The sequence below is a fragment of the Cryomorpha ignava genome, assembly GCF_010686655.1.
GTDB lineage: Bacteria > Bacteroidota > Bacteroidia > Flavobacteriales_D > Cryomorphaceae > Cryomorpha > Cryomorpha ignava.
Map to the genome: position 1 here is coordinate 1 of NZ_JAAGVY010000006.1, position 57,671 is coordinate 57,671.

The following is a 57,671-nucleotide window of genomic DNA, read 5'->3' on the forward strand; positions in this document are numbered from 1 at the left end:
ACCATTCCGCTCTCTTGCCAGGCTTGAACCAGAGCAAACATTTTTTCTTGTAACTTCATCAAAATTATTTTCGACAAAGATCAGGCGGGGGTGGGAATTAGGCAATATGGGATGGTCGGGTGGATACCCCGAGGAGCGTCATGTAACAAATTTTATTTAAATCGATTGCAGCCTCGAGAGCAACAAGATCCACGCATCGCTCTACAGGGTATCGACACTGCGGCATTCGCTTTTATACCTCGGGGTCGATACCAATGTCATTTAGTTACTCGGCGTCACGCTCCGCAGCCATCTGTGATGCTGCTGCATAACTTGTCAATCTCCAACTGTTGTCATCTCTTTTAGCCAAACAAGGGTTGAATCTGTATTCACACCCAAAGTGTCATTTAGGTAATTGTTCACACCATTATATTTAAACACCTACTCAACAACAAATTTCTTAACAGCAACTTTTTCATCATCAGCAACTCTGATTAAATACATGCCAGAAGGAAAATCAGACACATCAACTTGCATCTGCTCGCCAAAATAAATTTCATTCAAAAGCATTTTACCGGAGAGATCAAAAACCGTCACCTGACCAGAACCACGTGTGGGGAAATAGATATTAAGCAGGTTTGAAGCAGGGTTGGGAAAGATTTCTAAAAGTTTATCTATCCTATCCTTTTCATTAAGCCCCACAGTTCCTTTTTTGAGCTTAACCACGTTGTAACGCGTATACCATCAAACTCACTAAAAAGACCCCCAAGTATAAGGCTACCATCATCTAATTGTGTAACACCAAGAATTGCAGGACGACCCGGACTTCCATTGGGATTATAACCATGTTGATTTTTCAAAACTCTTGAACCTTGAAAGTAATTATACTGGACATAACCATTGTCATTAACCACGGTAATACAGTTTTGCACAGTATCGTTAAAATGCGTAAACGTACCATAAAGCATATAGTGATTGCTTTCAATCTCTCTGCCGGCAAATAAAGCTTCTTGTCGATAGCCAAATGTATCTGGATACATTGCTTTAAGCTGTTCCGGATAAAATGATTCATCAAAACTGGCATCAGGTAATAATCTCGCCATTGAAAGCGAATCTTGAGTTGCAGCAACCACCATTTTATAGCCCGATACCCATATTCTGTCCTGGCTGTCAAGAAGCACTATTTTGGGCTCAATAGCCGCAAAATTTGTGAATTGAAAAGGTGACACGAAGCTGGTGTCAACCGAAAAATCCGCATTTAAACGTGCTATATGATTGGTTAAGTGTCCATTTATACCCTGAAAATTTCCCGATAAATACCACCTATCTTGACTATCTCTATGGATTCTATAAATTGTTACATTTGGATTATTGGGAATGGCTTCAATAATTGGAAAATCAGAGTCGTGATTTCCATCCGAATTTAGCCTCGTTAAGGCTCTGTAAAGTTAGGGCTGGAGAGTGTCTGTAGCAATTGCACCACCAATCAGCACTTTTTGATCTTCCTGGACGTAGAGTGACCATACATTTTGGACGTTATAAGGATTTGGCTCTGACCAGACGCCCTGAAAATAATCTCCCCATTGCTCACCATTATGGGCTAAAAACCAAAACTCTCCTTCGTAAGTTACCTTGGCAATACCATGGGTGTTACTCACAAAAATATATCCTCCTTCATGAGCTGTAAGGTATTGTACGCTTTGTGATTCAGCCTCTAACCATGGAGCTTCACTCCCATCTGAATAAAGATGAGCAAAGCCGCGATCATCTGTGGTATTCCAAACTGGTGAAGGGTGCATTTGACCGTAACAAATCAAGGATCCATCCCCAACATCATATACTCCACCAACTGCCCCACTCCCCCTTACAAAATCTAAAGCGTCAAAGGTAGGATCAACGTAATAAGTAGTGGATTCCTGAGCATTTAATGAACCTGAGTTTGAAAGTGAATATAATACTATAATTATCAAACTCTTAAAATAATATGGTAGTGCGAGATTCATATTAGTGTTGAACTATAAATTTGTCTGTAAAAATTTGCTTCTCGTCCTGAATGATTTCGAGAATATAGATCCCAGGTGTTAGTTCTCGTGTATCTAATACAAATAAAGTATCATTTACATCACCTATCGTTCTTGATTGAAGTTTTCTTCCCTCTAAATCAAATACATTTAAAAATGTGTTCTCCTTGGAAAATAAAAGCGAAATTTCCAATTGAATGAATTCATCTGCTGGGTTTGGTACTGTTTTTACAGAATTCTGCGTATCAAATAAGTCTTCCAAAAACATACAATTGCAATGTAGTTAGTATTTCTTAAGAATAACTTAACTCTGGAATTTTTTTGTCCCTGACCCCACAAAGCGGGATCCGAGACCTGCGGATTAATTCGAAAATGAAATAGTTTGGCCTCGGGGTCGATACCCCGAGGAGCGTCATGTGACGATTTTTACATAAATGGAATTTAGCCTTGGGATCGATACTTCTTGAAGCGACAGAATACAAAAAAAGCTCCGCCAAGGCGGAGCTTCAAATATCGTAATCAGATAAGGCCAGACTTAAGCCTGCGCCGTAGGTCCGCTAAATCCCATTGGAATCCCGCCATCAGGTCCTTTGGTATTAGAAATTTTCCCGTGAACGGCTTCAAACTTTGAGATATTATCAGCCAGAGCATTCATTAATCGCTTGGCATGCTGTGGCGTAAGCAAAATGCGCGATTTTACTTTTGCCTTTGGCATACCCGGCATTACACGTACAAAGTCTATTACAAACTCTGCATTAGAATGCGTTATTACTGCCAGGTTAGAGTATATCCCATCTGCTATATCTTCACTCAATTCGATATTGAGCTGGTTCTGATTTTTATCTTTTTGCTGATCTGCCATAATTTCAAGTATAAAAAAAGGTCTCCCGCTGTGGGAGACCTTTAAAATTTATAATTTAATTTTTCAATTCGAGTTCTTCCTTGGTCTCGGTTTCTTTGGCTTTGATTAAACGGTCGTAGTCTTCTTTTGAACCTACAATTGTTCTTTGATAAGCTTTTAAACCGGTACCTGCAGGAATTAGGTGTCCTACAATTACATTCTCTTTCAATCCGAGAAGATCATCTCGCTTACCGTTTACGGCAGCTTCGTTAAGCACTTTCGTAGTTTCCTGGAAAGATGCCGCAGAAATAAATGATTTCGTTTGAAGAGATGCTCTTGTAATACCTTGTAGAAGTGGTCGTGAAGTTGCTGGAACTGCATCGCGTGCCTCTACCAGTTTCTGATCTTTACGACGCAGCTGCGAATTCTCATCGCGAAGCTTACGTGCAGTAATGATCATACCGGCTTTAACATTTGGTGAATCTCCTGCTTCTACAATTACTTTCTTACCATACAAGTTGTCGTTTTCTTCCATGAAGTCAAGCTTCTCGATACTTTGCTTCTCAAGGAATCTGCTGTCTCCCTGATCTTCAATTTCCACTTTACGCATCATTTGTCTTACAATGATCTCAAAGTGCTTATCGTTAATCTTAACCCCCTGAAGTCTATAAACTTCCTGAACTTCGTTTACAAGATACTCCTGAACTTTGGTAGGCCCCTGAATAGCAAGGATATCGCTTGGTGTTGTTGCACCATCAGATAGTTGCTGTCCGGCTCTTACAAAGTCATTTTCTTGAACAAGGATGTGTTTTGAAAGTGAAACAAGATATTTCTTGGTTTCACCGGTTTTGCTTTCTACGATTATCTCGCGGTTACCGCGTTTGATTTTACCGTAAGAAACAATTCCGTCTATCTCACTTACTACAGATGGGTTTGAAGGGTTACGCGCTTCAAAAAGCTCTGTAACACGTGGAAGACCCCCCGTAATATCCCCTGATTTACCAGCAAGACGCGGTATTTTACCAAGAATAAAACCAGCAGTTACATCCAGTCCTTCCTGCACACTAACGTGCGCACCTACCGGCAAGTTATACGAACGAACAATCTCTTTCGATTTTTTGTCAACGATATTGATTGTAGGGTTCTTTTTCTTATCACGACGCTCAGTAATTACCTTTTCGCGGTATCCTGTTTGCTCATCAACCTCATCGCGGTAAGTAATTCCGTCTTCAAAGTTTTCAAAACGAACAACACCCGTTCCCTCTGTAATAATTACTGCGTTGTATGGATCCCACTTACAAATAAGGTCTCCTTTCTTAACTTTCTGACTTTCTTTTACCAAAAGTTCAGAACCGTAAGGAATATTATTTGTAGCGATTACAACTCCGGTTTTGCTGTCGGTAAGGCGCATTTCACCAGATCTACCAACAACAATTACTTTATTAGAACCATCTTTTGCAACTTGCTCAACAGTACGCAATTCTTCAATTTCAAGAAGTCCGTCTGCTTTTGCTCTAATTTCCGATTCATCGGCAATATTAGAAGCTGTACCCCCAACGTGGAATGTACGTAGCGTAAGCTGTGTACCCGGCTCACCAATACTCTGAGCTGCAATTACACCTACTGCTTCTCCACGCTCTACCATTCTTCCGGTAGCAAGATTTCGGCCGTAGCATAAAGCACAAACTCCCGATTTTTCTTCACACGTAAGTACAGAGCGAATTTCTACTTCGTCAATACCAGCATCTTCAATAGCATGTGCGATTTCTTCTGAAATATTTTCACTCGATCCTACAAGAAGCTCGTCTGATTCGGGATGATAAATATCGTGTACCGAAGTACGTCCCAAAATACGCTCATACAAACCTTCTACAACATCTTCGTTTTTCTTAAGCGGTGTAGCAATCAAACCACGTAGGGTTCCACAATCTACTCCACGAATTACAACATCTTGTGCCACATCAACAAGTCGTCTGGTTAGATAACCTGCATCAGCAGTTTTAAGGGCGGTATCGGCAAGACCTTTACGCGCACCGTGAGTAGAGATGAAGTATTCAAGAATTGAAAGACCTTCCTTAAAGTTTGCAAGAATCGGGTTTTCAATAATATCTTGTCCTCCGGTAGCACCAGATTTCTGCGGTTTGGCCATCAATCCACGCATACCTGAAAGCTGACGAATCTGCTCCTTAGATCCACGTGCACCTGAGTCAAACATCATATAAATAGAGTTGAAACCCTGATCGTCATTCTTAAGTCTGTCCATTAGAATATTGGTCAGCTTAGAATTCGTATGCGTCCAGATATCAATGATTTGATTGTATCGCTCATTGTTAGTAATCAGACCCATGGCATAGTTATCCATTACACCACTTACTTCTTCTTTTGCTTTTTCAACCAATACTTCTTTCTCTGGTGGAATAATAACATCGTTCAGGTTGAACGACAATCCACCTTTGAAGGCCATCAGGTATCCAAGTTCCTTAATATCATCAAGAAACTGTGCAGCACGCGCCATACCTACTTGCTTAATTACGTCGCCAATAATATCGCGCAACGCTTTTTTGGTAAGCATTTGATTGATAAATCCTACTTCTCTTGGTACGAGATTGTTGAACAATACTCTACCAGTGGTAGTTTCTATCATCTCTTTCTCTCCTTCAGTATTTACGTACTTAAAGTTGATATGGGCATGAAGATCAAGTTTGCCTTCATTGTAGGCAATCTCTACTTCTTCAGCACTATAAAAATATTTACCTTCTCCTTTTACAACCCTGTTCTCATCGGTTTTTCTACCTTTTGTAATATAGTACAATCCAAGAACCATGTCTTGAGAGGGTACTGCAATCGGTGCACCGTTAGCAGGATTCAAAATATTGTGTGAGGCAAGCATCAGCATTTGCGCTTCCAGAATGGCAGCATTGCCAAGCGGAAGGTGAACAGCCATCTGGTCACCGTCAAAATCGGCGTTGAAAGCTGTACAAACCAATGGGTGGAGCTGGATAGCTTTACCTTCTATCAGTTTCGGCTGAAAAGCCTGAATACCAAGTCTGTGAAGGGTTGGCGCACGATTTAAAAGAACAGGGTGTCCTCTCAAAACGTTTTCCAAAATATCCCAAACAACAGGCTCTTTGCGGTCAACAATTTTCTTAGCAGATTTTACCGTTTTAACAATACCACGCTCTATCATCTTACGGATGATAAATGGCTTGTAAAGTTCAGCTGCCATATCTTTTGGAATTCCACATTCGTGCAACTTCAAGCTAGGCCCTACAACGATTACCGAACGCGCAGAATAGTCAACACGTTTACCAAGAAGATTTTGACGGAATCGACCTTGTTTTCCTTTCAAACTATCTGAAAGCGATTTCAAAGGTCTGTTAGATTCTGTTTTAACGGCACTGGATTTACGCGAGTTGTCAAAAAGTGAATCAACAGATTCCTGAAGCATACGCTTTTCGTTTCTCAAAATTACTTCCGGTGCTTTTATCTCGATCAATCGCTTTAAGCGGTTGTTTCTGATAATTACCCTTCTGTATAGATCGTTCAAATCTGAAGTTGCAAAACGACCACCATCAAGCGGCACAAGCGGACGAAGCTCTGGTGGAATAACCGGAACTACTTTGATAATCATCCACTCGGGACGGTTTTCAATACGCGTATTCGCTTCGCGGAATGCCTCAACAACCTGAAGACGCTTAAGCGCTTCATTTTTACGCTGCTGCGAAGTCTCAGTATCTGCTTTATGTCGCAGATCATAAGAAAGCTCATCCAGGTTAGTTGTTTTCAGCAAATCGTGAAGTGCATCAGCACCCATTTTTGCAACAAACTTATTTGGGTCGGCCTCGTCGAGGTATTGATTATCTTTTGGAAGTGTTTCAAGAATATCGATGTATTCTTCTTCCGTAAGGAAATCCATACGCTCAAGTTGGTCACCTTCAATATTTACGGCAGGACCGGCATTTATTACAACATAACGCTCGTAATAAATAACTTGATCCAGCTTCTTAGTCGGAAGACCAAGAAGATATCCTATTTTATTAGGAAGCGATTTAAAGTACCAGATATGTGCTACAGGAACTACAAGGCTGATGTGCCCCATACGCTCTCTACGCACTTTCTTTTCAGTAACTTCTACACCACATCTGTCGCATACAATTCCTTTGTAGCGAATGCGCTTGTACTTTCCGCAGTGACATTCAAAATCCTTCACAGGACCGAATATACGCTCGCAGAAAAGGCCATCGCGCTCTGGCTTGTATGTACGGTAATTAATCGTTTCCGGCTTTAATACTTCGCCAAAGCTGCGGTTCAGAATCTCTTCCGGAGACGACAGGCTAATGGTGATACTACTAAAGTTTGAATTTACTTTATTTTCCTTCTTTAAGGCCATCTGTATTGTCCTTTAAATTGAATTATCTCTAAAAACCACTCTTAATCGAGTGTAACATTAAGTCCTAAACCACCTAACTCGTGGAGAAGTACATTGAAAGATTCAGGAATACCCGGTTCCGGCATATTCTCTCCTTTTACAATGGCTTCATACGCTTTAGCACGACCGATTACATCATCAGATTTAACCGTAAGTACCTCGCGAAGTATATTTGCAGCACCGAATGCTTCGAGTGCCCAAACCTCCATCTCTCCAAAACGCTGACCACCGAACTGGGCTTTACCACCAAGCGGTTGCTGTGTAATGAGTGAGTATGGTCCGATAGAACGCGCGTGCATTTTGTCATCTACCATGTGAGCCAGTTTAAGCATGTAGATTACACCTACCGTTGCCGGTTGGTCAAAGAGCTCACCGGTTCCACCATCGCGGAGTTGGGTAACTCCATAAAGCGGAATTCCTGCTTTTACTGCATACTCATCTATCTGTGCCGGTGTAGCACCATCAAAGATTGGTGTGGCAAACTTAAGTCCGAGTTTCTCTCCGGCCCAACCAAGCACAGTTTCGTAAATCTGTCCCAGGTTCATACGCGAAGGTACACCCAGTGGGTTTAACACGATATCTACCGGCGTTCCATCGTCCAGATAAGGCATATCTTCCTGGCGTACAATACGCGCTACGATACCTTTATTACCGTGGCGACCTGCCATCTTATCACCTACTTTCAGCTTGCGCTTCTTAGCGATATATACTTTGGCAAGTTTCAAAATTCCACTTGGAAGTTCATCTCCAATTGTAATCTGGAATTTTTGACGTTTGTGCAGTCCAGCGAAATCGTTAAACTTGATATTGTAGTTGTGAATCAACTTTTTAATCAAGTCGTTGATATGGTCATCTGTTGTCCAGCGGCTTGGATTTACAATACCGTATTCAATAGCTGCCAGTGCTTTCTGTGTAAACTTAACTCCTTTCTTGATCTGCTCTTCCTTGAAGTTGTTAAATACTCCTTGCGAAGTTTTACCGGTTACAAGTTTGGCAAGCTTTTCAATCAATTGGGCTTTAAGCTCTGATTTATCTTTGTCAAAGGCCTTGTCAAGCACGTCAACTTTTGATTTTTCTTCCGTTTTCGATTTAGAAGTTTTTACCGCTTTCGCGAAAAGTTTCTTATCGATTACCACTCCGCGCAGCGAAGGAGAAGCTTTAAGAGATGCATCTTTTACATCGCCGGCTTTATCTCCAAAGATTGCCCTAAGAAGTTTCTCTTCCGGTGAAGGATCTGTTTCTCCTTTTGGTGTAATTTTACCAATAAGGATATCTCCTTCCTTAATATCAGCACCGATGCGAATCATTCCATTCTCATCCAAATCTTTGGTAGCTTCTTCGCTAACGTTTGGAATATCCGGAGTTAATTCTTCCTGACCACGTTTTGTATCACGCACCTCAAGAATGTACTCATCAATGTGAATAGATGTAAATATATCTTCGCGAACAACGTCTTCAGAAATAACGATTGCATCCTCAAAGTTGTATCCTTTCCACGGCATAAATGCCACTTTAAGGTTACGACCTATTGCAAGCTCGCCATTTTCTGTAGCGTATCCTTCACTAAGAACCTGACCTTTAGTCACCTTATCGCCTTTCATTACGATTGGTCTAAGGTTCATGCTGGTCCCTTGGTTTGTTTTTTGGAATTTGATAAGCGAATACTCTTTCGTATCACCCTCAAAACTTACCAATTGCTCTTCTTCGTTTCGCTTGTAAGTAATTATAATCTTCTTAGCATCTACAAAGTCAACAACACCTTCGCCTTCGGCTGTAATAAGCACGCGTGAATCGCGAGCTACCAATGGCTCGAGACCTGTACCTACTATCGGCGCTTGTGGGCGAAGAAGTGGCACTGCCTGACGCATCATGTTAGATCCCATCAGGGCGCGGTTGGCATCATCGTGCTCCAAAAATGGAATAAGCGATGCTGCAATAGAAGCTATCTGGTTTGGGCCAACATCAATAAGGTCGATATCCGTAGGTGCAACCACCGGGAAATCTCCTTCTTTACGTGCCTTAACCTGATCTGCCTCTAATTTTCCTTTTTCAGAAACCTGAGCATTCGCCTGAGCGATCATTTTCTGATCTTCCTCTTCGGCACTTAAGAAAATTGGGTCTTCAGTAAGATTTACCATTCCATCCTTAACCGTGCGGTAAGGTGTCTCGATAAATCCGAGTCTGTTTATTTTCGCGAATACACAAAGCGAAGAGATCAGACCAATATTTGGTCCCTCTGGCGTTTCAATCGTACAAAGACGACCGTAGTGCGTATAGTGAACGTCACGAACCTCGAAACCTGCACGCTCACGCGACAGACCACCAGGCCCTAGTGCCGACATACGACGCTTGTGCGTAACTTCAGCCAATGGATTTGTTTGATCCATAAATTGCGAAAGCTGGTTAGTACCGAAGAATGAATTAATAACCGATGACAAAGTCTTGGCATTAATCAAATCTGTAGGTGTAAACACTTCGTTGTCACGTACATTCATACGCTCACGAATAGTACGAGCCATACGGGCAAGACCCACACCAAACTGGTTGTGTAGTTGCTCACCAACGGTTCTAACACGTCTATTGCTCAAGTGGTCAATATCATCCACATCGGTATTTGAGTTGATCAAGTCAATCAAATACTTAATGATCATAATGATATCTTCACGAGTAAGCGTACGCTCTTCGTAACCTGTATCAAGACCTAGTTTTTTGTTGATTCTAAATCGACCAACTTCACCAAGGTCATATCTTGTTTCAGAAAAGAACAACTTATCAATAACGCCACGAGCCGTTTCCAAATCTGGTGGCTCTGCATTACGAAGCTGACGGTAAATATGCTCTACCGCTTCTTTTTCTGAATTTGATGTATCTTTTTGAAGGGTGTTGTAGATAATAGAGAAGTCGGCGCTGTTGGCATTTTCCTTATGGAGAATTACCGTTTTAGCACCAGATTCTAAAATCTGTTCTACCTGTTCGTCTTCGATAATAACTTCGCGGTCAATGATTACTTCATTTCGCTCTATCGATACTACTTCACCTGTATCTTCATCTACGAAGTCTTCAATCCACGATTTAAGAACCCTTGCAGCGAGTTTTCTACCAAGAAGCTTTTTAGCTCCTGTTTTGGTAACTTTCACCTCGTCGGCAAGGTCAAATATCTCGAGGATATCTTTATCGCTTTCAAAACCAATTGCGCGAAGCAATGTGGTAACAGGAAGCTTTTTCTTACGGTCAATGTACGCGTACATTACCGCATTGATATCGGTTGCAAACTCAATCCACGATCCTTTAAAAGGGATAACGCGTGCTGAGTACAGTTTTGTACCATTGGCGTGTCGGCTTTGGCCGAAGAACACCCCTGGAGATCTGTGCAACTGCGATACAATAACACGCTCTGCGCCGTTGATCACGAATGATCCACGCGGAGTCATATAAGGAATAGTACCTAGATAAACATCCTGAACGATTGTTTCAAAATCTTCGTGTTCAGGGTCGGTACAATATAATTTCAATTTTGCCTTGAGCGGTACGGCATGAGTCAATCCACGCTCCACACATTCCTGTATGCTATAACGTGGTGGGTCTATAAAGTAATCCAGAAACTCGAGCACGAATTGATTTCGTGTATCAGTTATAGGAAAGTTTTCACTAAATACCTTATAAAGACCTTCATGTTCACGGTCTTCCGGATTTGTTTCGAGTTGAAAAAATTCACGAAACGATTTCAGTTGTACTTCTAGGAAGTCGGGGTAATCAATTAGGTGACGACTAGAGGCAAAACTGATGCGCTCATTAGATTTATTCGTAAGTGTAGCCAAGACTAGAGAATTTGGAGATTAAAGAAGAACGCTGGTTTGCGAAAATAAACGCAAAAGGGCTTAGACCACCTACCCGCTTTGGGAGGTGATCTAAACCATAACAATTACTTGTATAGGATGTTGTAATCCTTACTTAATTTCAACTTCAGCACCAGCTTCTTCAAGTTGTGTTTTAAGTGATTCTGCTTCTTCTTTAGAAACACCTTCCTTAATAGGAGCAGGAGCACTATCAACAACAGCTTTGGCTTCTTTGAGGCCAAGACCGGTTAGTTCTTTTACAAGTTTAACAACGCCGAGTTTTGATCCTCCGGCTGCTTTCAGGATTACGTCGAATGAAGTTTGTACTTCAGCATCACCTTCTGCACCTGCACCTGCACCTGGGCCAGCCATAACTGCTGCCGCTGCTGCCGGTTCAATACCGTGCTCTTCTTTAAGGTATGCTGCCAATTCGTTAACTTCTTTTACGGTAAGGCCTACCAGTGTATCGCCTAAAGCTTTAACGTCTGCCATTTTTATTTGATTTTAGTTCTTGATTCTTATTGTTTGTAAATAATAATTTTTTATCGTTCAGATAGTGTTTTTACGAGACCTGCAATGGTGTGACCACCAGATTGAAGCGCACCAACAACATTTTTAATTGGAGATTGCAACAACATGATAATATCGCCAATAAGCTCTTCACGAGATTTAATCTCGGTAAGTGCCGTAAGCTGATCATCGCCTATATAACACATTTCTTCAACGAATGCCGCTTTTAAAATCGGTCTTTCATTTTTCTTTCTAAACTCTTTGATAAGTTTTGCCGGTACATTCCCTGTATCTGAAATCAGAAGGGAAGTAGGACCTGCAAGTACACCGTAAAGCTCACTGAAATCTTTTCCTTCTACACGTTCGAATGCTTTTTTAAGAAGTGTGTTTTTAACAACACTCATCTTAACATCCTTCTTGTAGCATGCTCTGCGCAATGCGGAAGTAGTTTCAGAATTAAGCTGTGATGTATCAGCGAGATAGATTACAGCTGCAGATGATAAGGTTACGGTCAAATCATCGACAAACTGATTCTTTTGTTCTTTCGTCATTTCTTCGTTTTTTTAACCGTTATACCGATACAGATTTAGCTTCAACTTTAACACTAGGTGTCATCGTTCCGCTGATGTAGATACTTTTAATATAAGCACCTTTAGCAGCTGCAGGCTTCAACTTAATCAGGCTTTGAATAACCTCAAAGGCATTCTCTCTGATTTTTTGAGCATCAAACGATGCTTTACCTACAGACGCATGTACGATACCATACTTATCTACTTTAAAATCAATCTTACCGGCTTTTACATCTTGTACAGCCTTTGCAACGTCCATCGTTACAGTTCCGGTTTTTGGATTTGGCATTAATCCTCGGGGACCGAGAATTCTACCAAGTGCACCAACCTTACCCATTACGTTTGGAGTTGTAATAATTACATCTACATCGGTCCAGCCATTCTTAATCTTTTCTACATACTCGTCAAGACCAACAAAGTCGGCACCAGCTTCAACAGCTTCGGCTTCTTTATCAGGATTGCAGAGTACTAGAACGCGAACGTCTTTTCCGGTACCATGTGGCAAAGACACACTGCCTCTAACCATCTGGTTTGCTTTTCGTGGATCCACGCCAAGTCGAACCGCCAGATCTATTGATGAATCAAACTTAGTATTAGAAATTTCTTTCACAATACCAGATGCTTCTTCAAGAGAATAGACCTGTGTAGGATCGTATTTACTTAGCGCTTCTTTTTGTTTTTTTGATACTCGCATAACAAAAGTTTTAACCGTTAGAAGGGAATTTTCCCTTTACATTTATTCCCATGCTGCGTGCTGTTCCGGCAACCATCTTCATAGCCGATTCTACATTAAAACAGTTTAAGTCAGCCATTTTGTCTTCTGCGATCGCTTTTACCTGATCCCAGCTTACTGAGGCTACTTTAATTCTGTTTGGTTCTGCAGAACCAGATTTTAATTTGGCTGCGTCAACAAGCTGCACTGCAGCAGGCGGAGTTTTGATGATAAAATCAAACGACTTATCACCATAAACGGTAATGACAACAGGTAAAACTTTCCCAGCTTGATCTTGTGTGCGGGCGTTAAACTGCTTACAAAATTCCATTATATTCACTCCTTTCGCACCGAGTGCCGGCCCTACGGGAGGAGATGGATTAGCAGCTGCGCCTTTAATCTGGAGCTTTATCAGCCCAGTAACTTCTCTAGCCATTTCAAGTTTTAATTTATTGTTTATGATAATCAGTAGTCCTGGAAGCGCTCCATTTTACATGGAAAGAATACCGGTAAATCCTTAATTTAATTTAACTCTCTTTTTCTACTTGCATATACCCAAGTTCAAGCGGCGTTTTCCTTCCGAAAATTTTAACCATAACCTTGAGTTTTTTCTTCTCTTCATTTATCTCTTCTATCACCCCATTAAAGTTATTGAAGGGTCCATCAATGACTTTAACGCTCTCGCCCACTACAAATGGGATGCTCATTTCTTCTTCACTATCGGCAAGTTCATCAACCTTACCGAGTATGCGTTTCACTTCTGCAGCGCGCAATGGTACAGGGTCTCCCCCTTTTTCGGCACCAAGAAAACCAATTACGTTATTCACGCCTTTGATTACATGCGGTACTTCACCCACCAAATCTGCTTCGATCATTACATAACCCGGAAAGAAATTTCTTTCTTTACTGATTTTCTTACCGTTTCTAATCTGGAAAACCTTTTCAGTAGGTATCAATACCTGATGAACAAAGTCTTCAAGATTATTTCGTTTCACTTCAAGTTCAATCTGGTCTTTCACCTTCTTTTCCTTCCCGCTAATCGCGCGAACGACATACCACTTTTTACTTGTAGTTTCAGTCATCGACATTTGCTTAAAGTCCGCTTATCATTTGGTAAATAAAACCGAGCATTCCCTTCCATTGAAATCCGGGGCCGCTTGCTTCTTGAATACCAAATATATAATCCATTAGAAAAATGATCAACGCAATAATTACTGAAGCCACCAGCACAAGAATGCTGCTGCTCTGTAATTGTTTCCACGACGGCCAGGTAACTTTGTGTACCATCTCGTCATAAGATTCCTGAAAAGTAGTTTTTATGCTAGCCACTTTATTCTTTTTTAGTTGCACGGGTGGTAAGATTCGAACTCACGACACCTGGTTTTGGAGACCAGTGCTCTACCAACTGAGCTACACCCGTATATTGACAAGTAAAGGTGAACACCTTTTTGATGCTCACCTCGACTTGTAATTATTGTTTAAATTACGATATAATTTCAGTTACCTGACCTGCACCAACGGTACGTCCACCTTCGCGAATAGCGAAACGAAGACCTTTATCCATTGCTACCGGTACGATAAGCTCTACCGTAATTGTAACGTTATCGCCTGGCATTACCATCTCACGACCTTCACCTAAAAGAATCTCTCCGGTAACATCAGTTGTACGGAAGTAAAACTGTGGTCGGTATCTGTTGTGAAATGGAGTGTGACGTCCACCTTCTTCTTTTTTCAAAACATAGATTTCAGCTTTGAACTTGGTGTGTGGAGTGATAGATCCTGGTTTTGCGATAACCATACCACGACGGATAACTGATTTATCGATACCACGAAGTAGCAAACCTACGTTATCTCCCGCTTCACCTCTATTAAGGATTTTACGGAACATCTCAACTCCAGTAACAACAGATTTTAATTTCTCAACCTGCATTCCAAGAATTTCAACCTCTTCACCAGAGTTTATGATACCTGTTTCGATACGCCCTGTTGCAACAGTTCCACGACCAGTTATAGAGAATACATCCTCTACTGGCATCAAGAATGGCTTCTCGATATCACGTGGTGGCATTTCAATCCAAGAATCTACTGCATCCATCAAGTCTTTAACCGTTTGAACCCATTTTTCTTCACCATTAAGTGCACCAAGAGCTGAACCCTGAATTACCGGAGAGTTATCTCCATCGTACTCATAGAAAGAAAGAAGCTCACGAATTTCCATTTCAACAAGCTCAAGAAGCTCTTCATCGTCAACCATGTCAACTTTGTTCATGAAAACTACGATACGTGGAATACCTACCTGGCGACCAAGAAGGATGTGCTCACGTGTTTGCGGCATAGGACCATCGGTAGCTGCTACTACAAGAATAGCACCATCCATCTGCGCAGCACCTGTAACCATGTTTTTTACATAGTCGGCGTGACCTGGACAGTCAACGTGTGCGTAGTGGCGATTTACCGTTGTATATTCAACGTGAGAAGTATTAATTGTTATACCACGCTCTTTTTCTTCAGGAGCGTTATCAATTGAGTCAAAGCTTTTCATTTCTGAAAGCCCCATACCCGCTAGTACTGTAGTAATCGCTGCAGTTAACGTGGTTTTACCATGGTCAACGTGACCGATAGTACCGATGTTAAGGTGTGGTTTGGAGCGATCGAATTGTTCTTTAGCCATTGCTAAGTAATTTTAGTGATTATTTATTGTTATTTCAAGTGCATTAAAAATCTCAAAAGTGAGCCAATGATGGGAATTGAACCCATGACCTCATCCTTACCAAGGATGCGCTCTACCCCTGAGCTACATCGGCTTTTATAAAAAAAATGAGCGGGAGACGAGGTTCGAACTCGCGACATTTAGCTTGGAAGGCTAATGCTCTACCAGCTGAGCTACTCCCGCTTAATTTTTTCCGATTGTATTGCAATTCAAGTGGGGAGAGCAGGATTCGAACCTGCGAAGGTGAAACCAGCAGATTTACAGTCTGCCCTCGTTGGCCGCTTGAGTATCTCCCCCAAAATGAATTCCAGAGAGCCGATGGAGGGACTCGAACCCCCGACCTGCTGATTACAAATCAGCTGCTCTAGCCAGCTGAGCTACATCGGCACAATATGAATAAAAAATAGTATGTTTAGAACGTGTTGAGCTATACGGCTCATTCTTCCCTTAAAAAGGTTTGCAAATGTACGAAACTTTTCTTCTGCTCAAAACACTTTTGAAAAAATTTATTTCAATCCTTAAAAATCTCGTGAAAATAAGGTGTTCTGAGCGCGCGAAGGTGTAAAATATATTTGGTTTGTGCTAGATGGCATGATAGAATTTAGCCTTTTTTAGACATGGCGCCGTATCAGTAGAGGGTGTTTTGTTTGGGTTCAAATTTCAATTTCTGTTTTAAACTAGAATGATGATTTAAGCTGGTGCAAAATTTTGAACTCTCATAGAACTCTACATATATTGAAGGAGAGTCATTTGTAGTAGAACTAGCTCGAGAATAAACGCAATTCATTAATCTTTGACTATCTTTGATAGTATCATATGATACTATTATGGAAAAGCCGCCTTATAAGATTACTTCTGAAATTTTAAATCTAGTTGCCTCAATAGCAATGAAGCTGGGCGAAGTAAATGCATTGCATATTCACAAACCAAGAACAGAAATCCGAAAAAAGAATCGTATAAGAACGATTCAATCTTCTCTTGAAATTGAAGGAAATTCGTTAAGCGAGGCTCAGATTACTGCTTTGATGGACAATAAGAGAGTGATGGCACCTGAAAAAGATTTGCTTGAAGTAAAAAACGCCATCGAAGTTTACAATAAAATTGGAGATTTTGATCCCTATAGCCTGAATGATTTAAAAGAAGCCCATCGCATTCTGATGGAACATTTAGTAACAGATGCCGGAAAATTGAGAACACGAAATGTGGGTATTGTCCAAGGTTCAGAGTTAAAGCATCTCGCACCAAGTGGCAGCATAGTAATTGGTTTGATGAAAAATCTGATGAGCTACATTCGGAGGGATTCTGATTTGATTTTGATTAAAAGTTGTGTGTTTCACTATGAATTCGAATACATTCATCCGTTTACTGATGGAAATGGAAGAATGGGCAGGTTATGGCAAACGTGTTTGCTGATGCAAAAATTTCCGATATTTGAATTCCTGCCCGTCGAACTATTGATTAAGAAAAATCAAGAAGCATATTACAATGCTTTGGGTAAGTCGGACAAAATGGGAGAGTCTACTCCGTTCATTACATTCATGCTTACAATCATTCTTCAATCTCTGGAAAACCAACTCAGCTCAAACAATATTACGCATAGCCCAACTGATAGAATACGGCTTTACAAAATAAAAATTGGTTCTGACGCTTTTACCAGAAAAGATTACCTGAATAATTTTAAAACAATAAGCCCGGCAACCGCAAGTAGGGATTTGAGCCTGGCAGTTGAAAATAATATTTTGAAAAAAAAGGGTGAAAAGCGTTTAACAGTTTATCGTTTTACCTGATCTGGCTGTTATCAGCTCTCCGCAGGTGTTACCGCTCCGCAAGAACACATGACAATAGAGCAACACTTTGATCAGTGAATACAGTGCGTAGGATTAAATGCGGCCGACTGTAGTGAAAGTAAATGTCGTAAAGCCCGGATCTGTCTTTAGAGATTGGTTTTATTCAATGAATATAAGCCAGATAAATAACTTCATTTAATACTTCATAAAATATGGTTGTCTGTTTGCTTAAAACAGCCTTTCGCATACCTAGCTTATAATTTGAAGATGGTATTAAAAATGGATTTTGAACTATTAATTCCAACTGATGTGTCAAATTTGATTTAATGGTTTCTACCTCTTTTTCAGACCACTTTCTCCCAATATCTTCTATGATGTTTTCAAGGTTTCTAATTGATTCGTTAGACCATCTCAGTTTATAGTCTATATTTCTTCTTCACATCCTCAAATGCCACAGTCTTTCCTTGTCTTATATCTTCCAGGCCTCTTTCAATTCCCGACTTTTGCGCTAGACTTAAATCATCTCACCAATCATTACCTGATTGTTTTGAATCCTTTACAACTTTCAAAAACTCAACTGTCTCTTCATCTTTCAAATTTGTAAGCCATTCTATTAATTCCAACTTTAACGCCTCGTGTCCCATTTTTTCTTTCAAATTTACTGAGAATGTTGAAACTTGAAATGCACAACATTTTACAATTAATCTCCCACAACAAAAAAACGCCACTTTTCAGTGGCGCTAAATTTTTTTCTAAAATGTAATTTGATCGGTCATAGAGCAAAGTCGAGATGGTTTTTAGTTGAAGTAAAAGTAAGAAATTTACCTTAACATTCTAACTAAGAACAAATAAGGTGATAAAAAAACGGTGAGCTCCGAGGCTTCAGTATTCGTCCACCTTATAAAACTTACCTCTCAATAATAAGCTTCTGGCTAAAAAGGGTTTTTTCTTTCTCTACCACTACCATATAAAACCCACTGTTCAATTCTCCCACGCAGAGGGATTGAATATTGAACACCTGAGTGTTTTGTAGCACAACTTTTCCAGTGATGTCGTAAATAGTCAGAGCTTTAATAGAACCATCCCAACGAATGGCATCATACGCGGGGTTGGGATAGATCAAGCTGCCTTTATCTTGCTGAATGTCTTCAGTGCCTAGAGTAAAGCATGGGCTACTCCCAATGCCATAGGCCAGTTCATCCGAGCCATAAGTAAGCTCTCCATTTACAAGGTAACATTGGAAATATGGAGACTGAAGAGGGAGAGCCGCACCAGCGGGATTTCCAATTAGGTCATGTGAGCCGCCAACGGGACCCACACCTTCGAGAATTGGCCCAAAAGCGTACTCCGAATCTTCCAATCCATCATTTATGGGAGAAGTATAAATCACGCGTCTATTGGTAAGCGGTGAGTTTGGTACCTCTTCCCAAAAAGCTACCGAATCAACAACCACTTTAAAGAGCGGAATTTCATCAGGTTTCATTCCGTCATCACTGTAGCCGTAAAAGACATCTTTCTGAATCGTCCAAATATCACCAACTTCAGCACCGATGTCATATAGAAAATGCCATTCATCGGCTTCAGTCGAGAAGCGCCATACGGTGTCATTTTCGAAGGTCAAATATGCAGCACTCACGAGAGGTTCTTCAATGATTTCATCCAAATAAATCCGAGTGAGAACGCTGGCCTCCTTTTCATCAACAATTTCGCTTCCATTTACCTCATAATAGGTGTATCCGCACCCGTACTCCTGAAAACAGTAAACATTGTAATACCATTCCTGCCCCTCTTGAAACCATTCTACTTCATCCTGAGAGTAGCAGGTAAGGGCAATAGCAATAAACAAAAGAGTAAAATAGTTTTTCATCTTTTCTGAATGATTAGTTTTATAGTTACTTTCTGATCTTCTAAGCTGAATACCAAAGTGTAAATCCCTTCGGGCAATAAGGGCAGCGACAAATCTTTAGTTCCAGACTCCAATTCCATATCAAGTATTTTTTGACCATGAGAATTGTACATCGTAATTGCGGTGATGTCCTTATTCCACCTGATGTGATCTGCAGTGGGGTTCGGCCAAACAACAATTCCCAGGTCATCTTTGGCTTGATTGATTGTTGACACAAAACCATCTTGTTCCAAACGCACCAAACAGCTGTACGGCTCTCCGCCAAAAGAAGAAAATGCCCCACCTATCAATAGTTTATCATCGGGCATCCGCGTGATTTGGTTCACTCTTATGAAAGGTAACCCACTTCCATGAGTCCAACCATCCCATTCCGCCTCGTCTGCACCGAAGTTTTCAAAGGCTTCTGGAATCAGATCCCCGGTTGGGGTTATTTTAAAGATGCGTTTTACAGGTACGCCGTTGTATTCCATGATGCTTCCTCCCATGATAAAACTCCCGTCGGTATCTTCAAAAGCTAGTCCTGGCACCAAACGGAAAACTTCATCCGATTCGCTGTCGAAAAAAGTATAGGCATCTGGGATATTGAATTCTTCATCAATTAATCCTTCAGGCGTTAGCTTCAGTAAGGTTCGGTCTTCTAATTCTGCTGTTGAAATATTACAACCCGCACCACAACCCATCCAAAGGTTGCCGCCAGAATCAACATTAATTATAGAGACCCATCCATCGCTTTCTACAAATGGACTTACGTAAGTGGTATCTACCGTGAAATCAGCATTGAGCCGTGCTAAGTAATTGGTTTGATGAGTATTAATTCCAGAAAACTCTCCTGCGAGCCAGTAGTTGCCTTCATCCGTAGCTTTAATGCCTAAAGCGACTCCTGACCATGGTTGACAAATTATATCAGGAAAATCTTCAACAGGATCTCCGATGGAATCGATTCGAACTAGATGTCGATAGCCCAGTATTCCTGGATTTATGCTATCTGTGGTGAACCTTCCAGCAACCAAAAAAGATGTATCAGGAAGAATTAGAATATCTCGATGTATCGTCAAGTTCCCTGGAAAAGAATAAACACTCTTACTGTATTCAAAGAAAAAGATTTCGTCATCAAGAACTGAACCAGCATCAGGGTGTGGGGGCAGCACTCGATACCCTAATCCGCTACTTTGAGAAAGAATCCCGTCGCGATATAAATACGGGGTTCCTCCGAAAAGGTCAAAAACATTATACAACAAGTTCCCATTGAGGTCAACAATAGATTGATCTTCGGCTTCGCTAATGCCACTACTACGGCCAAAATTTATATATAGATCATTATAGGATTCTCTATATTTAAATCCGTACATGGTTCCCTTCGTGTAATAATCTCCCGTGTCGAAGGTGGGGTCAATTACATAGTTATTAGTCTGAGCCGATGTAGGATCGGCACAGATTAATGCTAGAATGGCCATATAGATACAACATTTCATCCTATCTGACGATGGTAAACTTACCTGTCTCCACCAATTCATCATTTTGTAAGATGGTGAAAATATACAAACCGTCACTCCAATTCCGCGTATCGAAAAGTTCTTGACCCTTGTACTTCATTCCCAAGATACGACTTTCAACCTCTCGACCCAAAGGATCAAAAACAGCTAATCTCGTATTCTCACGAGCTAGGAGAAGTTGGAACTCAACTGTCACAAAGTCGGTTGCAGGATTAGGGTAGGCTGTAGCGGTGTTTAATTGATCTGCCAATTCTTCTTTGGTAGTCTTGTGTTTTGACACTCTATTATTTTTGGGAGTGCCCTCGGGTACAACGCATATATTGTAGTGAAAACACAAAGCGTTTTGTGCTTTACTTTGTGCAAGGCCTGCATCATTATTGTCCCCAATTGTGATCAGGGAAGCAATTTCTGAGCTATTCAATTGAGCAATATTTCGCCCTTGAGTTTCGGCAGTTCCTATCAGACTGTAAAGTGATTTTAGAGTTGATAACTCATCCGTCTGAGCTTGATCAAGTTTAAAATATACAATCATGGAATCCAATAAAGCAGTTGCCAAAGAAAATTGACTTCTATCAGAATAAGCTGCTGCCCTAGCTATATTGCTTTCCAAAGTATTGATTCGGCTCAGGTAATAAATAACACTATCTGGTTCGTCCACTTGGTCGTCCAGAAAGTATTTGCTGTTCACCAAGCGTTTGTAGTTGCGTTGACGTTCAAAGTTTAAATCAGCTAAGGTTCGCTCCATTATTGTACGCAAAGTAGTTTGATCGCGAGCGGCATAAAGCATATCAACCATGTATTGAGGTAATGGAATGCCCAATTGAGTGGAGACCACTCTAATAACATTACCGCTTCCCAAGGCATCTGGATTGGCCAACAATACCTCAAGCAGCATTGCGTGCGGCATGATTTCGCGAAGTGCGGCGGCAATCAAGACTTGTTCAGAATTGTAGGGAGCACGAGCCATAAGGCTATTTCTCAGATCCCATGCTTGAGAAGGCCAAGTCAAATCTATTTGAGTGATCATAGCTGGCGTGTTTCCGTCATCGATTATTTCTTGATACGCAAACATAAGACCATTGAACTCGTCTTGGCTTTCGCGAAATATATAGGGTGTCGGCAATACTTCTTTCCCTGTGGTATAATTGGAAGGGCAACCCTGTGCATTCGAGACCAAAATCGGCGCTACAAAAGTCCCAGGAGTAATCTCACTCGTGGAAGGGGGATTGCTATCGTAAAAGTACTTGAAAGCAAAGTAGGAATCTACGGTGAAATGTGTGTATGTGCTTGGATCTGCATCAGGCGATGTGAACGTATTATTGGCGGGTCGGTCAGGCTGGTCACTGCCATGATCTTGACGAGTTCCTGCATTTAAATATTCAAAACTTTGTTGATCTATTGGGTCGTTTCTTGAAATTCGAAAATCGACATCGTTCCCGCTGTTTAGATTGCAAAGAAATTGCAATCCCCCTAATCCTGCGGGTACTCCCCCTGTGTAATTAGAATTACGATTTACCCGATCCGATTCGGCTCCCGTTTGTAGATCGGAGAATTGGTTTTTGTAAATAGCATTCTCAGCTCCCAATGAGTTATAAACCAATACCCCATTGCCATCATAAGTAGCACCCGAAGGCTTCTCAATATCGTTCTCTTCGACTCCGTAATGTGTCGTTTCGATAACGTGTATTGCCAGATGATTCTTTGTATCCTCCGCTACACCAGCAAATTCTGGAAATGGGTGATTCCCTACTAAGAAATCGTTTTGATAGATCTCGCTAAAACTGGCACCATTAATCTCTACGCCTATCATGTTCTCTTCAAATGTACTTTTACGCACAATGATCGGTCGTCCGCTAGTAGTTTCCAACGCTTCTACCGCTTTGTACCATCCTCTAAAAATACTAGGCACTTCGTTGTTACAAACCCCTATTTGTTGCGGAATATCCAGACATCTCTCGGTAATAGAGTAATTTGCATCATGGCTGTAAACTCCGATGGAGCGATGCTCTGTTTCAGAAACAGTACTGGTATTGATGAATTGACAGCCAGAAATGCGAACACGATCTGTTTTCCAAAGAGTAATACGTGCCGCAGGTGGTTCTTCGTCTTGGTCAACCAAGTAATTATCATTTAGTTCGAAGAGACATTCGTTAAAATAGCTTTGATCTGGTCGGTTTATGGAAGAGTTAGAGGGAGAGAAATTTTGATAACTCATAAACTCAACAGCTCTGCGGCAATTGATAAAAGAGGAATTGGTCGCTTGGATAATTCCACCTCTTGCGTTCCAATCATTTCCTAACATATTACGCGCACCATTCCTCGCATTTTCAATTATGGCTCCGTTTTTGAGAATCAATCTACCTTGATGGTAATTTCCGCCTGAAATGCTATACTGGTGCTCATCGGTATTGCCCGCTACTTCAATACCATGCCAAAAAGTGTTTCTGCAATCGCTGTTGGTGATGGTTCCACCGTCCACTATCAGGGTTGCATTCTGTCTAACAATTATCTTCCTTCCTGGGCTCATTTTTAATGTTCCCGTTATGGTAACCGTAGCTCCAGTTTCTATGATCATATCCTGTCCCACGATTACGTATTGCTTATGGTTTGATTGTTGGAAAAGACGGGGTTAGGAATATCAGTGGTTTGCAGCGCGGCCAGACAAGCTTGATGTGCATTGATACGACCTGCACCAAGAGAATTGGCGGGGAAATTTGATGCATCGCTTACGGGATCAGCTGAACTTTGAATGATGCTTAGAATGTCATCGTGATCCAGACAGGGATTAATATTCAAAAGGAGTGCTATAACTCCTGCAGTCATGGGAGAAGCCATGGAAGTTCCGCTGCTTCTTGTGTATCCACCGCCTTGTTCAGTCGAGAGAACGGCATACCCTGGGGTACAGATATCTACTTTATCATTGTGGGTGTGTTGCCCTCCAGCGGCAGCCCAAAAATGATTATTTGTTTCTCCAACACTAGTCACGGAGATTACATTGTCATAAGATGCAGGATAAACGTATCCATTAGGGTCACTACAACTATTGCCGATATTTCCATTTCCTGCCCCCGCGACGATTATGACCCCATCATCAGTAAGCATATTAATGACATTTTGAGTATCTGAATCAGGAGAACAACTCCATATATAACTTACATTGATTATGTCAGCCCCATTTGATGCTGATACCAGTAAGCCGTTTTCCCAATTGGGGCCGTCATATATCTTGGCATTAAATCCGATTGAGCTAATTCCAAGGCTGTTATTAGTTTCCGCAGATGCGCAACCAGCGACATGTGTTTTATGGTAATTAATACCACTGGTAGCTGGATTCTCTATAATTCCATCTAAGTCAGGATGATTGCCTTGTATTCGGCCTGTTTCATTAATTCCTATTATTATCTGATTGGCGTTCTGCGATAAATCCCAAGCATTTTCAGCATCAATTAGATCTAATTGCCAATTCGGCCCGTGGATGGGATTCAAAAGATTATAGTCGTTAGGAGTATACAAGGGAATTCCCATTTCTTCCTTTATTCGTGCTCGCTCAATGAAGGAATAGTTGATCAAAGAGTCTACAACCGATTCAGCAACTAGAGAATCAACTATTATTTCATAGAGCAAATCAAGCCCGTAGGAAGATGCCTGAGGAAAATTCACGATTGCAGGAAGAGCTATGGATATCTTTTGCACACCAAGCGAACTCAGGTAGTTTTCGAAGTTTTGATCGGTATGAGTGCAAGTTGATCCATTGCAGTTGGGCAGATCTGAGGAGCTGTTAAATTTTACCCAAATCTTGCTATCTTGTGCTTGGAGATTTCCAATAAATACGACAGTAAAAATCAATAATCCTAAGATCAATGTGGGATAAGATTTCGTGGTTAAGATGGTGTTAATTTTCCATTTCATCAGTTGAAGGTTTTATGATTTACTCAAATGTAGATAAAATAAAATGCTTAACTGCCACTTTTCCCAAAAAGCTTAAGAACGTAAAGAGATTATGTTCATCACCTCGGATTGTTAAAATGAAAGTGATCCAATCTCTGAATATGCAGGATATCACACACCAAGTCAATAAAAATCTAGTGGCAGACGGGAGTATTATCTCGGATGGATTGAATAGCTACAATGAATTTAAAAACTACCATGAACACAATCACATGGAGTGCCAACAAAAAAGTGTTCTAAGGTGCTACGTTTGGTGCATAAGACTTTTAACAACTCTAAAAGACTTTTGCTGGACATTTATCACAGAATTGATGATGACTTTTTGCAGAATTATTTCAACGAGTTCTGCCGTAATATATACCGCAAATATTTTTACGACAAATTCGATCGAGTGATGATTGCATCAGTATCATTTCGATGGAATTACCTTGGAAAAACAAACGGATGAGCATTTCTAATTTTAGACGCAGAATGAAAAATTCAGAACCAAATCAAGCAGCTAACGAGTCGTTACAAAAGCAGGCCATTGAATAGTTTCGTTCGGGCAAGAGTTTAACCGACAAAGACGGTGCTTTTGCGTCTTTGTAAATATTATTTTAAAAGGCTCCTAAAAGGATATCGCTTAAACATTTTCAAATTGCTATCGCCATTTGCGCCGTCTTACACCCCTCCTTCAATCCATAAAAAACGCCACTTTTCAGTGGCGCTCAATTTTTTTCTAAGATGTAATGTAAGTCGTCAGCTCAAGGTAACTGTGCGTTTCCCTTTTAACTTATGAATTTGCCTGCGCAGTGCTTCTATTACCAGATCGGTAGATTCTTCAAAAGAATTTGACTGGCGTTTGGCAAAAAGTTCCTTTCCGGGAACGTTGATCTTAATCTCGGCAATTTTATTGCCCAATTCGTGGTTTTTGTCCAATTTCAAGTAAACTTCAGCCGCGACCATCTTGTCGTGAAAGAGCTGTAACTTATCTAATTTGGCTTGGATAAAGTCGATGAGCTTAGCGTCTGCTTTAAATTGGATTGAATGAACGTTTACCTGCATGTTACGGGTAGTTTTATGGTTAGTAATTCGCTTAGCCGTTTGGATGGGCCTTGCGGTGAATTTCTTTCAGTTTTTCAATACTATTGTGCGTATATACTTGGGTAGCTGCTAGTGAGGCATGACCGAGCAATTCTTTAATAGCGTTGAGATCAGCACCGCGGTTAAGCATGTGTGTGGCAAAGGTATGCCTTAACACATGTGGGCTTTTTTTGCGCAGCGAACTGACCCTTCCAAGGTATGTATTTACTATTTTATAAACAAGTTTTGGATATAAAGAATCTCCTTTTGAGGTAATAAAAAAGAATGACGATGGTTCAAACTCATGCATTCTTATTTTATAATATGGCTCCATTAAACTGATTACATCCTTACCTACGGGGATAATTCGCTCCTTGTTTCGCTTACCCAAAACCTTTATTGTTCCCCGCTGAAAATCAACATCATTCGTTTTCAACGTAAGCAGTTCATTGCTTCTGATTCCGGTTTGGTAAAACAACTCTACGATGAGCCGATCGCGCATTCCTTCAAAGGTATTGGGAAATTGACCCTCAGTATTTAAAGTTTCCATTTCTTCTTCCTCCACATAAATAGGCAAGCGCTTAGAAACTTTGGGAAGGGTAATTTTTAGAGTGGGATCCTGATCAAAACCCTGAAACTTTCGCCCCCATTTGAAAAAAGATTTAACTGCACTGATCTTTCGACCTACAGACCGAGGTGAAATATCATTTTCCATAAGCGATACAATCCACGAACGCAACATATCGTGACTTACTTGCTCAATTAAATCTAACTCATAACTGGCATTTAAATAAAGCCGGAGCTGCTCCAAATCAGAAGTGTATCCTTTGATTGTATGTGCGCTATAGCGCTTTTCGAAAGCGAGATATTCAAGAAATTTTTCGACCATAAAAAAAGGCAGAACCATAAAAGTTCTGCCTTAAATATCTAAATAAAAACGATACTTTATTCCTGTTCGGAACGAATTTTATTAATATAAACCGCTTTTAACTTTTGTTTTCTATTAATGATAGAGGGTTTAATGAAAGCCTGACGCGCTCTAAGTTCTTTAATAACTCCAGTGCGGTCAAATTTCTTTTTAAACTTCTTTAGGGCTCTTTCTATGTTTTCGCCTTCTTTTACAGGAATGATAAGCATGTCGTGTTGTCCTTAATTTTTTTGAGAGTGCAAATATACTTATTTTTTCAATCTAATTCAATTAACTGAGTATTTTTCTTGAAATAACCAGTTTTTGGATTTCACTAGTTCCTTCGCCTATTGTACAGAGCTTGCTGTCGCGATAAAACTTCTCTGCCGGAAAGTCTTTGGTATAACCATATCCGCCAAAAATCTGAACACCTTCGGTAGCAACTCGAACACAGGTTTCGCTGGCATAATATTTTGCCATTGCCGACTTTAATGTTACATCTTGCCCTGTGTTTTTAAGATAAGCTGCCTGTAATGTTAGCAATTCAGATGCTTCAATATCTGTAGCCATATCAGCTAGTTTAAAAGCTATAGCCTGAAATTTGGAAATTGGCTGCCCGAACTGTTCTCTTTCCTTGCTGTACTTGAGCGCGGCGTCGTATGCTCCTTTTGCAATTCCTACCGATAAGGCAGCAATTGAAATACGGCCACCATCGAGTACTTTCATTGCCTGAATAAAGCCTTGACCTACTTCGCCAAGCACGTTTTCCTGTGGTATACGGCAGTCTTCAAAAATCATCTCTGCAGTTTCTGATGCGCGCATCCCGAGCTTATTTTCTTTTTTGCCGGCCTTAAAGCCTTTGGTGCCACGCTCTACAACGAAAGCCGTTATGCCCTTAGAGTCAAGCAATTCGCCCGAGCGAGCCAAAACTACGGCCACATCGCCACTAATGCCGTGAGTAATCCAGTTTTTAGCGCCATTCAGCACCCACTCATTACCTTCTTTTACTGCCGTGGTTGTCATACGCAGGGCATCGCTACCCGTATTGCTTTCGGTAAGACCCCAAGCTCCTATCCACTCACCGGTCGCTAGTTTGGGAAGCCAACGCTTCTTTTGTTCTTCATTGGCGAAAGCCAAAATATGACCTGTGCATAAAGAATTGTGCGCGGCAACAGACAAGCCGATAGATCCGCATATACGCGATACTTCAGTAACCGCAGTATAATACTCATTGTAACCAAAACCTGCTCCGCCATATTCTTCGGGTACCAACACCCCCAATAAGCCAAGCTCACCCATTTTCTTCATTACATCGACGGGGAAATGCTGACGCTCGTCCCAATCCATGAAATGCGGACGAATTTCTCTCTCGCCGAAATCGCGAACCATTTGGGTTATCATTTTTTGGTTTTCACTTAATTCATTCATGATTTCTAATTATTGAAAATGTCATTTAATCTAGTTATAACGCACCAGGCTTATAATTGGTTTATCAAACCGCACCAGTTTTTCGCGGCCTTTTAAATCATCAAGCTCAATCAGAAAAGAAAATCCGGCAACAATACCCTCTTCTTTTTCAATTAATTGAGCTGCTGCACCGGCTGTGCCACCGGTGGCGAGCAAATCGTCGTGCACCAGCACGTTCATTCCTTTCTTTATGGCGCCCTTATGCACTTCTATTTCGGCAGAGCCGTATTCTAAATCGTATTTAAAATTTACCGTTTCAGCCGGTAGCTTCCCTTTTTTTCTCACAATGATAAATGGAACATTGAGTTCCATTGCGAGAGGCAAGCCAAACAAAAACCCTCTGCTTTCTACCCCGGCTACCGCATCGACTTTCACGCCGTGGTAGAGTTTTACAAACTCAGCAACAATGGCCCTACTTACTACGGGATTTTCTAAAATGGGTGTAATATCTTTAAACTGGATACCGGGTTTTGGAAAATCAGGTATAGTTCTGATTGTATTCCTGATAGCCACATTTACATCCATAATTGTCAAAAAATTAAATAAGGTGCAAGTTTAACGCATAATTCGGCATTCACCAAACCTGTAGCACAAAGCTGCTCCAAATTTCTAAAGCTTTTTTCAGTTTCGCGTCTGGCTATAATTTTATTGGCCAGAGCAAAATCAACGTATGGATGTGCTGAAAGTTCTTGAGCCGTTGCAATATTTACATTTATCTTTCTAATTTTCGTTTTGTCAATGGTTACCTTTTCGGCAAATTTATCAATCGTTTCCGGAGTCATTTTATAAAGCTCTAACAATTGAGCCAGAGAATGATAACCGCCAAGTTCATCGCGATAGCGAATGATTTCACGGGCGTAAAAGGATCCAATATACGGCAGCTTCTTTAATTCAGTTGTATCTGCCCGATTCAAATCGCAGGTATATGGTTTGTATTCGTAGTTTTCTACTAAGGTGGTATCGCTCCATTTTATTGTATCACGCTTCCGCGAATGGTCATCAGGAGAATATTCGGTTTTATAAAAATTGGTTTTTGGGTTAGCAACCTTATCCGGATAGTTTTCAGGAAGGTCTATGAAAGGTTCCAAATCACTATATCGATTCTCATCAACAAAAAATAGCTTTCTGAAATCGGTTTTAACATGAAATTCAGCACCGGCTTTTTGATAATTGCGTAGTGTTTTTATTTCCTTTTCAGAAAAACCAAGAGCAGCATATCCCGAGTCGCTCAAAGTATTGGGATTGAAAAGGAAGATGTCTGAAGTTATCTCTTCTGTGCCATTTTCAAATCCCTCTTCGGCGGAAGCCAACTGCTTTAAAGAATCCATAAGCGCCATGAATTCTGAAGGATCTTTTACCGGTGGCTTATACCAAATATAATATGCTTGTGATGCGAGAACTAAAACAGTAAGAATGGCAAGAATTGCGATAGTACCGTTTCGCTCTTCTCTATGATGCCTGAAATATGCCACAAGATTTCTGAACATTGCGCATAGACTTTAGACATGTGTATTTGAAGGAAAACTTTGCATCGCCACAGATTTTCAACAAAATAGGAATTTTGCTGAAATAAAAAGAGCCATCTGAGAAAAAATTTATAAATTTTTACTGCAAACCAGTTCTAAACACAAATTTATGCAGTACATAAATGCATCCTAATTTTCGCTTTAAAACGAAAACTCAAATTACTTAAATCTCTTAATCGTGCCTTCTTTAATTCCTTTAAAATACGATTTGAGATCTGCCCGCACTTCGCCCGAGAGAAGGAATAATCCCAAAATGTTGGGAAAAGCCATTCCAAGAATCATTAAATCAGAGAAATCGAGTACGCTACCCAATCCAACAGACGACCCTATCACCACGAAAATAAGGAAAAGAAGCTTGTAGCTATATTCTGATGCTTTGGTGCTCCCAAAAAGATAACTCCACGCTTTTAAGCCATAGTACGACCACGATATCATAGTAGAGAATGCAAAGAGTACAATGGCAACAAGTAAGACCCAGTCAAACCATGAGAATACGCTGCTAAATGCTGCTGAGGTTAGTTCAGAACCATTCATGCCACCCGCATCGTTGGCGAATCCTGTAAATATTAACACCAAGGCTGTCATGGTACATACCACAACGGTATCTATAAATGGCTCTAAAAGTGCAACAATCCCCTCACTAATAGGGTACTTGGTTCGAGATGCTGAGTGGGCGATAGATGCTGATCCGACACCTGCTTCGTTAGAGAATGCGGCGCGTTGAAATCCGATAACCAATACTCCAATCACGCCACCTCTAAGAGCCGATGGCGAGAATGCTCCATGCCAAATAGCGCTTAATGCAGCGTGCAAATTCTCAATATTCATGAAAATAATAATCAAAGCAAACCCAACGTAAACGGCCACCATAAATGGCACTATTTTATCGGTTACTCTAGCTATACTTTTGATACCACCGACAATAACAAGACCTACAAAAATGGCGAGAATAACGCCAAATAAAGCGCCATTATCCTGAAAAAGAGGCACCTTAGCAGACACCTGTACAAATGCCTGATTTGCTTGAAACATATTGCCGCCACCAAAAGATGCACCAATACATAAAATGGCAAAAAGAACGGCGAGTACTTTTCCAAGTCCGGCCATATTTCTGCGTTTTAAGCCTTCGCTCAAGTAGTACATCGGCCCACCTGACACTTCGCCTTTTTCGTTTATTTTTCGGTACTTAACACCGAGGGTACATTCCACAAATTTGCTGGCCATACCGAGCAAACCTGCCACAATCATCCAGAATGTTGCTCCTGCCCCACCCACAACGATGGCCACGGCTACACCGGCTATATTTCCGAGACCAACGGTTGCTGAAAGTGCAGTAGTTAATGCCTGAAAGTGAGACACCTCACCTTTATCGCTGGGATCGCTATACTTACCGCGCACCAAATTGATGGCTTGCTTTACTCCGGTAAAGTTTATGAAACCCATTCTAATTGTGAAAAACAAGGCGCCCAAAATAAGCCAAACTACTATAAGTGGAATAGCATTTTTTTGAATTGTACCATTAGGTTTTAGAACAGGACGCGGCGTATCATATACTACCGTTCCGAAAACAGCAGTATTGGCCTTAGCAATAGATGCAACATCTGAGCGGTCGAATACTATTTCACCTTCCGAAAACCAATGATGGATTTTACCGGGCTCAGCCGCGTAAATAGTAATTGTATCGTTGGTGTTTCTGCGCAGCAAGGCAAGTTTATCTCCTTCTTTAACTTCGGCACCTTCGGGCTGAAACCATTTCATCAGGAATATTTTTTCTACATTTTCCTGCTTATAGCCTGTTGCGAATACGCGCTTTTCGTCGGCATAAACCACGGGGTCGTATAGGCCGAAAGTTGCAAATGGATCCCAAAAGAGTACAGAGAACAAACCATTTACCACCGGCAAAAACACTGAATTTATAGCTTCTTCTGTAGATGTCGCCGGAATTTTGCCTTCGAGTCTTATTGTATCGCCAGTCGCATCGCTAACGGCAACATTAAATGTTACACCTTCCGTTAGTCCCGTGCTCATATCAGAATCTAACTCGGTATCTTCGTTAGACCATTGGTATTTATAAGGCGGTGTACCCGAAAGAATAATTACCTGAGCTCTACCGTCATTAATAGTTTCACTATCATTTGCTACTTCTAATTTAGCATTAAGCTGGGCGTTAAGATTTATAGTCAGAAATAGTGCGACTAAAAGGTAAATGGCTTTCTTCATGGTGTAATTTAGTGGTGCAAAATAAAGATATTCGGCATTCTGGGGCGCTAAAAAACTAAATTTATGCGTGCCATCAAAATTAACTCTAAAAGAAAGGCGGTTACAAATCCCAGATAGTAGGCTTATGCTTCAGCTTAAAGTATGATTTATGCTCTAAGAAAAAAGCCATAACAAGATAAATAATGAGTGGTGAACCCAGTGTAATAAAAGATAGATAGATGAAGTAAAGACGCACTTTTGAGGTGGCTATACCGAGCTTATCGCCCCACCAGGCGCAGACTCCAAAAGCTCGTTCTTCAAAGAAATTATAGATGTGACTAATGAGCTTTTCCATGGTTTTTTAAAATTTGTATCCCTACTTTACAATTTAAGCAGCGCAATTGTTCGCAATAATTTTTCTTTAAGCCAATTAATCCCTGCGAGTCAAAAGCATTTTGAGATTTAAAACCCAATTCACTGTACTTTTTAATAATTTGATTGCTCTCTGCCGGCAATTGCTCGAGCAAACTTACGGCCTTTTCTTGAAAACTACCATCTTTATTATAATTAGCAAGTGCAAAAAGGAAGGGAACTACTGCATTTATTATCAATAGATGGACTGTGCTTTGCCCCAGGCGCTTTATTGCAGGTTCGCTCTCTGACTTAAGTGTGTAGTGGGTAAGCCAGAAACCTTTGTCCAAAACACTGTGAAATATTTCTTCATAGCCTTCCAGCGTTTTAAGCTCAATGAGCTGCTGTGCAAGCGCATGATGAGCTGTGTATATTTCTGCCATTTGCGCGATTCGAACCGCTGGGAAATTGGGTGGTCTCAACCTAAATAATTTCCAGGCACTTGCGGGCATTGGCAAAAGCTGATATTTTATTTGCTGAAGGGAATAAATCTTTATTAAGTTGTCTACGAAAGAATTTCCACTCTCGGCTTCATCTAAAAATCCAGCCTGGCCAAGCAGCAAAGCTTGTAATTCTTCAGCCGATTTGCGGTTTTTGCGCACCAGGCTAAACGGGGTAATAATGGCAAGCTGCTCAAAAGGCATAGCGTTCACTTTCAGCCCGATAGCTTTACAGAAAACGCGGTAAAAAGTCCCTTCAATATCTCCATTTGTGGTGCGCAGCAAATCGTGGCAATCTTCTGATTTCATTTGCAGCCTTTCTACCGCGGCCGCCTGTATTGCCGATGTTTTTACAATATCGGGAACGTCATTCAGAAGACCTTCGCAGGCAATAAATTTGGCCTTTTTAACCCACGACTTATAATAGCGATAGGTTTGATAATCTATTAAATCTTTTAGCGTTAAAACGGGAATTTCCTGACCGCTTTTGTCCAGCACAGGTTTATCGGCGGTGTAGACCACATGAAGAATGACATTGTCGTAGGCGGGGTCGTTTTGGTGATTGTGGTTGTACCAGTCAGATGCATTGGTATGAATCTCAATATTTCCAGCCCAAACAGTGTCGCCAATTCTTATCCGCGCATTGAGAAAGTCAGGGCCGGCATTTGTGTTGTGCATTCCCGGCTTCAATACCTGCAATGGCTCACCATCTTTACAGTTCAGCTCGCGCTGCGTAAAGTTTTGGTATTTCCAGACATAGTGAAGAAAGTCCTCGTTCATGGAAAAAAATTTCCATTAAATTAATCCTTTTTTTTGAAGAATCAATTTCATTTCGGCAGAAATTCTTTTTGCTTCGCTCCCGGCAGCTTCAGCAAAGTACTCATCTCTACCTGCATAAATTATAGAACGCGAAGCATTTACTAATAGTCCCACATCGCTATTGAGGCCATTTTCGGCAACATCTGCCAGGCTACCACCCTGCGCTCCTACACCGGGAACCAAGAAAAAATGTTCTGGCACCATAGCGCGAATTTCTTTAATATATTCGGGTCGTGTGGCACCAATCACGTACATCATATTGTTTGGGCTTCCCCAGGTACACGATGTGCGAATTACTTTTTGATAGAGTTTTTCAACTCCACCATCCATGATTTCCAACTGAAAATCATCGGCACCGGGATTTGAAGTCAGCGCCAGAAGAACGACCCATTTATCTTCAAATTCCAAAAAAGGTTTTACGCTATCGCTTCCCATGTAGGGTGCAACCGTAACCGAATCGAAGGCCATGTTTTTAAAAAATGCCTCGGCGTATTTGGTGGCGGTATTCCCAATATCACCCCGCTTGGCATCGGCAATTGTAAAATGGCTTTCGCCGATGTACTCAATGGTTTTTTGCAGCGACTGCCAGCCAAACAACCCCATACTTTCGTAAAATGCCAAGTTGGGTTTATACGCCACACAATGATCTCGCGTAGCGTCTATTATAGCCGCATTAAATTCAAAAATAGGGTCTTCATATTCGTGAAGATGAAGGGGAATTTTATCTAAATCGGGATCGAGCCCCACGCAAAGAAAAGATCCGCGCGACTTGATAAGGTCTATTAACTTCTCGCGGTTCATGATTTATTGTGTTACGCTTTCCTTCAATTTTTCTGCATTTTCTGCAACCTGCAGCGCCTCAAGCATTTCAGTGATATCTCCATCCATAAAACCCGATAAATTGTAAAGGTTCATATTGATCCGGTGATCGGTTACACGCCCTTGTGAGTAATTGTAGGTTCTAATCTTGGCACTCCTGTCGCCACTCGAAACCATAGATTTACGAATTTTAGAATCAGCAGCTAGTTTTTTCTCAAGCTCCATTTCGTATATCCGTGTGCGCAAAACGCTCAGTGCTTTTTCGTGGTTTTTAAGCTTCGATTTTTGATCCTGACATTGAGCCACAATACCTGTAGGTATGTGGGTGAGCCTGATAGCCGAGTACGTGGTATTTACAGATTGTCCACCCGGCCCCGAAGAGCAATAGCTGTCTACCCTGATATCAGAATCTTTCACATCAACATCAAATTCTTCAGCTTCAGGAAGCACGATTACCGTAGCGGCAGAGGTATGTACCCGCCCTTGGGTTTCGGTTTGAGGCACACGCTGCACACGGTGCACGCCACCTTCGTATTTTAACGTTCCGTATACCTTATCGCCGGTTACATTAAAAATTATCTCTTTATAACCGCCCGATGACCCATAATTGGTGTCAACGATTTCGACTTTCCATCCCTTAGATTCAATATACTTGGTGTACATACGAAACAGATCGCCGGCAAAAATACTGGCTTCATCTCCACCCGTTCCGCCGCGAATCTCCATAATAGCATTTTTCGAATCATCGGGATCATTTGGTATGAGCAAAACCTTGATTGCATCTTCTTGCTTTTCCTTTTCTTCTTCCAATTCGGCAACTTCCATTTTTGCCATTTCGCGAAACTCTTCGTCCTTCTCGTTGCGCGCCATGTCTTTAGAATTTTTTAAATTCTCAACCAATAAAACGTAAGAGTCATAGGCTCTTACCACTGGTTCCAGCTCTTTGTATTCCTTTGTCAACCTCACATATTGCTTCATGTCGGCGATCACTTCGGGATCTACTATGCTCTTGCCTATCTCCTGATAGTGATCTTTAACCGATCCAAGCCTTGCAATTATTTCTCTTTCTTCCATTTTATTTATAATTAAATGTACCGGCAGAAGTTGTGATAGTAAGTTTTTTCTCTTCAGATTCTTCAACTCTACCCACTATGCGCGCTTCTATTCCAAAACTTTCGGCAATCTGCATCATTTCAGAAGCCGAATCTCTATCGGTATAAATCTCCATCCGGTGACCCATATTAAATACTTTATACATTTCTTCCCAGCTCGTTCCAGATACTTCCTGAATTAACGCAAACAGAGGCGGCACCGGAAAAAGATTGTCTTTCACCACATGATTTTTGTCAATAAAGTGAAGCACTTTTGTTTGCGCTCCCCCACTGCAATGCACCATGCCGTCAATCTTCTTTCTATGCGATTGTAAAATTGCCTTAATTAATGGCGCATAGGTTCGCGTAGGCGATAAAACCGATTTGCCAACTGTATCGGGTAAGCCCCGCACCTTATCGGTAAGTGCGTATTTACCGCTATACGTCAATTCTTCGGGCACTGCATTGTCAAACGTTTCGGGATACTTTTCAGCTACCGACTTATTAAAAACATCATGCCGGGCAGATGTAAGGCCATTGCTGCCCATCCCTGCATTGTATTCACTTTCGTAAGATGCCTGCCCAAAAGAGGCAAAACCAAGAATAACATTGCCCGGTTTAATATTCGAATTATCAATTATTTCGCTTCGCTTTGCGCGGGCGGTTACGGTGCTGTCAACAATTATCGTACGCACCAGGTCGCCCACGTCGGCAGTTTCGCCACCGGTAGAGAATATTCCAATTCCCTGATCTCTCAGTTGTTCCAAAAGTTGTTCAGTTCCCTGAATAATTTCCTTAATAACCTCGCCCGGTATCAGATGTTTATTTCGCCCAATGGTTGAGCTTACCAAAATTTGATCTGTTACACCAACGCAAAGCAAGTCGTCAATATTCATCACAATAGCATCTTGTGCAATTCCTTTCCACACCGATATATCGCCAGTTTCTTTCCAGTAGGCATAAGCCAATGACGATTTTGTACCGGCTCCATCGGCGTGCATTACGATGCAATGGTCATCACTACCGGTTAAAAAATCGGGTATAACCTTGCAAAAGGCTTTTGGAAAAAGACCTTTATCAATTCCGGCTATTGCTGCGTGCACATCTTCCTTTCCTGCGCTTACGCCACGTGCCTGATATCTTTTTTCGGTGCTCATTTCTGGCTATAAAAAAAAGCATTCCGGCCATACAGCCAGAACGCTTTTCAATTATTTAAAATACGCTAATTATCTTGTTGTTCCTTCGGAATGTAGTCAAAGCTCTGTACCGAGAATTCTGTTCTTCTGTTTTTCTGGTGCGCTGCTTCTTTTTCTTCTTCGGTTTTCATTTTAGCAATCTGGGCATCAGTAATTCTCAAACGAGATTCTCCATACCCTTTTGCCACCATTCGCTCTGCTGGGATACCCTTTGACTCAAGATATGCAACACAACTTTGTGCACGTCGTTGAGAGAGGTCTTTATTATTGGCATCAGAACCGCGTGAATCTGTATGTGCCTGAAGTTCAATAATTATTGTAGGGTTATCTACCAAAGTTTGATAAAGGAAATCAAGCGAATCTTTAGAATTCACCTCAGCATTCACCTGTAGTTCTGCTTTCGCGAAAGCGTAACGTACTTCGGGAAATTCAATAGGTTTATCAGGATTGGTAAAAGTAATAAAGTATTCTTTCAAGAAAGTTGTTGACTCATTAAGCCCTACTGTGCTAATCTGATCTTTTGCCACCAGATAGTCAGGCTTTGAAACTTCGATTGAGTAATTTGTTTCCGGATTGATGTATCTTTCTTCTCCTTTAATTTCGAAAGTAAAGGCTCCGCCACCGTCGCTTAAGGCTTCAAACGAAGCTCCGTCGCTTCCCACGACTTTCACAGTAGCTTCTGGTACGGGTAGTTGGGTATCTTTATCGTATACTACACCTTCCAGCGCAAAAAGCAGAGGCGGCATATTAAATGAATAGATATCATCTTTTCCTTTTCCGCCATTTCTATCACTCGTAAGGTATCCACGCTCTGAATCACCTTCCCAAATTATTCCAAAATCGTGCCCTATTGAGTTTATCGGAACTCCGAGATTTTCAACATTATTCCAGGTATTATCTCCCGAAGTTTCAGCGCTAAAAATATCGAGACCACCCATTCCAATACGTCCGTCTGATGCGAAATAAAGTCGTCCATCTTTGCGAATAAACGGAAACATTTCATTTCCATCTGTATTGATATCAGGCCCGAGGTTTACGGCTTTTCCGGCTGTGCGCGATGCCTTATCAAAAGGTGCTATCCAAAGATCTTTTCCACCTATTCCGCCGGGCATATCGCTAGCGAAAATGAGGTATGAGCCGTCGTTTGTCAATGTGGGGTGTCCTACTGTTGTAACATCAGTACTCTCTTCATTTTTTAGCGGAACAAGCTGAGCAGTACTCCAGTTATTGTCCACTTTTCTGGTTAGAAATATATCACAGCCCTTGTTTTGATCCTTATCGCTTTCGCAACGCGTAAAAAACATCATTGACTTATCGTCGGAAAGCACGGGAGTAGCTTCATTGTGCTCGGTATTGATGCGATAGGTAAGTCTTTCAGGCTCGCTCCATTTTCCTTTCGAATCGCGGGTTGCGAAGAAAATATCCTGAAAGCTCTCGCCGGTGCGCTGATCAATTTCAATACCCTGAGCGCCCTGACGTGATGAGCTAAAATAGATAGTATTATATTCATTATCGGCCCATCCTGTTCCAAAGTCGTACTCATTAGAGTTGAGCAGCACTTCATTTTGTACGATATATCTGGAAGGCTTATCAAGCATTTCTTGGGCCAGAGTGGCTTCTGCAAGACCTTCGTCGGCCATATTATCGCCGGGGCTACTGGCTTTGTATTTATTGTAATTTTCTATTGCTTGTTTAAAATCACCTTGGCGGTGATAGGCTTGCGCCAAATACAAGAATGCTTTTGGATCGTCGAACTGCGCTTTCAACGCTTTATTATACCAAATAATCTGCTGATCATAATCGAGGGTATGGCGGTAAGATTCGGCTATTTGAAAAAGCATTCTGGCCTTTTCATCCGCATCAGAGGTTTTCGCGTACGCCTTTTTATACATATCTATGGCACCATAGTACGCCTCATTATTGTAGGCGTTGTCGGCTTCTTTAATAAGTCTCTCAGTTTGAGCCATTGCTAGCGTTCCGCTAAAAGCGAATAAGGCAACCAAGAGGAAGTTTCTAATAATTTGCATCTGGAAATTTTTTTGTTACAGCTTCTAAATTAGTCCCGAAAATAAACATAAAGTTCGGATTTTGACGATAAGTATGCAAAACAAGAAAAAAAAATTGAGATAATCCGTTTTTTCTGCGAGATGAATTGGTTTGAAACTGGGTTTCTAGCTAACTTTCCAATCCCTCACAATTCTCCCCTGTTTGTCTTTTTAAAACCTGCAGAGATTTGAATAAAACACATACCCCTTCCATATTTTTGAATGCGATGAAGTGGCCGACAAAATGTGATTTGACCGTAGTTGCACCTTAGTTAGGTATAGCGTTGCACCTTAGTAGGCTTTTAAAAATACCGTAGTTGAGTATTGAGTTTGTCTTTGCTTAATATTTTGGTGGGCACTCGTTTATCAGGCCGTAAAACATGAAAGCCGTTTTCTTACTCTTTTACGATTTTCCCGGTTCGGATTATTATCCCCTGTCAGGATTTGAATTACCGCAGGGTGGATACCTTGCAGAGCACGTCGGAGCGAAGCAATTTTATGCTTAAAATATAAAAAGCCTATATCGCAAACAAAAATTTCGGTTTGCTTAATCAAGTGATTCATCTCGCTTTGTCAGCCTGATATTTATTGGATTTTCACCATTAAAAAAACTACAAATGATAATGGGTTGAAAGCCTGCAGAATTCTTCGGATGCTAAATTCAAAGACCCCAAAGGTTGGTGAACCTTTGAGGTCTGATGACAAATATTTTCTATCGGATGGTTATCAACGCTCTGGAGGTCTTAGGTAGCCGTCGTATCAATCAATATCATGAAACTCCAATCACCAAAAACTAAAAACTAAAAACTATCTTGTAAACAGCAACTCCCGCAATTTCGGCATTGGCCATAGCTGATCATCAACCAGAAGTTCCAGTTTATCAACCTGATACCTTATTTCTCCCATGGTTGGTTTTACCTTATCGCAATATGCAATTGCCGCATCGTAGGTGTCTTCAATTTTATTTGCTTTTTTACGCTCTTCCACCATTTCATCAACCTTGGTTTTAATAATTTCTACGCGTTCCGAAATTTCTTCTACAATTTGAAGCTGCGTTTTGGTGGCTTTAAGTGCTGATGCCTGATTTAGAATTTGATTAATTCCAAGCACATTTTGAATCAGCATGGTCTGGTATCCCAAAGCAACAGGAATGATATGACTGAGGGCAATATCTCCGCAAATGCGCGATTCAATCTGGATCTGCATCTTGTATTTTTCAAGCTCTATTTCTACTCTGGCTTTTAACTCGCGCTCAGTAAGCACATTTTGTTTTACGTAGAGATCTATTACTTTTTTGGTGTCGAGCATAACAATAGCACGAGGTGCATCTTTTACATTCGATAAGCCCCGCTTTTTTGCTTCGGCCACCCATTCTTCGCCATACCCATTTCCTTCAAAACGAATATTTCTTGAATGCTTAATGAGCTTCTGTAGCTCTTTAATAATCGCCTCGTCCTTTTTAACACCCTTGCCAATTTCGATATCAATCTTGTCTGCAAATTCACCTAATTGCTGCGACACCATAACATTTAGCGCAGTCATCGGCACACCGCAATTGGCCGTAGAGCCCACAGCCCTAAATTCAAATTTATTTCCTGTAAAGGCAAATGGTGAAGTGCGGTTTCTATCGGTATTATCCAATAAAATCTCGGGTATTTTACCGATGTCAAGCTTTAGTTGCGTTTTGTCGTCGGGAGTCATTTTTCCGGCTTTCACGCTTTTTTCTAATCTATCAAGCACACGAGTAAGTTCAGACCCAATGAAAACAGAGATAATAGCAGGTGGAGCTTCGTTGGCACCCAGTCTGTGGTCGTTTCCGGCATTGGCAATATGGGCTCTTAGTACATCAGCGTAATCGTGAATTGCGGCGATGGTATTAACCATGAAAGTGAGAAACTGGAGATTTGTTTTCGGATTCTTACCAGGTGAGAGCAAGTTGACTCCGGTATCCGTAGCGAGCGACCAATTATTGTGCTTTCCGCTTCCGTTTAGGCCTGCAAATGGTTTTTCGTGAAGCAAAATTCTGAAATTGTGCTTGCGGGCTATCTTTTCTAGCAGATCCATCAACAAGAGGTTATGGTCATTGGCCAGATTTGTTTCCTCAAACATGGGAGCCACTTCAAACTGATTTGGGGCAACCTCATTGTGCCGCGTGGTAACCGGAATACCAAGCAAATGCGATTCCGTTTCAAAATCGCGCATAAACATGTGGATACGCTCGGGAATTGATCCAAAATAATGATCATCAAGCTGTTGCCCCTTTGCGGGATTGTGTCCAAAAAGTGTCCTTCCGGTAAATTGAATATCGGGACGTGTATTGTAAAGTGAGCTATCAATCAAAAAATACTCCTGCTCCCAGCCAAGCGTAGAAATAACTTTGGTAACATTTTTATCGAAATACTTGCATACCCGTGTAGCAGATTTATCAATACTGTGCAGCGCTTTGAGAAGCGGCATTTTATTGTCGAGCGCTTCGCCGGTATACGAAATAAAAATGGTGGGAATGCACAACGTACGCCCAATTAAGAAAGCCGGCGACGAAGGATCCCATGCGGTGTATCCGCGGGCTTCAAACGTATTTCGGATTCCACCACTCGGAAAGGAAGAAGCATCGGGCTCTTGCTGTGTAAGATTCGCACCGGCAAATTTCTCAATGGCCTTTCCACCGCCAAGAGGTGTAAAAAAGGAATCGTGCTTTTCGGCCGTAGAGCCAGTAAGCGGCTGAAACCAGTGGGTGTAATGCGTTGCGCCCATAGAGATAGCCCAATCTTTCATTGCCGAGGCTACCTGATCTGCAACAGCGCGTGGAATACGTTTACCAGTATTCATAGATTCATTTACAGACTGCAAGGCATCATCTGCAAGATATTCTCGCATCTTGTCCATTACAAAGACACGTTTTGAGAAATAATCTGAAATTTTTACTGAGGGAGTTTCGACGTGAATCGGTTTACGATCCAATACATCTTCGAGTGCTTTAAAGCGAAAGCTTGCCATGTGGTGAGAGAGGTTTTATTTACGGCAAAAATAAACCCAGAAAAGCGGAAAAAATAGAAATATTTTTGATTTTTTTCAACACCCCAAAATTTTAGAGGGGTGCGCTTAGTTTTTTTAAGCTTTTTCGTGGAAACACCCCCTACAAAATAGGCCCAGATAGCAATAAATACATAAATGTAATATAAGATGCTAGCAAAACGAATCCTTGCCAGCGGCCCATTTTAAAACCGACAATACTTAAAGGCAAAATGAGAAATGAGGTGCCGAGCATCCAGAAAATATCGTTGTCCATTATTTCCTGCGCCACTTGTATGGGCTGAATAAGCGATGTGACCCCCAGTATGGCAAGAATATTAAAGAGGTTGGAACCAATTATATTTCCCAATGAAATATCCTGCTCTTTTTTAAACGCCGCAATAACAGATGCTGCCAGCTCGGGCACGCTAGTGCCAAATGCTACAAGGGAAATGGCAATAACGCGATCTGAAATCCCGAAATCGCGCGCCACCGTTTCTGCACCTTCCAGAAACCATTTGGCGCCAAAAATAAGTCCAGCAGTTCCTAAAATAATGTAAAGAATAAAAACCCAATAGCTTTTTGACTTTGATTTTTCATCATTCGAAGTTTCGGATGTTATTGAATTTGCTTCGGCCTTGAGCCTTTTCTTTCTAACACGGTAAAAGCTGTAAGAAATAAAGCTCACAAGTAATGTGAGGAAAATAATTCCGTCAAGCCTTGAAATAACTCCATTCAATGCAAACGCGTAAAATAAAACGCTTGCCAAAATCATTACAACCCAGTCGTAACGCAAGGAATCTCGCTTAATTGCAATTGGAAAAATAATAACGGTAATACCGAGAATCAACGCTACATTGGCAATATTGCTTCCTATTACGTTGCCTATGGCTATATCGGGCTTACCCGCGAGTGCCGCCTGCACAGTAACCACCATCTCTGGCGATGATGTACCGAGTGCAACTACCGTCATACCCACCAGCATGGGTGGAACTTGAAGACGAAAGGCAATTCCGGATGCACCTTTAACCAAATAATCACCCCCAAAAACCAGGATAACAAGACCGGAAATAATGAGAATAAACTCCATAAACTATTTATCTTCTTCTTTACGCTTATCCTCAAATGTATCTTTCATTTGATCTTTTACAGAGTTTGCCGAGTTTTGAATATCACGCTGTATGTCAGATGTGGCATCTTTTACTTGACGGATTGTGCGCCCCATAGTGCGTGCAATGCCGGGTATCTTATCAGCACCAAAAAATATAAGTATAAACAGCAGTATGACAAATATTTCACCACCACTAACTCCAAAAAGAAGGATCATTGTCTTTTAATTCTGGTGCAAATGTAAAAAGCCTCTCTGTACAAAAGAGAGGCTTTTCAATATTATTTCAAACTATTAATCTAAACAGTAGCTTGTACTTCGCGTTTTGGGGCTTCTTCGAGACTCGCACCAGTTTTGTCAGATAAATCAACAACCAATGGAGACGCAACGTAAAGCGAAGAATATGTTCCTACAAATACACCGAGCATCAGCGCAAAGATAAATCCGCGGATAGACTCACCACCAAAAATAAAGATGATAAGCAAAACGACAAAGGTGGTAAGCGATGTATTAACGGTACGCGAGAGTGTATCGTTCAAGGCTTTATTTATCACATGTGCCATTTTTTCTTTACGGTGCTCTGCAATATACTCCCGAATACGGTCAAATACAATTACCGTATCGTTAATAGAGTAACCAACTACAGTGAGTATGGCTGCAATAAATGCCTGATCAATCTCTAATGAGAATGGAAGAAAACCGTGAAGCAACGAGTAGAACCCGAGTACAATTATAACATCGTGAAACATTCCAGCAATAGCTCCTACACCATATTGCCATTTTCTAAATCGGAACACGATATAGGCAAAGATGATAAGCAGCGCAAAGAACACTGCCGACAAAGAAGATGATTGGAAGTCATCTGAAATGGATGGATCTACTTTACGAGATTCAATAACTGTATATGGATCGTTGAGTTGATCAAGACCTTCATTAAGTGCTTGTTCTACGCGCGAATCTGCATCGGTAGCATCATTATCTACCAAAAACTTAGTAGTAATTTTTACCTGATTTGAAGCTCCGAAAGTTTTAACCTCCGGCTCAAGCTTGCGTCCTTCTTCAACAAACGATGCTGCAAGAACATTACGAACCTCCTCAAGATCTGCCGGTTTGTCAAATCTTACTGTATAGGTTCTACCTCCTGTAAAGTCAACACCGAAATTCAGACCACGCGTTAATAAACTACCTACACTGATCAAAATCGCAACAGCTGAAATGATGTACGCAATTTTTCTCTTTTTGATAAATGGAATCGTGCTATTGGTCAAAATTTCTTTAGACCAGCTCATCCAGAATGAAAGGGTTTTTCCTTTTTTCAGTCGGGTATCAAAAATAAGTCGGGTAATAAAGATTGCAGAGAAAAGCGATGTAAAAATACCGATTATCAAAGTTGTTGCAAATCCTTTTATAGGCCCTGTACCAAGGGTTACAAGTACTATCGCCGTAAGAAGGGTTGTAAGGTTGGCATCGATAATTGCCGAGTAGGCTTTACTGTAACCTTCCTTCACAGCAGCTTTAACGCTTTTGCCGTTTCGCAATTCCTCTCTTATTCGTTCATAGATAAGAACGTTGGCATCTACGGCCATACCGATGGTAAGTACGATACCCGCAATTCCCGGAAGGGTAAGTGCCGCCTTTAGGGATGCCAGCGCACCAATAAGGAAGAATAAGTTTGCTATAAGAGCAATGTCAGAAACAAGTCCGGCACCTCTATAATAAAATATCATATATAAAAGCACCACAGCAAGTGCAATTCCAAATGACAAAAGACCGTCATCAATATTCTGCTGACCCAAAGAAGGTCCTACAACGGACTCATCAACAATATTGGCAGGTGCTGGAAGAGCACCAGCTTTCAAAAGGTTTGAAAGATCGAGCGCTTCTTGAATTTGATCATTCCGCGAGCCCTGGCCCATGCTAATTGAAGACTGTCCTGTTGGGATTTCGCTTTGAACCACCGGAGCCGAATACACATAATTATCAAGTACGATAGCTACAGTGCGTTTCGGATTTTGAGAAGAAGCTTCACGGGTTATATCTTTCCACGCTCTTGCTCCTTCGCTGTTCATCAGCATAGAAACTTCTACCTGTCCGGTCATATCGTATTGCTGCGAAGCATCTACTATTACAGAACCATCAAGTGGAGCTTTATTATCTCTCGTATCTACTTTAATAGCGTAAAGACGCATTACATTTCCCGCTCCGGGAGCAGGCTCTGCAGACCATAATAATCTAAGATCATTTGGCAAGATAGCCTGAACCACTTGTTCTTTTAACATACGGTTTACCGCTCCCGTATCACTTACCGCTGCATAACCAACAACAGATCCCTGTGCAGGACCTCCGTTTTGAGTAAGCGCCGGGTTCAATTTTGAGAAAAGGGGTAGCTTTTTCAGTTGTTCTGCCTGTGTAAGTTCAGCAGATTTGGCAGCATCTGTCGTATCAGAACCATCTTCTGAATCAAGACCCAAAAGTTCTGCTTCAGTAAGTGTAGTATCTGTAGCCGCTTGAGCGGTTTCAAGTGTATCTTCGGCAAGCTCGTCTAGCGCGCTGGTATCAACCAAAGTGGTATCTAAATCAACACCATTGGTCTCATCTTCATAATCGTTTGGATTGTAATATTCGCTAAGAGCAGTATTTGCCTGATCTAAATAACCCAGAATTTCAGAATTCTCATAGGTATTCCAGAATTCGAGGTTGGCAGTACTTTTAAGCTGCTTTCTTACGCGGTCTTTATCTTTAACACCCGGTAGTTCAACCAGAATTCTACCAGAGAATTGTTGCTTCTGGATAGTCGGTTGGGTTACACCAAATTTATCAATACGTGTTCTGAGAATTTTCTCAGTATTGTTGATGGCAACTTTTGACTCTTCCTGAAGAATGTCAAGAATCTCTTGGTTTGAAGCATCGCGTGGAAATCGTTCCTTATTATCACGGCTGTGAAATACAGAAGCCATTTGCTCATCCGGGAAATTTTTATTCCAGGCTTCGCCAAATAGCGTTACGAAATCAGACTGCGAGTCTTCCCGCATCTTTTTTGCTTCATTTACCGCAGTAACTAGTTGTTCGTTTTGAACATTATTACTCAGATTCAAAATTAAATCGGGAATAGAAACCTCAAGGGTTACACTCATACCACCGGCCAAATCGAGACCCAGATTGATCTGTTTCGATTTGCTCTCTTGGTACGTGTATCCAAAAAGAGGGTAAATCTCCGTATTTGAATTTTGCGCCAAATATTGCGTTTTGTATTTCTCCAGAAGATTTGACTCTTCCAATAGTGAAAGTTCTTCACTTGTTGCCGTTCTTACAGAATCTACTTTGTATGCAGCAACCTCTTCCGCTTTATTTTCGAAAGAAGCCGTTACAAATGAAAATGAGATTTGAAAAAGGCAGGCCAGAGCCAATAGAATGGTAAATAGCCAAATAGCACCTTTGTTTTGCATGCGAATTGATTTGCGATTTTTTATCGAGCCGCAAATATAGATTTAAATGAGTAATTTCCCAATCCAGTTTCAAAACCATTTAAAATAATGTAGGGCATTGACAATCTGACGTGTATAATTTAGTCGGGGAAAATAATTTCTCTATATATACTTTACGAATTGTTAAAGTCTGACGTTTTTTTTAGAATCAAACACAGTACGATGAATTTTCGCTTATTGTTACTACTTACCTTAATCCCGCAGGCATTTTACGCCCAGATGGTAGTTAGTCCGTCTTCGGACATCCCTGTTTTCATGCAAAATCAATCCCAAATTCGCAATCCGTGGACCGGTGGAATGAACGCTGCGCAAATTTCTATGATTGATGCTGATTACGACGGAAATGAAAATGATATTTTTCTTTTCGACAAAGCCGGCAACCGCGTTTTAATCTTTACCGGCGAAATGGAGGGTGGTGAAAGAATGTATAATTTCAGGCCGGAGCTTTCGCGAAATTTTCCTGCGCTCAAATCATGGGCGCTCATGCGCGATTACGACTGCGACGGCAAACGCGATATTTTTACATACAGTACTCTGGGTGGTGCCTTTGCGGTATATCGCAATACCGGAACGGCCGAGACAGGAATAAGTTTTGAATTGGTTAATCAGTCTGTTCAGAGTTATTACGCCTTTAATACAACCCAGTTTGGTACCAATATATATGTATCGAGCCAAGATGTTCCGGCTATTTTTGATTTTGATGGTGATGGCGATCTTGACATTTTAAATTTCAGTGTTAACGGAACTATGGTCGAGCTTCACCTTAATTTTTCTATTGAGAACACAGGTTCTTGCGGACTAGACAATTTTGAATTGAAGAATAAATGCTACGGCAGGTTTGTAGAAGGTAGCGAAAACAACGGAATCATCACCGATCCCGCATTGGTTGATGCGGCATGTAGCTTTAATGTCGTTAATCCAAAAGCTAATGATACAGAAGCTAAAGGCGCCAGACACGTAGGCTCAACAATTCTCGCTTTTGATGCAAATCAAGACGGGCTCGTAGAAATCATTCTCGGTGATGTGAGCTATACAAACCTCACCTATTTGGAAAATAATGATCGTCCTGCTCCACTTGTTGATAGCGTTGGATATATCTCTACAGATTTTCCAGCAGATTTTGGGGCTCCGGCTGTAGATATCGATAATTTTCCGGCGGGTTTTTATGAAGACATTAACGGTGACGGAATTCGCGATTTAATTGTTGGTGTAAACAATCTCGATGGGGCGGCCAACAAAAAATCTATTTGGTATTACGTAAATAATGGCGCCGATAATTTGCCCAATTTCGAATTTATCCAAACAGATTTTCTCCAAGATCAAACCATTGATTATGGCGAAGCATCGGCTCCGGCGTTTTTTGATTACAACGGTGATGGACTTATGGATATTGTGATTGGCAGCCGAGGCGAATTTATTGATATGGGCAATTATAAACCAACACTCGCTCTATATATCAATACCGGCACAGCTTCCAGTCCTGCATTTACATTACAAGATCCTGACTGGTTAAGCGTATCAACCTTAAATATAGGTCAGTACATTACTCCAACTTTTGGCGATATAGATGCCGATGGCGACATAGATCTTATTGTTGGTTGCGCTTCGGGCGAACTTTATCTTTTCGAAAACACAGCAGGTGCGGGAAATACTGCGAGCTTTTTCCTTTCGGGAAATGTGCTTGCGGGTAGTGAAATTTTAGACGTCGGTCAAAACAGTGCTCCGCAATTGTTTGATTTAAACCAGGATGGGAAGCTCGATCTGATTATAGGCGAGCGAAACGGAAATTTGAATTATTACCAAAACACAGGAACTTCAGTCAATGCTCAATTTACCTTTATCGCAGATACCCTTGGCGGCGTATCGAGCGTGGAGCCCAATTATTTTGTGGGCAATAGCAGCCCGCATTTTTACACATTTATTGGCGAGACCTATCTAGCAGTGGGCGGCGAAGCCGGAAGAATACATGTATATAACGGTATAGCCGATAACCTCACCGGCGATTTTAACCTGGTTAGCCTTCACGCTTTTGAGGTTAATACCGGCCTGCTGAGCAAACCCTATATCCTTGATGTAAATACAGATGGTATTCCCGATTTATTTCTTGGCAGCATAGGTGGTGGCGTAAGCCTTTTTATGGGCGATTATCTATTGGGACTAACCGACACCAAAAAGAAAAACAGTCTACTTAAAATTTATCCCAATCCGGCCAATGATAAGATACGTGTTGATTTAGTTGATAAGGAAGATTCAAATTTAAGTTATAATTTGTATTCCCTTTCGGGGATGTTGACGCAGAGAGGAATTGTGCAAAACGGAATTATTGATATCAGCAGACTGGCTACAGGTATGTTTATTCTGGAAATTGATTCGTCGGGAATTATCTATCGTGGCAAGGTGGTGAAGGAGTAAGCAAGGTTTCAATCGACAATGGTTTCAATCGACAATGGTTTCAATAGGCAAATGAGAAGTAGGTGAAGATAAATTGGCAATGGGCAATTTGCAATAGGCAATAACAACGATCTTAATTACAACTCAAATCTTTCCATTTAAATTATAATACTCACTATATCGTGATGTGAACTCCCTTTCCTGCATCCGACGTAGCTTTTCGCGGAGAGGAATGCACAAGGGCGGCAATGGTTTCAATAGGCAATGAGCAATGAGCAATGAGCAATGAGCAATAGTCAACAACGATCTTAATTACAACTCAAATCTTTCCATTTAAATTATAATACTCACTATACCGTGATGTGAACTCCCTTTCCTGCATCCGACGAGGCTTTTCGCCGACGACCGAAGGGAGTGGTATGTAGAGGAATGCACAAGGGCGGCAATGGTTTCAATAGGCAATAGGCAATGAGCAATAGGCAATGACAGACAAGTTTAGAAGTTAGTGAAAAAAAAGTCTCGCCAGATGACGAGACTTTTTCAAAAAACTTTTAATGATGTCGCGGTTTATGACGACATTACATCCATATTATCCAAAACTTCCATTACTTCTTTTACAGAATTTGCAGAAGAGTAAAGCATTTCTTTTTCTTCGTCATTCAGCTTGAGTTCAATAATTTCCTCAATTCCGTTTTTGCCAAGTTTTGTAGGCACGCCGAGGTAAATATCATTCAGACCATACTCACCTTGCAGCCATGCACAAGTTGGGAAAATACGTTTTTGATCGCGCACTACTGCCTCAACCATTTGCGCTGCAGCAGCACCAGGTGCATACCATGCAGAAGTGCCCAAAAGATTTACAATCTCACCACCACCTTTTTTGGTGCGCTCAATAATTGCATTCAGTTTACTCTTATCAATAAGTTCAGTAACAGGAATTCCGGCTACTGTAGTATATCGCGGAAGCGGAACCATCGTATCGCCATGACCACCCATCAATACTGCCTGAATGTCTTTTGGTGAGCAATTAAGTTCAGTGGCGATAAATGCACGGTAGCGCGCAGTATCTAGAACACCGGCCATACCGAATACTCGGCGCGAATCGATTTTTGCCGTAAGGTAAGCGGCATACGTCATTACATCAAGCGGATTGCTCACAATAATAATCTTTGCATCAGGTGAATGCTCAATAGCTTGTGCGGTAACATTTTTTACGATGCCGGCATTCGTAGCTATTAAATCGTCGCGGCTCATACCAGGCTTACGCGGAAGACCCGAGGTGATTACAATTACTTCAGATCCGGCCGTTTTTTTATAGTCATTTGTAGAGCCTATCGTGCGGCTATCGTATAAATTGATAGGCGAAGTTTCCCAAATATCCAATGCCTTACCCTCGGCAAAACCTTCTTTGATATCCAGTAAAACAATTTCATTTGCAATTTCGTGATGTGCAAGTACATTCGCACACGTAGCACCTACATTTCCGGCACCTACAACTGTTACTTTCATATTATTTTGAAATTTTCTGTGAGTTTACTTTGAGGTGCAAATATAATATATACACTTGACTCTAACTTCATAATAAAAACAAATCGCCACTGTACTGCAATTTAGATTCATAAAAAATAAGTGATTAAAAAAATTGTATTTCCCAATATGCACAATGGTTTCTGTATGTTTCGAAATGAAAAATGATTCGATTTAGACAATCAATTTAACTCCGATATTTTCATCTGAATTGAATAAATGTATATTTAGCACCAATTTCGGAAAACAAGATTGCAGAAAGACCGTAAAGAATTTATCGCTGTTGAAGTTGAATGCACTCAATAAAAACAGAGGAATTTAGAGATATTACCTTTAGAAAAACGGTATATATATTTCTTTACAACTTTCATATTATTGTACTTAATAAGAAAAATAGTAGCCTACCACATTTAATAATAGGCAAGAATTTAAAAATAAATGGCAACCATCAACCCAACACGCCGTCTTGGCAATGCTTAGTGTAAACAACATCAGTGAAGATCAGCTTAAAATGCTGGTTGACGGTTGCGTACGAAATCATCGTAAAAGCCAGGAAATGGTCTATAAGATGTTTTACGGCAAGATGATGTCGGTTTGCAGGAGGTACACCAAAAACGAAGATCAGGCGAAGGATATTCTTCAGGATGGCTTTATCAAGGTTTTTAAAAACATTGAAAAGTTTAATTTTGACGGATCTTTTGAAGGTTGGATTAGAAGAATTGTAGTCAATACGGCGATAGATTTTACGCGTAAAGCCAAAAATGACTACCTTTTAATGAACGAAAACCAATCGCTCGAAGATTTTGAGAATGATCTGCTCGATGAAAGTGTTGAAGAAGATTATGATACTCCCTTTAAAGTGAGTGATGTAATCGCCGGAATGGAACAACTTTCAAATGCATACCGTACAGTATTTAACCTGTACGTTTTTGAAAATTATTCACATCAGGAAATTGCCGACGCGTTGAAAATAAGTGTTGGCACGAGCAAGTCAAATTTGGCAAAAGCCCGTGCAAACCTTAAGAAAATATTGACTAAAGAATTGGAGAAAAGAAATGGCGAATCAACTAGATAAATTTGACGAACTGATCAAGCAAAGCTTTGATGGTTTTGAAGTACCTTATGATCCACAACATTGGGATGACCTGCAGGCAAACTTAGACTCAACTACGCCGAGTCTTACCAGCTATTTTGGGGCTATCACCACCGGGTTGGTTGCTACAAGCGTTGTGTTTATCGCCATGTTGTTCTTCTTCTCTGATGCTCAAATACAAAATCCAAAACATATAAATGTTGACGAAATTACGGCAGAACATTTAGGGGAAGAAGGGAATGAGAATGCAAGTCAAAAATCTGCGATTGAAAATAATACAGCAGAGCTTAGTGAAGAATCTGATAGTGACGCTACAGTTTCTGAAGATGATAATGCTATTGCTGAGACTAAGGCAGTAAATGCTAAAGCTGATAAGGCAATAAGTAAAGAGAAAACAAATTATGCTAAAGCCGAAGCATTAAAAACTCCGGTTAAAAACATCAAAGGAACTGCGGGTGCAGAAAGTGTATCTCGTGTGAGAACAGGGTGTACCGGATTGGTAATAAATTTTGATGCCTCAGAAGAATACGGTTCTGATGCCAAATATCTTTGGAATTTTGGCGATGGCTTTTTTAGCAATGAGTCAAACCCATCTCATACATTTAATAAAGAAGGTGTATTTGACGTATCGCTTTCGGTAACATCAAAAACTACAGGTCAAATTTCATCAAATGTTGTGCAGGCGATGATAGAAGTAAAAGAAGCTCCTGTTGCTAATTTGGATGTAAATATTGAAAGCCTCTCATCTATTTCCATTAAAAACGACAGCTATAATGCCAGCGATTTGGAATGGAATGTGGACGGCAAAATGCTAATCGACAAAAACGAAATTAATATTAGCGTAGTTGACAATACCCGCCAAAACCTGGTGATGAGTGTTAGCAATGACGGTGGTTGTACCGATACGCTCGAAACAGTGATCAATAGTGTAGTTGCAGGGTCAGAGTTTCCACGTGCCCTCGGTTCATCATTTGGTGCAAGTTTTGCTCCGGGCGCTATTTTAGATTCAGGCGACGTGAAATCGATCAAAATTTTCGAAAAATCTTCAGGCAAGCTTGTTTTTGAAGGGTCGGGAAATAAAGGTTGGAACGGTACCGAACTAAATGGAGAGCCGGCGCATAAAGGTGCTTACAAGTGGCTTATGGCGGTTAAAAAATCCGGATCTATCGATATCTACAAAGGAGATATAGAGTTGCGTTAAGCCTCACATCAGCCTAGTTACATTCTTTGAGCTTCATTTTTAAATTCTTTGGGCTGATCTATATTGGAGGGTTAGCGATCTCGCTAATACTAGGGTGAGAATATATTGGGAGCTTTCAGGTTCTATTTCAAAATAATGACTTCCTCCAAAAAAATTCTGAACAAGTTCACATAACTCAAAAAATCCGTTATTAGTTTTGGTTGCCGCACTCGGAATTTTATTCCCAACCTAATTCATATTTGAATAGAAATAAGAAATCTACTTTTCGCAGAGATTTCAGTCTCAAATGAAATTTTCGGAATTCAGCTTACTCTTGCATTCCTAATTAGTATTTGCACTCAGTTTATAACAATAGATTAAAGATTAGTTCGTAGCCTGAAAAAAGGGCACATCTGTTTATTCCACTATAAATCTGTGCAATAAGCTACATAATAGAATTCCTTTGAACAGAGCCTGAAAGAAAATCAAAGTGAATTGTATTCATACGAGCAACTTCTTAGATAGTTACTCGTCATTCTTTCACCAGATGCCATATAAACACATTTGAAGTAGATTTCCATAGATGACTTTTATATCTTTGGACTTTACGCTCAAAACCAACCATTCAGAGAATGATGAAAATGTTTACTAAAAGAATTTTATCGATTGCGATCATAATGCTTAGCCTTGCAATGGCTAATAACGCTAGTGCGCAAGATACCTTATCATGGACTTCTAGTCCCTCACCCATTAATGGAGCCTATGAACCAGGAAGCATCGTAACATTTTGTTTCACAGTTGAAATAAATCCGCTTATTGGTGGAGCAAACTGGTTCCATGGTCTTGTTTTGAACATCCCTACTGGTTGGGATTATACCAGTATTACGAATACCTCAGCACCGCCGAGCTGCACCGGAAGTGGGGGTGGTAATTGGGCGTTTTATCAAAATGGTCCGGATGGTCCCGGTTTTTATTACGATTCAGGAACCGGTGGGCCGCTTGATGGGAACCCCGGAAATAACTGGGGAGATCCGTGTTCTACAAACCAACTTCCAGACGACTTTACCTTTTGTTTTGATATAACAGTCGGTTCGCCCCATTATGATGTGAATGGATTTCTTGATGGATATGATTGTGGTCCCGGTGGAAACGATATAGATGGAAGTTCGATTACGCCTTCAGTTACCTTTACCGGAGATGGAGAGACAGGCTCATGGGGTGGCACTTATGCCCCCACGCCACCGGTTTCTAGCGATCCTATTACAATTAAATGCTGTGATGCCGAAGCGGGGGTAAGCCCCGGCACGCTCCCAATTTGTGAAACTGGCAATTGGAACTTATTTGATGAGCTTGGAGATACGTTTGATGGAATTCCGCCTGATACAGGTGGTGTGTGGACCTATGAAGGTGAGCCAGCGTATTCATGGACAAACCCGTGGTCACCTGCGGATAGCACTTGGTTAGGAACTTTTGATCCTACTATCGACCCACCTGGTGAATACACCTACACAGTTACTCTGATTGACACAGTTACTGCTGACACTTGTACAAGCGCCACCACGATCATTATGGAGTTTATTTCGCTCGGAACTGTACAAAACATTGCAGATTGTAGTGGTACTCCTACTAATATTCTCCCTTTAATTACGAATTTCATTATACCCGCCGGGGGTACATGGACCGACCCGGTTGGTACCCCTCTGGTCGGCGCCACAGTAGATCCGAATGTAAACCCTCCTGGTTTATATACCTATTCTTACTATGACGCCGGAATGTGTCTTACAACTTTACAAGTACAAGTTACCTTTGCAACCGGCGGTGCTGCAGGTTCGCCGGGCACAGTTGATATATGTACATCTGATGCAGGATGCTTTTCACCGTTTACAGCGCTCCAGGGCAATCCTACCGCGGGTGGGAATTGGATCGTTTATGACTCTACAGGTTTTATATTTCTTGATTATTTGCCTGAATGGAATATATGTCTAGATATGTCAACCTATCCAAGCACGGTGCCAAATGGTTATGTCGGTGACTTTTTATTCAAATATCTTCTTGGTGCACCTCCATGTGATCCTGTGTTGGTGGATGTAACTGTAAATATTTTTGCCCCTGTAAATACAGGGGCGAACACCGTTACTTCGCTTTGCGTCACAGATGCTCCAGTAGAGCTTCATACACTGGTTGGCGGTGACCCAGGATTAGAATGGAATCAGGGTGGTACTGTAATACCTGATTTATTAGACCCCTCCACTTATGCTGCAAATACTAGTTTAAGTTTATACTATGAAGGTGGTCTGGCGGGAACATCATGTGTGAGCTCTACGCTCCTTCAATTAACTATCTTGCCAACTTATGCATATGCCGGCGAGAACAATACGATAAATGTTTGTACGGCAGACGCGTTCATACTAATGAGAGACTCCATACCTGACAATGGAACAGATGTGGTGCAAAACGGTGGTACATGGCAAGACAATGCGGGAAATCCTACAAACACAGATTATTTTGTACCGGGTACAAGTGCTCCGGGAACTTATGTGTTTACTTATAATATTGTTAGTCCGTGTGCTACGGATCAATCTACACTCACAATAATTGTTGAGCCTACCCTTAATCCTGGAACAAGCGGCATACTTGATATCTGTTCAAATGAAACAAACGTTGCTCTAAGCGGTGGCCTTACCGGTACTTTTGATACAGGAGGCACATGGACAGATGCATCAGGCATAGTGGTTCCGGGTGGAACTGTTAATGGAAATGCAGTAACAAATGGTGCTGTATATACCTATACCGTTGGTAGTGCACTTTGTGCGCAAACTGCAACTGTAACGATCAATGTAATTCCTGCGCCAAATGCTGGAGTATTAACAACTACGCCCCAGACATATTGTGATTCTGATGCGCCTATTGATTTAATGACACTTTTCACGACTCCCCCATCTGTATTGCCTTCACCCGGTGTGGCAGGCTGGACAAATCCCGGCGGAGCAACCGTTACCACAGTCAATCCGTCAAGTGGATCTTCAGCTTCGGGAGTTTATACTTATACAATTCAAAATTCCGGATGCGGACAAGCAAGTGTTTCTATCACCATAACTATTAATGATACTCCAAATGCAGGAACAGATGGAACATTAACCGTTTGCCCGAATGGTACAGGAACAGTTGATCTAATTAATTCTCTTGGTGGAAGCCCTGCCCCCGGCGGAACATGGACAGGCCCATTCGGTGGTGGTTTTAGCGGAAGCTTTAACCCGGCCACCCCAGACGCAGCAGGAGTTTATACTTACACCGTTGGAACTACTTGTACAGATCAAGCTACGGTTACAGTATCTTATGATGTATTGCCAAATCCGGGTATTTCTAGTACAGTTACCGTTTGTGCCGGTGATCCTGCCTTCAATCTGATTGATGAACTGGGAACTGGAGCAGTTTTAGGGAACTGGAGTTTTGGCGGAAGCGACACTTCTGGCACATTCACCCCCGGAACAAGTAGTCCCGGTGTTTATACCAATACGGTAACCGCCGGTACATGCCCATCAGTAACTGCTACCCTTACGGTAAATGTTACAGCCCTGCCAAATGCAGGTGCCGACGCTACCGTAACTTTCTGCGAAACTGCAGGAATTGTTGATTTGACAAGTTACTTAAATGGAACTCCTACCACAGGTGGATCATGGGCAGACGCAGGCGGAATGACAGTTTCAAACTCACTGAATGTTGCCACACTTTGCGGAAGCAGCCTTGTATATACTTATACCGTTGGCTCCGGAACATGTAGTTCGTCAGCAGTATTGAGTTTTGATGTAATATGCTCGCCAAGTGCCGGTTCGGGTGGAACTCTTGATTTATGTTCGGACAACGGATCGTTCTCATTATTTGATGGATTGACCGGACCTTATGACACCCCCGGAGTTTGGACAAATAGCATTAACACTGTCGTTTCGAACCCTACAAATATGAATCCTGCCACTTTAGGCACCGGCGATACCTTTACTTATACTGTTGAAGCCTTGCCATGTGCTGCCGCTTCCGCAGATGTTGTTGTATCTATCACCCCTGAAATTACTACTGCAAACCTGGATGTATCTTGTACTTCTTCTCAAACAACTTATATTGTAGGTTTTAGTATTTCGGGGGGCGATGGCTCTTATTCTAATTCAGGAACAACATCAGGTTCTATTTCAGGTGGAATTTTTACCTCTGACCCAATAAATGTAGGAACTGATTACAGCCTAATTATTTCTGATGGAAGTGCTTGTGGAGACATCACTGTTTCAGGTGTTTCGCCTAATTGTAGTTGTCCGACTACGGCCAGCTTTGCATCAGGAAATGAAACAATATGTATCGGAAGCTCAACTGATATTGAAATGAACCTCGGTGGAGGAATTGATGGAAATTATGGTTTTGTATACAATGATGGAACGGACGACATCATGGTTTCAAATGCAAGTAACGGACATATAATCTCTGTGACTCCTACAGTTACTACTACCTATACTTTGGTAAGTGTAACTGATGGATTTTGTACTAATCCAATCAGCGGCTCTGTAACTATTACGGTAGATCCATTAAACGATGCCGGAAATGATGTTCCACAAGATTATTGTGGAAATGGCTCAAACTTGGTATTAACCCCAGCGACCGGAGAACCAACCGGAGGAACTTTTTCGCCAGCTTCTATTGCACTCTTGCCTGCTAATTCCGGTGACTATAACTACACGATGTCAGGTGGCCAATGTCCGCCGGATGTTGCAGTTTATACTATAAATATTGACGCACCGCTTGCTACTACGTCTGTACAGACAACTTGTGAATCAAATCAAACTGAATATACGGTAACAATAGTGATTACAGGTGGCACATCGCCTTATAGTGTAGATGGAAACGAAATTGCAGGAAATAGCTTTACTTCTTCTGTAATCGCAATGGGCACTAACTATAGTTTTGATATTGACGATTCAGGTGCCTGCGGACAAATTACGGCATCTGGACTTTCACCAAACTGTAACTGCCCGGTTAACGCCAGCTTCAGTACTGGTAACCAAACTATTTGTATTGGAAGTTCAACGAGTATTGGCCTTAACCTTACAGGTGGAATCGATGGAGATTATACTGTTTCCTATACTGCCGGAGGCTCACCTCAGTCATT

General features: G+C 41.2%; 42 protein-coding genes, 5 tRNA genes and 1 pseudogene (1 of these 48 running past the window's edge). 6 read left to right on the forward strand and 42 right to left on the reverse strand.

Features of this window, described 5'->3' with window-relative positions:
• Positions 1–420 precede the first annotated feature (420 nt).
• From G3O08_RS04850 to G3O08_RS04940, 20 genes and pseudogenes are all read right to left on the reverse strand, one after another.
• Positions 421–681, reverse strand: a complete 261-nt coding sequence (locus G3O08_RS04850; RefSeq protein ID WP_163283556.1) for a T9SS type A sorting domain-containing protein — start codon at positions 679–681, stop codon at positions 421–423.
• A complete protein-coding gene (locus G3O08_RS04855; RefSeq protein WP_239540976.1) occupies positions 654–1,208 on the reverse strand; it encodes a hypothetical protein in 555 nt (184 codons plus the stop codon). The genes G3O08_RS04850 and G3O08_RS04855 overlap by 28 nt, the downstream gene beginning before the upstream one ends.
• A gap of 12 nt (positions 1,209–1,220) precedes the next feature.
• Positions 1,221–1,370 (reverse strand): annotated as a pseudogene (locus G3O08_RS21820) (hypothetical protein); the annotation flags it as partial.
• Between the two features lie 57 nt (positions 1,371–1,427).
• A complete protein-coding gene (locus tag G3O08_RS04860; protein WP_163283557.1) occupies positions 1,428–1,982 on the reverse strand; it encodes a hypothetical protein in 555 nt (184 codons plus the stop codon).
• 1 nt (position 1,983) lies between these two features.
• On the reverse strand, positions 1,984–2,262 hold the full coding sequence (locus G3O08_RS04865) for a T9SS type A sorting domain-containing protein (RefSeq protein WP_163283558.1): 279 nt from the start codon (positions 2,260–2,262) through the stop codon (positions 1,984–1,986).
• Positions 2,263–2,535: 273 nt separating this feature from the next.
• Positions 2,536–2,862, reverse strand: coding sequence for a DUF3467 domain-containing protein (locus G3O08_RS04870; protein ID WP_163283559.1), 327 nt, complete (start codon positions 2,860–2,862; stop codon positions 2,536–2,538).
• A 55-nt stretch (positions 2,863–2,917) separates the two neighbouring features.
• The gene (rpoC, locus tag G3O08_RS04875; RefSeq protein ID WP_163283560.1) at positions 2,918–7,231 is read right to left on the reverse strand and encodes a DNA-directed RNA polymerase subunit beta'; all 4,314 of its coding nucleotides are present in this window, start codon (positions 7,229–7,231) and stop codon (positions 2,918–2,920) included.
• Between the two features lie 41 nt (positions 7,232–7,272).
• Positions 7,273–11,055, reverse strand: coding sequence for a DNA-directed RNA polymerase subunit beta (rpoB, locus tag G3O08_RS04880; protein WP_394352320.1), 3,783 nt, complete (start codon positions 11,053–11,055; stop codon positions 7,273–7,275).
• 162 nt (positions 11,056–11,217) lie between these two features.
• Entirely contained in the window at positions 11,218–11,598 is a 381-nt protein-coding gene (rplL, locus tag G3O08_RS04885) for a 50S ribosomal protein L7/L12 (RefSeq protein WP_163283562.1), read from the reverse strand.
• Between the two features lie 50 nt (positions 11,599–11,648).
• Positions 11,649–12,167, reverse strand: coding sequence for a 50S ribosomal protein L10 (gene rplJ / locus G3O08_RS04890; RefSeq protein ID WP_163283563.1), 519 nt, complete (start codon positions 12,165–12,167; stop codon positions 11,649–11,651).
• 19 nt (positions 12,168–12,186) lie between these two features.
• Positions 12,187–12,879, reverse strand: a complete 693-nt coding sequence (gene rplA / locus G3O08_RS04895) for a 50S ribosomal protein L1 (RefSeq protein ID WP_163283564.1) — start codon at positions 12,877–12,879, stop codon at positions 12,187–12,189.
• Between the two features lie 10 nt (positions 12,880–12,889).
• On the reverse strand, positions 12,890–13,333 hold the full coding sequence (gene rplK / locus G3O08_RS04900; RefSeq protein ID WP_163283565.1) for a 50S ribosomal protein L11: 444 nt from the start codon (positions 13,331–13,333) through the stop codon (positions 12,890–12,892).
• 91 nt (positions 13,334–13,424) lie between these two features.
• Positions 13,425–13,979 (reverse strand): transcription termination/antitermination protein NusG, encoded by a 555-nt coding sequence (gene nusG, locus G3O08_RS04905; protein ID WP_163283566.1) that lies wholly within the window; start codon positions 13,977–13,979, stop codon positions 13,425–13,427.
• A 10-nt stretch (positions 13,980–13,989) separates the two neighbouring features.
• Positions 13,990–14,226 carry a preprotein translocase subunit SecE gene (secE, locus tag G3O08_RS04910; RefSeq protein WP_163283567.1) on the reverse strand — a complete coding sequence of 79 codons (237 nt, stop codon included), beginning with the start codon at positions 14,224–14,226 and terminating at the stop codon, positions 13,990–13,992.
• An 18-nt stretch (positions 14,227–14,244) separates the two neighbouring features.
• A tRNA-Trp gene (locus tag G3O08_RS04915) sits at positions 14,245–14,317 on the reverse strand.
• Between the two features lie 63 nt (positions 14,318–14,380).
• Complete coding sequence (tuf, locus tag G3O08_RS04920) at positions 14,381–15,568, reverse strand: elongation factor Tu (protein WP_163283568.1); 1,188 nt, start codon at positions 15,566–15,568, stop codon at positions 14,381–14,383.
• A 61-nt stretch (positions 15,569–15,629) separates the two neighbouring features.
• A tRNA-Thr gene (locus G3O08_RS04925) sits at positions 15,630–15,701 on the reverse strand.
• A gap of 16 nt (positions 15,702–15,717) precedes the next feature.
• Positions 15,718–15,790: transfer RNA gene (locus G3O08_RS04930), tRNA-Gly, on the reverse strand.
• Positions 15,791–15,821: 31 nt separating this feature from the next.
• Positions 15,822–15,903 (reverse strand) — tRNA-Tyr (locus tag G3O08_RS04935).
• Between the two features lie 17 nt (positions 15,904–15,920).
• Positions 15,921–15,994: transfer RNA gene (locus G3O08_RS04940), tRNA-Thr, on the reverse strand.
• Between the two features lie 440 nt (positions 15,995–16,434).
• Between G3O08_RS04940 and G3O08_RS04945 the strand changes: the two genes are divergently transcribed.
• The gene (locus G3O08_RS04945; RefSeq protein WP_204336783.1) at positions 16,435–17,394 is read left to right on the forward strand and encodes a Fic family protein; all 960 of its coding nucleotides are present in this window, start codon (positions 16,435–16,437) and stop codon (positions 17,392–17,394) included.
• A 907-nt stretch (positions 17,395–18,301) separates the two neighbouring features.
• On the opposite strand, the gene G3O08_RS04950 is transcribed toward G3O08_RS04945, so the two are convergent.
• The 17 genes from G3O08_RS04950 to G3O08_RS21660 form a co-directional block, all read right to left on the reverse strand.
• Complete coding sequence (locus G3O08_RS04950; protein ID WP_163283570.1) at positions 18,302–19,261, reverse strand: T9SS type A sorting domain-containing protein; 960 nt, start codon at positions 19,259–19,261, stop codon at positions 18,302–18,304.
• Positions 19,258–20,754: a T9SS type A sorting domain-containing protein gene (locus tag G3O08_RS04955; protein ID WP_163283571.1), complete on the reverse strand. Its 1,497-nt coding sequence runs from the start codon at positions 20,752–20,754 to the stop codon at positions 19,258–19,260. Before G3O08_RS04955 ends, G3O08_RS04950 begins: the two co-directional genes overlap by 4 nt.
• Positions 20,755–20,773: 19 nt before the next feature.
• The gene (locus tag G3O08_RS04960; protein WP_163283572.1) at positions 20,774–23,368 is read right to left on the reverse strand and encodes a T9SS type A sorting domain-containing protein; all 2,595 of its coding nucleotides are present in this window, start codon (positions 23,366–23,368) and stop codon (positions 20,774–20,776) included.
• Positions 23,369–23,382: 14 nt separating this feature from the next.
• A complete protein-coding gene (locus tag G3O08_RS04965; protein WP_163283573.1) occupies positions 23,383–24,702 on the reverse strand; it encodes a S8 family peptidase in 1,320 nt (439 codons plus the stop codon).
• 777 nt (positions 24,703–25,479) lie between these two features.
• Positions 25,480–25,785 (reverse strand): ribosome hibernation-promoting factor, HPF/YfiA family, encoded by a 306-nt coding sequence (hpf, locus tag G3O08_RS04970; protein WP_163283574.1) that lies wholly within the window; start codon positions 25,783–25,785, stop codon positions 25,480–25,482.
• A gap of 31 nt (positions 25,786–25,816) precedes the next feature.
• Positions 25,817–26,710 (reverse strand): tyrosine-type recombinase/integrase, encoded by an 894-nt coding sequence (locus G3O08_RS04975; protein ID WP_204336773.1) that lies wholly within the window; start codon positions 26,708–26,710, stop codon positions 25,817–25,819.
• Positions 26,711–26,748: 38 nt separating this feature from the next.
• Positions 26,749–26,940, reverse strand: coding sequence for a 30S ribosomal protein S21 (gene rpsU, locus G3O08_RS04980; RefSeq protein ID WP_163283575.1), 192 nt, complete (start codon positions 26,938–26,940; stop codon positions 26,749–26,751).
• Between the two features lie 61 nt (positions 26,941–27,001).
• Entirely contained in the window at positions 27,002–28,138 is a 1,137-nt protein-coding gene (locus G3O08_RS04985; protein ID WP_163283576.1) for an acyl-CoA dehydrogenase family protein, read from the reverse strand.
• A gap of 30 nt (positions 28,139–28,168) precedes the next feature.
• The gene (locus G3O08_RS04990; protein WP_163283577.1) at positions 28,169–28,702 is read right to left on the reverse strand and encodes an adenine phosphoribosyltransferase; all 534 of its coding nucleotides are present in this window, start codon (positions 28,700–28,702) and stop codon (positions 28,169–28,171) included.
• Between the two features lie 5 nt (positions 28,703–28,707).
• The gene (locus G3O08_RS04995; protein ID WP_163283578.1) at positions 28,708–29,664 is read right to left on the reverse strand and encodes a ComEA family DNA-binding protein; all 957 of its coding nucleotides are present in this window, start codon (positions 29,662–29,664) and stop codon (positions 28,708–28,710) included.
• 198 nt (positions 29,665–29,862) lie between these two features.
• Positions 29,863–31,923 (reverse strand): alanine/glycine:cation symporter family protein, encoded by a 2,061-nt coding sequence (locus G3O08_RS05000; RefSeq protein WP_163283579.1) that lies wholly within the window; start codon positions 31,921–31,923, stop codon positions 29,863–29,865.
• 100 nt (positions 31,924–32,023) lie between these two features.
• Entirely contained in the window at positions 32,024–32,257 is a 234-nt protein-coding gene (locus G3O08_RS05005; protein ID WP_163283580.1) for a PspC domain-containing protein, read from the reverse strand.
• Positions 32,241–33,533: a DUF2851 family protein gene (locus G3O08_RS05010; protein WP_163283581.1), complete on the reverse strand. Its 1,293-nt coding sequence runs from the start codon at positions 33,531–33,533 to the stop codon at positions 32,241–32,243. The genes G3O08_RS05005 and G3O08_RS05010 overlap by 17 nt, the downstream gene beginning before the upstream one ends.
• A 15-nt stretch (positions 33,534–33,548) precedes the next feature.
• Positions 33,549–34,373, reverse strand: a complete 825-nt coding sequence (gene pyrF / locus G3O08_RS05015) for an orotidine-5'-phosphate decarboxylase (RefSeq protein ID WP_163283582.1) — start codon at positions 34,371–34,373, stop codon at positions 33,549–33,551.
• 3 nt (positions 34,374–34,376) lie between these two features.
• Entirely contained in the window at positions 34,377–35,450 is a 1,074-nt protein-coding gene (prfA, locus tag G3O08_RS05020; RefSeq protein WP_317164038.1) for a peptide chain release factor 1, read from the reverse strand.
• Positions 35,451–35,466: 16 nt separating this feature from the next.
• Entirely contained in the window at positions 35,467–36,639 is a 1,173-nt protein-coding gene (locus tag G3O08_RS05025) for an AIR synthase related protein (RefSeq protein ID WP_163283584.1), read from the reverse strand.
• Between the two features lie 65 nt (positions 36,640–36,704).
• Positions 36,705–38,705 (reverse strand): OmpA family protein, encoded by a 2,001-nt coding sequence (locus G3O08_RS21660; protein WP_317164037.1) that lies wholly within the window; start codon positions 38,703–38,705, stop codon positions 36,705–36,707.
• Between the two features lie 398 nt (positions 38,706–39,103).
• Here G3O08_RS21660 and G3O08_RS21450 point away from each other — a divergent pair, with 398 nt between their 5' ends.
• Complete coding sequence (locus G3O08_RS21450) at positions 39,104–39,229, forward strand: hypothetical protein (RefSeq protein WP_262888938.1); 126 nt, start codon at positions 39,104–39,106, stop codon at positions 39,227–39,229.
• Positions 39,230–39,530: 301 nt separating this feature from the next.
• On the opposite strand, the gene G3O08_RS05035 is transcribed toward G3O08_RS21450, so the two are convergent.
• The 4 genes from G3O08_RS05035 to secDF all read right to left on the reverse strand — a co-directional run bounded on the left by G3O08_RS05035 (position 39,531) and on the right by secDF (position 46,289).
• The gene (locus tag G3O08_RS05035; RefSeq protein WP_163283585.1) at positions 39,531–41,720 is read right to left on the reverse strand and encodes a glutamine synthetase III family protein; all 2,190 of its coding nucleotides are present in this window, start codon (positions 41,718–41,720) and stop codon (positions 39,531–39,533) included.
• A gap of 139 nt (positions 41,721–41,859) precedes the next feature.
• Positions 41,860–42,825, reverse strand: coding sequence for a calcium/sodium antiporter (locus G3O08_RS05040; RefSeq protein ID WP_163283586.1), 966 nt, complete (start codon positions 42,823–42,825; stop codon positions 41,860–41,862).
• A 3-nt stretch (positions 42,826–42,828) separates the two neighbouring features.
• The gene (locus G3O08_RS05045; protein WP_163283587.1) at positions 42,829–43,062 is read right to left on the reverse strand and encodes a Sec-independent protein translocase subunit TatA/TatB; all 234 of its coding nucleotides are present in this window, start codon (positions 43,060–43,062) and stop codon (positions 42,829–42,831) included.
• Between the two features lie 80 nt (positions 43,063–43,142).
• Positions 43,143–46,289, reverse strand: a complete 3,147-nt coding sequence (secDF, locus tag G3O08_RS05050) for a protein translocase subunit SecDF (RefSeq protein WP_163283588.1) — start codon at positions 46,287–46,289, stop codon at positions 43,143–43,145.
• Between the two features lie 201 nt (positions 46,290–46,490).
• Here secDF and G3O08_RS05055 point away from each other — a divergent pair, with 201 nt between their 5' ends.
• Positions 46,491–48,740, forward strand: coding sequence for an FG-GAP-like repeat-containing protein (locus G3O08_RS05055; RefSeq protein ID WP_163283589.1), 2,250 nt, complete (start codon positions 46,491–46,493; stop codon positions 48,738–48,740).
• Between the two features lie 546 nt (positions 48,741–49,286).
• Here G3O08_RS05055 and mdh read toward each other — a convergent pair.
• Complete coding sequence (gene mdh / locus G3O08_RS05060) at positions 49,287–50,228, reverse strand: malate dehydrogenase (protein WP_163283590.1); 942 nt, start codon at positions 50,226–50,228, stop codon at positions 49,287–49,289.
• 490 nt (positions 50,229–50,718) lie between these two features.
• Between mdh and G3O08_RS05065 the strand changes: the two genes are divergently transcribed.
• From G3O08_RS05065 to G3O08_RS05075, 3 genes are all read left to right on the forward strand, one after another.
• Positions 50,719–51,321 carry an RNA polymerase sigma factor gene (locus tag G3O08_RS05065; protein ID WP_239540994.1) on the forward strand — a complete coding sequence of 201 codons (603 nt, stop codon included), beginning with the start codon at positions 50,719–50,721 and terminating at the stop codon, positions 51,319–51,321.
• Positions 51,302–52,540, forward strand: coding sequence for a PKD domain-containing protein (locus tag G3O08_RS05070; RefSeq protein ID WP_163283592.1), 1,239 nt, complete (start codon positions 51,302–51,304; stop codon positions 52,538–52,540). The genes G3O08_RS05065 and G3O08_RS05070 overlap by 20 nt, the downstream gene beginning before the upstream one ends.
• A gap of 611 nt (positions 52,541–53,151) precedes the next feature.
• Positions 53,152–57,671 carry the 5' portion of a T9SS type B sorting domain-containing protein gene (locus tag G3O08_RS05075; RefSeq protein WP_204336774.1) on the forward strand. The gene runs 3,244 nt beyond the window's last position, so the window shows 4,520 of its 7,764 coding nt (coding positions 1–4,520); it begins with the start codon at positions 53,152–53,154; its stop codon lies off the right edge, out of view.

Coding starts and splice junctions, on each gene's coding strand:
- hpf (WP_163283574.1), bottom strand. CDS start 25,785: ATGCAGGTAAACGTTCATTCAATCCAATTTAAAGCAGACGCTAAGCTC.
- G3O08_RS05000 (WP_163283579.1), bottom strand. CDS start 31,923: ATGAAGAAAGCCATTTACCTTTTAGTCGCACTATTTCTGACTATAAAT.
- G3O08_RS05070 (WP_163283592.1), top strand. CDS start 51,302: ATGGCGAATCAACTAGATAAATTTGACGAACTGATCAAGCAAAGCTTT.
- G3O08_RS04985 (WP_163283576.1), bottom strand. CDS start 28,138: ATGAATGAATTAAGTGAAAACCAAAAAATGATAACCCAAATGGTTCGC.
- G3O08_RS04955 (WP_163283571.1), bottom strand. CDS start 20,754: ATGGCCATTCTAGCATTAATCTGTGCCGATCCTACATCGGCTCAGACT.
- G3O08_RS05055 (WP_163283589.1), top strand. CDS start 46,491: ATGAATTTTCGCTTATTGTTACTACTTACCTTAATCCCGCAGGCATTT.
- G3O08_RS04975 (WP_204336773.1), bottom strand. CDS start 26,710: ATGGTTCTGCCTTTTTTTATGGTCGAAAAATTTCTTGAATATCTCGCT.
- G3O08_RS04860 (WP_163283557.1), bottom strand. CDS start 1,982: ATGAATCTCGCACTACCATATTATTTTAAGAGTTTGATAATTATAGTA.
- G3O08_RS05045 (WP_163283587.1), bottom strand. CDS start 43,062: ATGATCCTTCTTTTTGGAGTTAGTGGTGGTGAAATATTTGTCATACTG.
- G3O08_RS21660 (WP_317164037.1), bottom strand. CDS start 38,705: ATGCAAATTATTAGAAACTTCCTCTTGGTTGCCTTATTCGCTTTTAGC.
- G3O08_RS04950 (WP_163283570.1), bottom strand. CDS start 19,261: ATGAAAAACTATTTTACTCTTTTGTTTATTGCTATTGCCCTTACCTGC.
- rpsU (WP_163283575.1), bottom strand. CDS start 26,940: ATGCTTATCATTCCTGTAAAAGAAGGCGAAAACATAGAAAGAGCCCTA.
- secDF (WP_163283588.1), bottom strand. CDS start 46,289: ATGCAAAACAAAGGTGCTATTTGGCTATTTACCATTCTATTGGCTCTG.
- nusG (WP_163283566.1), bottom strand. CDS start 13,979: ATGACTGAAACTACAAGTAAAAAGTGGTATGTCGTTCGCGCGATTAGC.
- rplK (WP_163283565.1), bottom strand. CDS start 13,333: ATGGCTAGAGAAGTTACTGGGCTGATAAAGCTCCAGATTAAAGGCGCA.
- rplA (WP_163283564.1), bottom strand. CDS start 12,879: ATGCGAGTATCAAAAAAACAAAAAGAAGCGCTAAGTAAATACGATCCT.
- G3O08_RS05005 (WP_163283580.1), bottom strand. CDS start 32,257: ATGGAAAAGCTCATTAGTCACATCTATAATTTCTTTGAAGAACGAGCT.
- mdh (WP_163283590.1), bottom strand. CDS start 50,228: ATGAAAGTAACAGTTGTAGGTGCCGGAAATGTAGGTGCTACGTGTGCG.
- G3O08_RS04870 (WP_163283559.1), bottom strand. CDS start 2,862: ATGGCAGATCAGCAAAAAGATAAAAATCAGAACCAGCTCAATATCGAA.
- G3O08_RS05025 (WP_163283584.1), bottom strand. CDS start 36,639: ATGAGCACCGAAAAAAGATATCAGGCACGTGGCGTAAGCGCAGGAAAG.
- G3O08_RS05010 (WP_163283581.1), bottom strand. CDS start 33,533: ATGAACGAGGACTTTCTTCACTATGTCTGGAAATACCAAAACTTTACG.
- pyrF (WP_163283582.1), bottom strand. CDS start 34,373: ATGAACCGCGAGAAGTTAATAGACCTTATCAAGTCGCGCGGATCTTTT.
- G3O08_RS05040 (WP_163283586.1), bottom strand. CDS start 42,825: ATGGAGTTTATTCTCATTATTTCCGGTCTTGTTATCCTGGTTTTTGGG.
- G3O08_RS05035 (WP_163283585.1), bottom strand. CDS start 41,720: ATGGCAAGCTTTCGCTTTAAAGCACTCGAAGATGTATTGGATCGTAAA.
- rplJ (WP_163283563.1), bottom strand. CDS start 12,167: ATGACGAAAGAACAAAAGAATCAGTTTGTCGATGATTTGACCGTAACC.
- G3O08_RS04990 (WP_163283577.1), bottom strand. CDS start 28,702: ATGGATGTAAATGTGGCTATCAGGAATACAATCAGAACTATACCTGAT.
- G3O08_RS04965 (WP_163283573.1), bottom strand. CDS start 24,702: ATGAAATGGAAAATTAACACCATCTTAACCACGAAATCTTATCCCACA.
- tuf (WP_163283568.1), bottom strand. CDS start 15,568: ATGGCTAAAGAACAATTCGATCGCTCCAAACCACACCTTAACATCGGT.
- G3O08_RS04945 (WP_204336783.1), top strand. CDS start 16,435: ATGGAAAAGCCGCCTTATAAGATTACTTCTGAAATTTTAAATCTAGTT.
- G3O08_RS05065 (WP_239540994.1), top strand. CDS start 50,719: ATGCTTAGTGTAAACAACATCAGTGAAGATCAGCTTAAAATGCTGGTT.
- G3O08_RS04960 (WP_163283572.1), bottom strand. CDS start 23,368: ATGATCATAGAAACTGGAGCTACGGTTACCATAACGGGAACATTAAAA.
- rpoC (WP_163283560.1), bottom strand. CDS start 7,231: ATGGCCTTAAAGAAGGAAAATAAAGTAAATTCAAACTTTAGTAGTATC.
- G3O08_RS21450 (WP_262888938.1), top strand. CDS start 39,104: ATGAAAGCCGTTTTCTTACTCTTTTACGATTTTCCCGGTTCGGATTAT.
- rplL (WP_163283562.1), bottom strand. CDS start 11,598: ATGGCAGACGTTAAAGCTTTAGGCGATACACTGGTAGGCCTTACCGTA.
- G3O08_RS04995 (WP_163283578.1), bottom strand. CDS start 29,664: ATGTTCAGAAATCTTGTGGCATATTTCAGGCATCATAGAGAAGAGCGA.